A 54,716-nucleotide genomic window follows, 5' to 3' on the forward strand; every position below is an offset into this window, starting at 1 on the left:
TCGCGCCATCAGAGATGTGTATAAGAGACAGGTCGACCACTACGATCGTGACCCGGAACGCAACCTCGCCGAACTCGCCGCGCTGACCGCCGGCCTGCTCGAGGACGACCGCCTCACCGAGCCGAAGTGGACCGACCACCAGGGCTGGCGTTACGCGATCCCCGAAAACGGCGCCTCGAGTGGCTCATTGGAGCGAGCGGAGTCAGAGGGGTTGTACTGCGTCGGCGACTGGACCGCGGGCGAGGGACGGATCCACGCGGCGCTGCGAAGCGGCCTCGAGGTCGGCGAGCGGATCGCCGGGCGACGTCGGGACTGAACGATCGGACAAAAGGGGGGAAGAGGGGTGGATCAGCCGGGACGGCGTACCAGCGATTCGGACGCGGTTGGGGGGATCGGTCCCGGCTATCTCTTCGTTCAGCCCTCCAGTATAAATGCTTTGTGACGAAGTCTGAAAAATAGATCTAGAGGCCCCGAGCCACTCAGTTCGCTCGCGGCTCGAGCCGGATCGGGTACTCGGTCAGGTTCTCGTAGCCGTCCTCGGTGACGACCACCAAGTCCTCGATGCGGACCCCGCCTACCTGGGGGTCGTAGATGCCGGGTTCGACCGTGACGACGTGGCCCGGCTCGAGTTCGCCCCCGGTCGGCGAGAGGCTGGGCTGCTCGTGGATGTCGAGGCCGACGCCGTGGCCGGTGCTGTGGATGAACCCGGTCCCGGCGCTGGGATCGCTCCGGAGCGTCTCGTAGCCGGCGTCCTCGATGACGTCGCAGGTCGCGTCGTGGACGGCCGCGCCGGTGACGCCGGGTTCGATCGCCTCGAGAGCAGCGTCGAACGCCTCACGGGTGACGTCGTACCGCTGTCGGGCCTCCTCGCTTGGCTCGCCGCGGACGAAGGTACGGGTCATGTCCCCGAAGTAGCCGGTGCCCTTGTCCCGCGGAAAGATGTCGATCACGATCAGTTCGCCGGCCTCGAGCGTCCCGCTGCCGCGGTTGTGTGGGTCGGCGCCATCGGGGCCGCAGGCAACGATCGTCTCGTCGAGCGCGCAGCCGTGGCGCAACAGCGCGATCTCGATCTCCCGTTTGACCCGTTCGCTGGTCAGCTCCTCGCCGTCGCGGACGAGCGCGCCGTCCTCGATCTCGGTCGTCGCGATGAGCCGTTCGGCGACGGCCATCGCGGCCTCGTTGGCCGACTGGGTGGCGCTGATCTGGTTGGCTTCCCAGGGCGTCTTTGTCGCGCGGATCCCCTCGACGACGCCCTCGCGCTCGACAGCCACCTCGAGTCCCCGCTCGCGGAGCCCGTCGGCGGTTCCCGTCGGGAAGTTCCGCGGGACGGCGACCGAGTCGATCCCGTGATCGGCGAGGAACGCGGCGATCGTTCGCACCGTCCCCTCGTAGGAGCCGTGCTCGGCGACCAGCGCCTGATAGTCGTACGCCGATCGTCGGCTCACGGAGTCGGCGTCGGCCTCCTTCGTCGCGCGGCCGTACTCGAGCCCCGAGACCAGCAGGTGAACGCCGCCGTCGGCGGTGACGAGCGTCTGGTAGGCGTCGGGCGCCGTGAAGCCGGAGACGTAGCGCTGGTCGGAGTCGGAGTCGTCATCGTCGATGAGGTAGCCGTCGAGCGAACCGTCCTCGAGGACGGCGAGCAGCGGATCGAGATCGGGTTCCATGTCACGTGCTTCCGGAACCGTCCTACATAATTGCGGGGGTTGCGGACCGGCGTCGCCCCGCCGTCGGTCCGGCGTTGCCGCCGCCTGGATCGGTGGGTGAATCCGTCGCCGGACCCAGCATCGGACTCGAGTCGCCGCCGGCGTTCGATGACGGGTCCTCGAGGCCGTCGTAATTATAAACAAATGGACATATATCGAACGAGATGAGTTTCGGGAAGACTTTGAACCCCCCTCACGGAGTGGTGGAACGAGTCCCCGCGAATGAGTTCGCCATCGTACATCGTCGCCTGTAAGCCCGCGATCGGACTGTACGGCCAGCACGATCCAAGCGCCGTTCTCTTCGAGGACGGGACGCCGATCTTCGGTATCGAAGAGGAGCGACTGACGCGGGACAAACACGCCGTCGACACGTTCCCCGAGCGGGCGATCCGTGCCTGTCTCGACTTCCGGGACCTCGAGCTCGCGGATCTCGAGCGGATCCTCCTCCCCTACGACCCGAAACTCCGCGCACGCATTCGACGCCACTACGTCACCGACGCGATCACGGCAGAGGGTTTCGCCCGAAAGGTGTCGGCGCTCGAGGAGACCATCATCGACGAGATCCGGAGTCGGTTCTTCCCGACTCAACAGGTCGAGAGCAAGCTCGAGTCGATCGGGACGCCGATTCCGCCCGTCGAGTGTCTCTCCCACCACCGCTGTCACGCCGCAAGCGCGTTCCACCCCTCCGGGTTCGACGACGCGTTGATCCTGACGATCGACGCGAAAGGCGAGTACGACTCGACGGTAATCTGGCGGGGCACCCCCGACGGGCTCGCACGGGTCCGGACCTACGAACACCCCAACAGCCTCGGGCTCTTTTTCGCCATCGTCACCGAGTTCCTCGGCTACCGGATGTTCAACGGCGAGGGGAAGGTCATGGGGCTCGCTCCCTACGGCGAGCGACGACCCGAAATCGAACGCACCCTGCGAAGCCTGATCGACACCGGCGTCGACTACGACGTCACGGCGCTGACGAAGCGCTGGGGGACCGGCTACGGCGTCCGCCAGCTCGAGGAGGCGTTCGGCCGGTCGCGAAACGACGAGCCCGGCCAGTTCGACCAGTGGGAGAAGGACCTCGCCCGCACCGCCCAGGAGCTGCTCGAGGAGACGGTCTGTGAGATCGTCGACGCCTACCTCGGCGCCTCCCGGTCGAACGACGTCGCGCTCGCGGGCGGCGTCGCGCTGAACTGCAAGCTCAACAAGAGCGTGCGAGAGCTCGAGGCGGTCGACGACACGTTCATCCAGCCCGTCGCCCACGACGCGGGGCTCGCCCTCGGCGCCGGCTGGCTCGAGCGGCGACCCGCCGACGTCGAGCCCCAGACGACGGCCTATCTCGGCCCCGAGTACGGGACCGACGAGATCGAGTCGCTGCTCGAAACGAACAAGATCCAGTACGGCAAACCCGACGACCTCGAGGCCTACGTCGCCGAACGGCTGGCCGACGGCGCCCTCGTGGGCTGGTTCCAGGGGCGGATGGAGATGGGTCCCCGGGCGCTTGGCGCCCGGAGCATCCTCGCCGACCCCCGTACTGCCGAATCGCGGGATCGGGTCAACAAGTACGTCAAACACCGCGAGGAGTGGCGACCGTTCGCCCCCTCGATGCTCGAGTCCGCCGCTCCCGAGTACCTGATCGACGGCCAGCCCGCCCCGTTCATGATCGACACCTTCGACGTCCGCCCGGAGAAGGTCGACGAGCTCGAGGCGGTGCTCCACCCCGCCGACGACTCGACGCGACCCCAGACCGTCCGCGAGGACCAGCACCCCCGCTACCACCGGCTGATCAGCGAGTTCGAGTCGATCACGGGCGTTCCGGTCGTCCTGAACACCTCGTTCAACGACCACGCCGAGCCGATCGTCAACACGCCCACGGAGGCGCTCAAGGACTTCTACGGGATGGGTCTGGACGTGCTCGTGCTCGAGGACTGCGTCGTCGAGAAGGCCGCAGGGAAGACCGGCGAGGGCGCGCTCGAGGGCGACGCCGTGGCCGGGCCGACGGACGAGTAACGCACCGCGCCCGCCGCCCCTCTCGGCGACAGTCTCTCGCCCCTCGAAGTCGCTCGCCCGGGGTTCGCCGACCGCAGCATCTTTTGGCGCCGTCGTGTTGTGACGGCACACGATGCACGTCGCAGTTATCGGCGCGAACGGCGGAATCGGCCGCGAGCTACTGCCCCGCCTCGCGGACGCCGGTCACGACCCGATCGGCGTCGTGCGAGACGAGTCCCAGTTCGACGAGATCCGCGAGCGCGGCGGCGAGCCACGCCTGGGCGACCTCGAGGGCGAGTTCGAATCGGCCCTCGAGGACGCCGACGCCGTCGTCTTCACGGCGGGTTCGGGCGGTGACACCGACTGGGGAAAGACGTTGCTGATCGACCTCTGGGGCGCGCGGCGGGTCATCGACGCCTGCCTCGAGCGCGGGATCGACCGGTTCGTGATGATCAGCGCCTACCGGGCCAGCGAGCCGCTTGGCGACCCCGAGGCGATGCGTCCCTACTGGGTCGCCAAGCGCTGTGCCGACGACTTCCTCGAGGCGTCCGCGCTCGACGCGACGATCCTCCGACCGACGGCACTGACCGATGACGAGGGAACGGGCCGCGTCTCGGCGAGTTTCGAGTACGACGGCGAGGGCGGCGGCGACATCCCCCGCGCCGACGTCGGCCAGGCGGTCGTCACCGCGCTCGAGACCGACGAGACGATAGGCGAGACGATCAGGCTCTTCGGCGGCGACACCGCTATCGAGGACGCGGTTCGCCCCGAGCGCTGATCGCACGCACGGAGGTTTCGGCTCGGCGGTCGACTCGCGTCGACGGCGAACCCGTTCTGCAATACTACCAGCATCGGTACCGTGATAGGGCGCCCCTTCCCAGGAGTCGGTATGGACGTCACTATCACTCCCTCCCGCGTCGCGGGACGGGCTCGAGCGCCACCCTCGAAGAGCTACACCCACCGCGCGATCCTCGCGGCCGGCTACGCCTCGCAGACGACGGTCCGGGACGCCCTCTGGAGCGCCGACACGAAGGCTACAGCGCGCGCCGTCTCCCTGTTCGGTGGGAACGTCGACCGCGACGACGACAGCCTCGAGGTCGAGGGCTTCGACGGCCAGCCGGGCGTCCCCGACGACGTCATCGACTGTGAGAACAGCGGGACGACGATGCGCCTCGTGACGGCGGCGGCGGCGCTGGCCGACGGGACGAGCGTCCTCACGGGCGACGGGTCGCTCCGGAGTCGGCCACAGGGACCGCTGCTCGAGGCGATCGCCGACCTCGATGGCGAGGCCTTCAGCACCCGCGGCAACGGCCAGGCGCCGCTGGTAATCACGGGACCGATCTCAGGTACCGAGGTCTCGATCCCCGGCGACGTCTCCTCGCAGTACATCACCGCGCTGCTGATGGCCGGCGCGGTAACCGAGGGGGGACTCGAGATCGACCTCGAGACGGAGCTCAAGTCGGCGCCGTACGTCGATATCACGCTCGAGGTGCTCGACGACTTCGGCGTCGAGGCCGAGAAGACCAAGACCGGGTTCGCCGTCGACGGCGGCCAGCGCTACGATCCCGCGGACGGCGAGTACCGCGTTCCCGGCGACTTCTCCTCGATCTCGTACCTGCTCGCGGCGGGTGCGATCGCCGGCGACGACGGCGTCCACGTCGAGGGCGCCAAGCCCAGCGCCCAGGGCGACACGGCGATCGTCGAGATCGTCGAGGAGATGGGCGCTGACGTCGACTGGAATCGAGACGAGGGAACCATCGACGTCTCGGCGACCGACCTCGAGGGGGTCGAGGTCTCCGTCGAGGACACGCCCGATCTGTTGCCGACGATCGCGACCCTGGGCGCGGTCGCCGACGGCGACACTCGGATCACGAACGCCGAGCACGTCCGGTACAAGGAAACCGATCGGGTGAGCGCGATGGCCGAAGAACTAGGAAAGATGGGCGTCGAGACGACCGAGGAGCAAGAATCGCTGACGGTCCACGGCAGCGAGTCGACCCTCGAGGGCGCCGCGGTCGACGGGCGGGGCGATCACCGCATCGTGATGGCTCTCGCCCTCGCCGGACTGGTCGCCGACGGCGAGACGACGATCGCGGGCGCCGAGCATGTCGACGTCTCGTTCCCGAACTTCTTCGAGACGCTCGAGGAGTTGGGCGCGACCCTCGATCGTGAGAACTGAGCGGCGTCCGAACTCGAGCGCGAGGACTGACGGGAGCTACGCTCGAGCTCGAAACCTGGGCGAGCCGAACGGTCCTCAGAACGTGTAGGCCATCAACACCTCGTCGACGAACTCGTCGTCGATCGTGTAGTGGTTTCGACGGATGCCCTCGGTGTTCCAGCCGTGATCCTCGAGGAACGCCAGGGCCTCGTCGTTGGTCGCCGGAACGCTGTTGTACACCTTCCGGTAGCCGTTGGCCTCGGCCCAGTCGACCCCGCGGGTGAGCAGGGCGTCGCCGACGCCGCGTCGGCGGTGGTCAGGTCGGACGCCGACGGTGAGCTGGGCCGTCTCGCGGAGCTTCTCGACCTGCGGGAGGTCGAGGTGGACCCAGCCCGCGATCTCGTCGTCGATCGTGGCGACGAAGAACACCCGCGACTCGACGGTGTTGTGGCGGGTGACGGCGTCCTCGTACAGCAGTTGCTCGGCGACGCTCTCGGCGACGACGTAGGACTCCCTCGAGGTCACGTCGCGGATCGCGCCGACGAGCCCGTCGAAGTCCCGGTTCTGCCCAGGGCGGATGAGGTAGGTCCCGTCGTCGGTTGCGTACTCCTCGACCGAGCCGACGTCGAGCGCGAGCCGGACCGTGCCGCCGTCCTCCTCGAGGTAGCCCTTCGTCTCTAGTCCCTCGAGCTCCGTTCGGAACCGTTCGGGCGACAGCGACGTCATCTCCCGGATCCGGTGTCGAGCCGCCGTCCCGTGGCGTTCGACGTACTGGTAGATCGACCTGCTCGCCTCACTCTCGAACGTCGGCCGCTCGGGTGCGCGCATAGGGGAGGTCATCGGGTGGCACGAGCATAGTCCTTGGCATTCGGTACCATACTTTCCGGACCGCCCGCGCCGGTGGTACTATCCCGACCCAAGTCATCGGAAGGGGCATGCGAACGTCCCTCGAGTCGCGGCTCCGGCAGCGCCTGAGCGAGGGTGAGTACCTGTTTCCCGACTACGACGGCTACTGCGTCGCGAACGTGCCGGAGACGGCGCTGTCGCTGCTCGCCGACGGGTTCGAGCGACGGCTGCCCGACGACGCGCTCGAGGGCGTCGACACGGACGTCGACAATGTCGTTCTCTTCCTGCTGGACGGGTTCGGATACGAGCACTGGAAGCGCCACTGCGGGGTCCACCCGTTGCTCGAGCGCTTCTCGACTGCCGGCACCGTGGCGCCGCTGACGTCGGTCTACCCCTCCGAGACGGCCGCCGCGCTGACGACGATCAACACCGGTTCCTCGCCCGTCGAGCACGGGCTGCTCGGCTGGTTCCAGTACCTCGAGTCCGCCGGCGAGATCGTCGAGACCCTGCCGTTCCGAACGCTCGAGGGCGACCCGCTGGCGGACGTCTCGCCGTCCTCGGCCGCGTCGGAGCTGTTCACCGGATCGTCGATCTACGAGCGGGCCGAACGGGCAGGGATCGACACGTACACGCTCCAGCCGGCCGAGTTCGTCGACTCGGGCTACACCCGAGCGACGACCGCGGGCGCCACCCGGGTCGGCTACGACTCCGCGACCGACCTCGCGCTGTCGATCCGGCGAGCCCTCGAGGAGTCCGCGACGCCGGCGTCCGTCTACGCCTACGAGCCGACGATCGACACCGTCTCCCACGCCGAGGGGACGGGCACCGAACGCTACCGCCAGCACCTCGAGGCGATCCTCGAGCGGCTGCACTACGAGCTGGTCGAGCGACTCGACTCCGACCTCGCTGAGCGAACGCTGTTGGTGGTGACGGCCGACCACGGGATCGTCGACACCGCGCCCGACGAGAACGTCGTGATGAGCGACTGGGAGTCGTGGCCGGCGCTGCGGGAGACGTTCCGCCGCGACGAGGGAGGCGAGCCGCGACTGCCGACCGGAAGCCCGCGCAACGTCCACTTCCACGTGCGACCGGATCGCCTCCAGGAGGCTCGCCGGATCGTCGACTCGAACCTCGACGGTCAGACGTTCACTCGCGAGGAGGCGCTCGAGCGCGGGCTGTTCGGTCCCGGCGAGCCGTCCGCGCTGTTCGACCGGCGCTGCGGCGATCTGCTTGCCGTCCATCGGAACCGCGGATTGTGGTGGTCGGAGATGGATTCGATCGGGATGCACGGCGGGCTCACCGATGGAGAGATGCTGGTCCCGCTGGCCGCGGCCCGTCTGGACGCACTGTGAACGGACTGGTCCCGGGAGAAGACATATACGTTCACTGTCCCGTACCCCGAGCATGAGCCTTCCCGGCACGACCGATGTCCCGCCGGCCCTGGGGAACTTCCTCTATCTCGTCGGTGCGTTCCTCCTCACCGGAATCGCGACGATGGCGATCGTCGGCCTCACGGGCCTCGAGGGGGTCGCCGCCTACGCGGTCGCGGTCGCGTCGTTCGTCGCCGTCTTCGTCGGACTGCTCGCCGCGTACGATCGCTACTACCTCGTCGAGTGAGAGAAACCGAATAGAAGGTTACAGCGGCGACCGCTCGACCGGTTCGGCCTCGATGACCCCGATCGCGTAGCTCGCGATCCCCTCCTCGAGCGTCATCACGCTGAACGACCACTCCTCCTCGTCGGCCAGTTCGGAGGTGCTCGTCGTGGCCTCGTCGATCCGCTCGCCGTCGGCGTCGTGGAAGACGATACCCACTCGAACGGATCGAACGTCCTCGCCCGACTCGTTGACGACGAGCCCTTCGACCGAGCCCGAGAGGTCGTCTTCGACGAGCTCGTGCTCTTCGATCACGAGGCCCTCGATCGGCGGCCCCTCCTCGATCCGTTCCTCGAGATCGTCATCACCCTCGTCGTCGGTCTCCTCCGTATCGTCCTCGCCCTCGTCGTCAGTGTCTTCGTCTTCGTCGTCCCCGTTCCCGCCGTTTTCGCCGTTCGTCTCGTCGTCGTCGTCGCCGTTTTCGTCGTCGGTCCCGACTTCGGCGTCGTCCGTCTCGTCTTCGACGCCGTCGGCCTCGTCTCCGCCCTCGGACGCGCATCCGGCGAGGAGCGCCGAGACTGTAACGCCTGATCCAAGTAGCACCGTTCGTCTGTGCATGCGAGAGCGTATTCCGTTCGTCGAGTTGAGTATAGGCCGCCTATCCGTGGATCGAAGACCGGTCGCGAGGCCGTTCGTCTGCGTACGCTGTGCCTATCGTCGCACCGTCTCGAGCGAATCGGTCTTCGTCACCTCGCTCGAGCCGACCCGGCGGTTTTCGCTCGCAGTAGGCGTCCCCTTCGGATCGCTCGCAGCGATCGACCAGCTCTCGCCGACAGTCGCCGGTTGATCGCTCACCGGAGCGCGACGAGCAACAGGCAACACACCGACACGACGACCGAAGCGAGAGCGATCAGCGAGAGAACCGACTGCACCAACACGTCCTCGACCACGATCAGCCCCGCGACCGCGGTGATCCCGACCGCCGCGAGGAGCCAGACCGCGAACAGCTCGCGTCCCATCCCTCCCGTCTCGACGGACCGTGGTGAGCGACGCTGGCGTCGTCGGAGCGTTCGGAGCGCGTGAAATCGCCCGTCGTCGGAACTCCGGACGAGCGATCGCTTCAGTTGCCGCCAGACGTCGATGGTCTCGGCCGAGATCTGGTGGCCGTACAGGAGCAGGAAGTCGTACTCCTGAAGCAGCGACCGAAGCTGTTTGTGCATCCACTCCCTGGACCGTCTGGTCAGGTTGTGAACGATCTTCACGCCGATTCGTCCGTAGACGACGATATCGCAGTACCCAGTCCGTTTCGGCCGCAAGACCGAGTCGGCCGCGTTCGGGTGTCCCGCAGCACGGAGGTCGCGTCTGATCGAGCGCCGAAGGGATCGTTCGGCGACCCGCTCCGACTTCTCCTCGCTCCCGTCGATCCACCGTCTGAGGGCCAGGAGCACGTGCCAGTAGACGTGTTCGGTCTCCCGATCCGTGTCCGTCGTCCGTTCGTTCAGCCGAGCCTCGATCGCGGCGCACTCGTCGGTTCCCCTCGAGAGTCCTCCCTCTCCGACGGGTCCCGAAGGTAGCCGACTCATACTCCAAGTCCACCCTCTGTTTACATATATTCTCTGGCACGTTTGCCGCCCAGTCCGTCGGCGTTGACAGTGTCGTTTCCCTTGTCAGACGATGGCGATACTTGCTACACTCGCGCGCCAGCGAACCGACTTCGCTCGGTACGGGGCCTTCGGCCACCGGCCCTGATTTGCCAATCATGCACCCATAAGTACGCGCGCCACCGAGGGGCTGGCAATGAACGGCAACCGTTTCGGTCGCCTCTTCCAGGTGACCACGTTCGGCGAGAGCCACGGGGAGGCGATGGGCTGTACCGTCTCGGGCTGTCCCGCCGGCCTTGAGCTCTCCGAGGAGGACATCCAGGCCGACCTCGACCGACGCAAGCCCGGCCAGTCGATGATCACGACCAGCCGCGGCGAGCCCGACGACGTCTCGATCAAGTCGGGCATTCAGGACGGCTATACGACGGGGACGCCGATCGGCATGGTGATCCAGAACAAGGACGCCCGCTCGGGGAAGTACGAACCCTTCATCACCGCGCCCCGACCGAGCCACGGCGACTTCACGTACTCCGCGAAGTTCGGCACGCGCAACTGGGGCGGCGGCGGGCGCTCCTCGGCCCGCGAGACGGTCAACTGGGTCGCCGCGGGCGCCATCGCGAAGAAACTCCTCGCCCACGAGGGGATCGAACTCAAGGCCCACGTGAATCAGATCGGCGACGTCGAGGCGCCCGAGGTGAGCTTCGAGGAGATCCTCGAGCACTCGGAGGAGAACGACGTCCGCTGTGCCCATCCCGAGACCGCCCAGGAGATGCAGGAGCTGATCGAGGAGTACCAGGACGAGGGCGACTCGATCGGCGGCTCGATCTACTTCGAAGCGCAGGGAGTTCCGATCGGCCTCGGCGCGCCCCGCTTCGACTCCCTTTCGGCCCGGCTCGGACAGGCGATGATGGCGGTGCCCGCGACCACGGCGTTCGAGTTCGGACTCGGCACCGAGGCCGCCGAGTGGACCGGCAAGGACCGCAACGACGACTGGGAGTTCGATGCCGAGGGGACCCCGACCCCTGTCGAGAACGACCACGGCGGGATCCAGGGCGGTCTCTCGAGCGGCGAGCCGATCTACGGCGAGGTGACGCTTCACGCGCCAACGTCGATTCCGAAGAGCCAGCAGACCGCCGACTGGGAGACGGGCGAACTCAAGCAGGAGCAGGTCATCGGCCGCCACGACCCCGTTTTGCCGCCCCGCGGCGTCCCCGTCGTCGAGGCGATGCTCGCGCTGACGCTCGTCGACTTCATGCTGCTGTCTGGCCGGATGAACCCCGACCGGGTCGACGATCAGCCCGGCAGGTACGATACTGAGTACCACCCGAGCAGTCCGCGCAACGAGTAGCCGGCGCGATCGTCCGTTTTCCTCGCCAGCGGTAGTTCGCCCCTCGAGCAACGCGAATCGGACGCCCCGAGACTGGACGCTCGGAACCGTCGTCGTCCGCGGCCGGCCGGCCGTGTCGGAAAGCCGAACGCTCCTGTGGTACCAGTTCGTGGTGGCTGCTAGCACTTATTGTGGATGTTGTGTTACTCTTGCATGCCATGGGAGGTTTTGACATAGAGACCGAGGAGGGACGACAGGAAGCGTTGCGCCGAATGCTGACGATCCGGGCGTTCGACAGCGAGGCGGGCGACCGGTTCGCGGACGGAGAGATCCCCGGCTTCGTCCACCTCTACATCGGCGAGGAGGCGGTCGGCGTCGGCACCTGCGCATCGCTCGAGGACGACGACTACATCGCGAGCACGCACCGCGGTCACGGTCACTGCATCGCGAAGGGACTGGACCCGAAGTACATGATGGCCGAGCTGTACGGCAGGGCCGAGGGCTACTGTAACGGCAAGGGTGGCTCGATGCACATCGCCGACGTCGACGCCGGAATGCTCGGCGCGAACGGCATCGTCGGTGCGGGACCGCCGATGGCAACCGGCGCGGCGCTGTCGATCGATTACCAGGACCGCGACCAGGTCGCGGTCGGCTTCCTCGGCGACGGTGCGGTCGCCCAGGGCCAGGTCCACGAGGCGATGAACCTTGCGGCGACGTGGGATCTGCCGGCGATCTTCGTCATTGAGAACAACCACTACGGCGAAGGGACGCCCGTCGAGAAGCAACACAATGTCGATAACCTGAGCGACACCGCCCAGGCCTACGACATTCCAGGACTGACCGTCGACGGGATGGACATCACGGCAGTTGCGGAGGCCGTCGGCGAGGCTCGAGCGCGCGCCAGAGCGGGCGACGGGCCGACGCTGATCGAGGCCGAGACCTACCGCTACCGGGGGCACTACGAAGGTGACGAGGAGCCCTACCGCGACGAGGACGAACTCGAGCGCTGGAAGGCGCGGGATCCGATCGACTCGTTCAAGGAGCGGCTGATCGACCGCGGCGAACTCACCGTCGGGGAGTTCGATGAACTCGAAAGCGAGATCGAAGCCGAGATCGATGCGGCCGTCGACTACGCCCGGGACGCCGAGCCGCCGGCGCCCCACGAGGCCTACGACGACATGTTCGCCGAGACGCCCCCCGAAATCGAGCGGTTTGCGACTGCCGCGCGGACTGATGGAGGTGAGCGAATCGAAGATTCGCGATCCACATCGGATCGTTCGCGATCCGAGGGAGGTGAACGACGATGACCGCCCAGGCCGAACGCGAACTCGAGACCGAGACCGAGACGATGACCGTACGGGAGGCCGTCCGCCAAGCGCTGCGCGAGGAGCTCGAGCGCGACGAGGACGTCTACGTCATGGGCGAGGACGTCGGGCTCTTCGGGGGTGTCCTCGAGGTGACGAGCGGACTGTACGACGAGTTCGGCGGCGAGCGCGTGCGGGATACGCCGATCAGCGAGGCCGGCTTCATGGGCGCGGCGACGGGCGCGGCGGCGACGGGCACCCGTCCGGTCGTCGAGCTCATGTTCTCCGACTTCGCGGGGGTCTCGATGGAGCAGATCATGAACCAGATGGCGAAGATGCGCTACATGTTTGGCGGAAAAGCCGAAATGCCCGTCACCGTTCGCACCACCGAGGGCGGCGGTATGGGTGCCGCCAGCCAGCACTCGGGGACGATTCACACGTGGATAGCCCACTTCCCTGGCCTGATGGCTGTCGCCCCCGGCACCGCCGCGAGCGCAAAGGGGCTAACCAAGGCCGCGATCCGCTCCGACGACCCCGTCTTCGTCTTCGAGAACAAGATGATCTACGAGCAGGAGGGCGCGGTGCCGACCGACGAAGACTTTACGATCCCGCTGGGCGAGGCCGCGATCGAGCGCGAGGGCGACGACGTCACCGTCGTCGCCACCCAGCGGCTGGTCGGCGAGTCGCTCCAGACCGCCGAGAGCCTGGCCGAGGCCGGCGTCGAGGCCGAGGTAATCGACGCCCGATCGCTGTACCCCCTCGACACCGAGACGATCGTCGAGAGCGTCCGGAAGACGGGACGACTCATCGTCGCCGACGAGAGCCCGCTGTCCTACGGCACCCACGCCGAGATCGTCGCCCGCGTCCAGGAGGAGGCGTTCTTCAGCCTCGACGCGCCGATCCAGCGGGTCGGCACGCCCGACACGCACATGCCGTTTAGCACGCCCCTCGAGCAGGAGGTCCTGCCCGACGGCGACGACGTCCGCGAGGCGATCGAGCGGGTGACGTAGTGGCCCGCGTCGGACTGGTCGTCAACCCCGCCGCCGGACGGGACATTCGGCGGCTCACCGGCGGCGCCAGCGTCGTCGACGACTACGCCAAGCGACGGGTCGCCGACTGCGTCCTCGAGGGAGTAACTGCGGTTGCCGACCCCCCATCCGTCCGGCTGATGCCCGATCGGTCCGGGATCGCCGACCACGTTCTCGAGGAGGCACCCGAGGCACTCGAGGCCGAGACGCTCGAGATGCCGGTCGAGAACACGGCCGCGGACACGCGCCGGGCAGCCGCGCGGTTTCGCGAGGGAGACGTCGGCGCCGTCGTTGTCCTCGGGGGCGACGGGACGACCCGCGACGTCGCGAGCGGGATCGGCTCGGTGCCGGTCATCGCGGTCTCGACGGGGACGAACAACGTCGTTCCCTCGGCTGTCGACGGCACCGTCGCAGGCGTCGCCGCGGCGCTTGTCGCGACGGGCGCCGTCCCGGCTGCCGACGTCGTCGAACGACACGGACGGATCGAGGCTCGAGCCGAGACCCCGAACGGCGAGAAACGACTTACCGCGCTGGCAGCGGCCGAGGTCTCTTCCCGATCGTTCATCGGTTCGCGGGCGCTGCTCGATCCCGACGACCTTCTCGGGGGCGTGGTCTCGAGAGCCCACCCGGGCGACATCGGGCTCCCCGCCGTCGCCGGCGCGCTCGAGCCCGTCGCACCCGACGAACCGGGCGGCGTCGCCGTTCGGTTGACCGATCCCGAGAACTCCCCGAGAACCGCCCGGGCGGTGCTCGCGCCCGGCGTCGTGGCAACCGTCGGAATCAAGTCCTGCGAGCGGGTCGATCCCGACGAGCCGGTCGGATTCGAGGTTCCGGACGGCGTCGTCGGTGCCGACGGCGAGCGTGAACTCGAGCTCACCGACGCAAGCGTCGAGTTTCGGGTTCGCTCTGACGGGCCACGACTGGTCGATGTCGATGTCGCGCTCACAACCGGGGCTGACGCCGGCGCGTTCGCGCTCGAGGCGGTCGACGTGCCGCCGGCACCGGAGGACTGAGCCCGAGCGTTCACTCGCTCGAGAGTACGCCAAACGCTATTCTTCCGGCCGTCGACATCGTATCATGTTTGACGAGAACATATCACAGCTCGAGGTCGAACTGCCGGAACTCTCGCAGGTCGCGTTCGTCGTCGAGGACATCGAGGACGGGATGGACCGCTTCGGCGGCCTGCTCGGGATCGGTCCCTGGAAGATCCACCGCTTCGAGCCGCCCGCGATGACCGACCGCACCTTTCGGGGCGAGGATGGCGAGTTCTCGATGGTGCTCGCGCTGGCCCAGCTCGGGGATACGATGATCGAGCTGATCGAACCCCTCGAGGGACCCAGTATCTACACCGAGCACCTCGAGGAACACGGCGAGGGACTCCACCACGTCGCCTGCTTCGCGTTCGATGACCCACACGCCGTCGTCAAGGCGTTTGAGGACGCGGGCATGCCGGTGCTCCAGAGCGGGAACTACGAGGGCGTCGAGTTCTGGTACTTCGACACCGCGGACGAACTCAACGGGACGATCTTCGAGACCGCGGCGAACGTCGAGTCGCTCCCCGAGCCTGACGCGACGTACCCCGACTGAGGAGGGGCCTCACATCCGTTCCCAGGAGAACTCGAGGGGGAGGTCCTCCCGGAGCAGCTGCGAGACGTGACAGCCCCGCTCGCCGAGGTCGACGATCCGCTCGAGGGTCTCCTCGTCGGCGTCGCTCTCGAGGCGAACCGTCGCGGCGACCCGCTCGACGGCGCCGTGCTCGGGTTCGGCGTCGGTCGTGACGTCGATCTCGCCGACCGCGGCGTCGCGCTTTTCTGCCTGGAACCGAACCGAAAGCGAGAGGCAAGCCGCCAGCCCGCCGAGGAAGACGTCGACCGGGGTCGGTCCCGTCTCGGTGCCGCCGGCCGCTTCGGGCTCATCGTAGCCCCACTCGAACGAGCCTGCCTCGATCGTACCGGCCATCCCCTCGGCGTTCGAGGCACTGACGGTTCGGTCGGGCATCTCCGTTTCGGCCGTGTCGGCTCGAACGCCGGCCTCGGCGTCGACTTCCTCGGGGAGTAGCGACCACGGTTCCTCGACGCGCTCGATCAGCGTCTCGAGGAACCTGGCGGCGTCGGCCCCGTCGACGACCCGGTGGTCGAAGGAGAGATCGAACGGGAGGTGACGGCGCCACTCGACCTCGTCGTCGGGACCTCGCGTCGGTCGCTCGGCGACGGCGTCGATCCCGAGGATCGCGACCTGTGGTGGATTGATGATCGGATCGAACGACTCGACGCCGAGCACGCCGAGGTTCGTCATTGTGAACGTTCCTCCCTGCAGGTCGTCCATCGTGTACTCGCCCTCGAGGGCGGCCCCGACGAGCTCGCGGCGCTCGCGTGCAACCGCCTCGAGTGACTTTTCCTCGACGTTCCGGAGCACCGGCGCGATAAGCCCCTGCTCGACGTCGACGGCGATCCCGAGGTTGTGGTCGGTCCAGAGGCGGTGGGTGTCGTCCTCGAAGGTCGCGTTGAACGCGGGGTGATCCTCAAGGGCCGCCGAGACCGCAAGCAGGAGAACGTCCTGGACGGAGACGTCGACCTCGAGTGCGTCGTCCGCGGCGTCGGCAGCGGCGAACAGCGCCTCGGCGTCGGCCTCGCGGTGGGTCGTGACGTGGACGGCTTCGCGGTAGCTCTCGCCGAGTCGCGAGGCGATCGTTCGACGCATCCCGTCGAAGGGACGCTCCTCGCGGAGGCTGCGTCCGGCGTCGTCGACCGACTCGGCAGCTGCCTCGACGTCCTCCTCGGTGACCGACCCCTGATAGCCCGTCCCCTCGACGGTCGCGAGGTTGACGCCCAGCTCCTCGCCGCGCTTGCGGGCTCGCGGAGAGGCCTGGACCTCCGCCGTCGCGCCCTCGTCAGTCTCGGACGCACGCTCGACGTCGTCCTCGGTGATCGCGCCCTGATACCCCGTTCCCTCGACCCCCTCGAGGTCGACGCCTAACTCCTCAGCCCGTTTCCGTGCGCGCGGCGAAACCTTGCCCGCGTCGGCGGCCGACTCTGCCGTCGAGGCGGCGTCGTCGGTCGCGGCTTCGGCGCTCGAGCCCCTGGCCGCGGCTGGGTCGTCCGTGGGTTCGTTACCCCCGTCAGCGTCCTCGAGTTCCGCGTCGACCTCGGCCTTCAGATCGTCGATCTCGGCGTCCGCGGCGGCGATGATCGCGATCGGAGTCCCCGGCGGCACCGTCTCGCCGGGCTCGAGGTACGTTCCCCGGAGAACGCCGTGTTCTCGGGCCTCGATCTCTCCGATGCTCTTCTCGGATTCGACCTCAGCGACGAGTTCGCCCTCTTCGATCGTCTCGCCCTCCTCGATCGCCCACTCGAGGAGTTCCCCGCGTTCCATCTCTAGTCCGAGCTTCGGCATCTTGATAACATACCCCATAGACACTCCTCTAACGACGAGCGAATAAAGCGTATCGGTCACGAGGATCTCTCGAGAAAACAGCCCCACTCGTCCGGCTGCAGGGTATCGAATCGTTCGCTATCGGTCGGTCTTCTTACTGCTAACTGCGGGGAACTCTCGTCTTAAATTGGATGATTATACATTCTTCACGATAGATGCATGACAATCCATAGCAAAGGCTTTAGGCACCGTGAGCCAAAAATCAGGATACGGCTGGCCACCTGGCCACTGATCTCAATGAGCGATGACGAACTCATCTGGCGAGTCTCAGGCGGTTCCGGAGACGGGATCGACTCGACGAGCCAGAACTTCGCAAAGGCGCTGATGCGCTCGGGGCTCGACGTATTTACACACCGCCACTATCCGTCGCGGATCCGCGGTGGCCACACCTACGTCGAGATTCGGGCCGCAGCCGACGAGGTACAGTCACGGGGCGACGGCTACAACTTCCTCCTCGCGCTGGGGGACTCCTTCGCCCGGAACCCACAGGAAGAGGCCTACTACGGCAACGAGGAGATTAAACCCCTCTCGGAGAACCTGGACGAACTCCGCGAGGGCGGCGTCATCGTCTACGACGAGGGGCTGCTCAGCGAGGACGACGTCGCCGACCTCGACCTGGAAGAGCGCGCCGAGGAGAACGACTGGCACGTCTACCCAGTCGACCTGCGCGGTCTCGCCAAGGAACACGGCCGCGAGGTCATGCGTAACACCGCCGGCGTCGGTATCACGGCTGGACTGCTCGACATGGAACTCGAGCACATCGAAGACCTGATGTCCGGCGCGATGGGCGGGGACATCCTCGAGGCGAACCTCGAGATCCTCCACGAGGCCTACGAGATGGTCGACGAGGAGTTCGAGACGACCCACGACCTCCGCGTCCCAACGGGCGAACACGACACCGAGCAGGCGCTGCTGTCGGGGTCGAACGCGATCGCTTACGGCGCCATCGACGGCGGCTGTCGCTTCATCGCGGGCTACCCGATGACGCCGTGGACCGACGTGTTCACCATCCTCAGCCAGAACTTCCCCGACATCGGGGGGGTCTCCGAGCAGGTCGAGGACGAGATCGCCGCGGCCGCGCTTGCAGTCGGAGCGAGCCACGCCGGCGCGAAGGCCATGTCCGGCTCTTCGGGCGGTGGCTTCGCGCTGATGAGCGAACCGCTCGGTCTCGCCGAGATGACCGAGACGCCGCTCGTGCTCGTCGAGTCGATGCGTGCCGGTCCCTCGACCGGGATGCCGACGAAACCAGAGCAGGGCGACCTCGAGTTCGTCCTCTACACGAGCCAGGGCGACTCCTCGCGAGTCGTCTTCGCGCCCGGCACCATCGAGGAGGCCTACGAGCAGACGCGACTGGCCTTCCACATCGCCTGGGAGTACCAGATCCCGACGATCATCATCTACGACCAGAAGCTCTCCGGCGAGAACAAGAACGTCGACGTCGAGTTCTTCGACCGTGAGCCCGAGCCGGGACTGGGTACGACCCTCACCGAAGAGGAACTCAAGGAGGCCGCACACGACAACTCCGGCAAGTTCGAGCGCTTCGGCTACGAGGACAACGAGAAGAACGTCAGCAAGCGTTCGCTGCCCGGCCAGAAGGGCGGGCGCTACCTCGCGACCGGAAACGAGCACTCGCCCGTCGGGCACATCAGCGAGGACCCGGACAACCGGGTCTACCAGATGACCCGCCGCATCGAGAAGCTCGACTCGATCCGCGAGGAGCTCGACGAGGAACACGACTCCAACCAGACCTACTTCGGCGACGAAGACGCCGAGTACGGCATCATCACCTGGGGCTCGAGCCAGGGCGCCGTCGTCGAGGCCGTCGAACGGCTGAACGACAGCGGCCACTCGGTGAAAGGTATCAGCGTCTCCGACATGATGCCGTTCGCCGAGGCCGAGGTGACGGAGTTCCTCGAGAGCGTCGACGAGGCGATGGTCGTCGAAATGAACGCCACCGCCCAGTTCCGCGGCCTGATCCAGAAGGAACTCGGCCGCTTCGGCGACAAGATGACGAGCCTGCTGAAGTACAACGGCAACCCGTTCGAACCGGCGGAGATCGTCGAAGGCTACGAGGTCAACGTCGCCGACGAGGACCGCGAACCGTCCGCACAGGTACGAATCGAACCCGCTGCAGGTGACTAATCCATGAGTGCATTCAACGCAATCGGCGAGGAACGAGAGATCGACCGGGACGAGTACACGCCCGGCGTCGAACCGCAGCCGACCTGGTGTCCTGGCTGTGGCGACTTCGGCGTCCTGAAGTCGCTGAAACAGGCGCTCCCGGAGGTCGGCAAGACCCCCGAGGAGGTCCTGGCGGTCACCGGGATCGGCTGTTCGGGCAAGCTGAACAGCTACCTCGACACGTACGGCTTCCACACGATCCACGGCCGCTCGCTGCCCGTGGCCCGTGCGGCGAAGCTCGCAAACCCCGAACTCGAGGTCATCGCGGCCGGCGGTGACGGCGACGGCTACGGCATCGGTGGCAACCACTTCATCCACACGGCCCGGGAGAACCACGATATGACCTACATCGTGTTCAACAACGAGATCTTCGGGCTGACGAAGGGCCAGACCTCGCCCACGAGTCCGAAGGGCCACAAGTCCAAGACCCAGCCCTCCGGTAGCGCGAAGTCGCCGCTTCGTCCGCTGTCGATGTCGCTGAACGCCGGTGCGACCTACGTCGCTCGCACCGCCGCAGTCAACCCCAACCAGGCAAAGGAGATCATCAAGGAGGCCATTGAGCACGACGGCTTCGCTCACGTCGACTTCCTGACCCAGTGTCCGACCTGGAACAAGGACGCCCGACAGTACGTCCCCTACGTCGACGTCCAGGAGTCCGACGACTACGACTTCGACGTCAGCGACCGCGAAGAGGCCGCACAGATGATGCGTGAGACCGAGGACGTTCTCAACGAGGGCACCGTCCTCACCGGTCGATACTACGTCGACGACGAGAGCCCCTCCTACACCGAGGAGAAGAAGGCCGTCGGCGAGATGCCGGAACAGCCGGTCGCCGAGCGATACTTCGACGAGGACGCCGAGTGGGAGCGCAGCTACGACCTGCTCGAGCGCCACACGTAACCCAACGATCGCGGATTTCGGTCGCGGTTTTTTCGATTATCGATCGGTAAGCGGTGACTCTCGAAACGACAACAGAATCATATGTCTAACCGGTAACTGAAGCGTATGGAGTCCGGCCGGCAGTTTCGACTGGCGAATCTCGTTCTCGGTACCGGCGTGATCGTCTACGGCGCCATCAGTGCCCTAAGAGACGGATTGGGGATCTGGACGGGACTGTTCCTGATCTGTGGACTCGGACTAGTTGCCTATCACATTCGAAAGCCGACGGACGCTACGCAGGACGTTTCCGACCGCAACGCCCGGATCGCAACCGGCTGTGCGGCGCTGTTCGTCCTCGCGGCAGCCGTCTTGCTTCTCTGACCGCGAATCGACCGTGGCTCCTATCACTCCGTCACGGCGTCGTCCGCGTCGTACCCCCACCCCTGAGCGAACCGCTTCGTGAGCGAACTCAGGATCAGCAGGGCGACGAGCAGGCCGCCGAACGCCGTCGAGGAGAACCCGTACAGCAGCTGGTGAGTGCCGTAGGCGACGGTGATCAGCCCCATCAGCAGGGCCGTCGTCCCGGCCCGTCGCGAGACGTAGTCGGGATCGACGGCCTCGTCGTAGTGGACGTGGAGATCCGCCCGCCCGCCGAACGCGATCAGGACGGCTGGCACGAGGATAACGAGCCCGCAGCCGATCCAGAACAGTCCCAGCAAGACGTTCGCGTCGACCATCGACGGCTGTCGGCGGAGCGAGCGAATAAAACCGGCGATCTCCCCGCCGTCGTGCCGACCGAAAACGGACCTTCACTCACGACAGTCGACGTTTTCGAATACAAAAGTTATTTTCCACTCGGAGCAAAACGATACCGTATGAGCACGCAAGCGACGGAAGACCGCATTCTTGCGGTTCTCGAGGAGGATGCACAGGCGTCCTACGCCGAGATCGCCGACCGGGCGGACGTCTCGAAGCCGACGGTTCGCAAGTACATCAACCAGCTCGAGGACGAGGGGGTCATCGTCGGCTACTCGGCCGACGTCGATCCGAAGAAGCTCTCGAGCCAGACGATCGCGCTGGTCGGACTCGACGTGGCCAGCGAGCGCTACGTCGAGGCGACGAAGGCGATCAAGGCCTTGGAGGAGGTCGAGGCGCTGTACAGCTCCAGCGGCGACCACATGCTGATGGCCGAGGTGCGAGCCGCGGACGGCGACGCGCTCGGCGAGATCATCTCCGAGGAGCTGCTCGAGATCGAGGGCGTCACGGCCGCCCACCCCTCGTTCCTCCAGGAGCGACTGAAGTAACGCCCGCTGCGCCCGCTGCCGGCTCCGTCGCTTCTCGTTGTTCGGCCTGCTACGTTCTCTCGTCCCACGCACCCGTCGGATCCATACGCGCCCGGTCCGTAGCCGCCGCCGTGACCGAGACGATACTGCTCGATATGGACGGCGTCGTCCTCGAGGGACCGGGGACGCCGCAGCCGGTCTACGACCGCGCAGCCGACGCCGCAGCCGCGGAGCTCGGACTCGAGCCGACGGACCGACAGCGTGCCGATCTCCGCTCACACGGCTACGAAACCGTCGAATCGACCTGTTCGACCCTCGACGCTGACCCTCGGGAGTTCTGGCGCCGGAAAGAAGCCGCGGCCTCCCGGCTCGCGGCCGAGCGGATCCGTTCCGGCGAGCGGGGGATCTACGAGGACGTCGCGGCCCTGGAGTCACTCGCCGAACGAGCGTCGCTCGCGCTCGTCAGCAACAATCGCCACGAGACCGCCCGGTACGTCGCCGACTTCCTCCCGGTGCCGTTTGCGGACGCCAGGGGACGCGAGCCGACGCCGGAGGGGTTCGAACGACGCAAACCCGACCCGCACCTCCTTCGTGAGACGCTCGAGGAGCTGGGTGTCGAGGCGGGACTGTACGTTGGCGACCGCGAGACCGACGTCGTCGCCGCCCGAAAAGTGGGTCTCGAGGCTGCCTACCTCAGACGGTCCCACAACGCCGACGCGGCGGTTCCCGAGGGTGCGACGTACGAACTCGAGGGGCTCGACGAACTGCTCGAGGTTCTCGAGGCGCCGGAAGACCGGTAGCGATCGTTTCGGTAGCCTGTTCGACCCGAACGACTACGACGGATGCATGCGTATATGTGACATGGGTCCAGCACCCGATGGGATCGGGCTGCTCGAGTGTCCGGAACACTGGACGGAGGCGAGACAACCAATGACCGAACGAACCGATCACGCGGACAAACGAGCGATCGCCGACAACTACGGCCGACCGGACCTCGAGCGGACGATTCTGGACGCCTACGAGGACGCGGGAACGGACACCGCCCGGCTCACCCGGGACGACACCGCCGCGCTCGACGAATTCCACATCCAGGGGCGCGATGCGACGCGAGCGCTTGCCGACCTCGCCGACCTCGATCCCGGCGACCGGGTACTGGACGTCGGCAGCGGTATCGGTGGACCCGCGCGAACGCTCGCCGCCGAGTTCGACTGTCACGTAACCGGGATCGATCTCGTCGAGGAGTACTGCCGGGTCGCCGAGACGCTTACCGAACGACTCGGCCTCGAGGGTCGCGTAAGCGTCCGACGCGTCAACGCCGTCGACCTGCCGTTCGACGACAATGCGTTCGATGCCGTCTGGCTCCAGCACGTCTCGATGAACGTCGCGGAGAAGGGACGTCTGGCCGACGAGCTTCACCGCGTGCTTCGGCCTGGCGGACAGCTCGCCCTGCACGAGGTCTGTGCCGGCCCCGGCGGCGATCCGTACTTTCCCGTCCCGTGGGCGGACGACTCCTCCATTAGCCACCTCGCCACGGCCAAGGAGCTCTCCCGGCTCCTGGCCGAAACGGGGTTCGAGGAACTCGAGTGGATCGACGCGACCGACGACTCCCTGGAGTGGTTCCGGAGCAAGCTCGAGGCGATGGCTGCTCGACCGGCGGACGCGCCCCCGCCGCTCGGCCTCAACCTGCTCATGGGCCCGGAGACGCCGACGAAGATGAAAAACGTCGTTCGAAACCTCGAGGACGAACGGATCGCGGTCGTACAGGGTGTGGTGAAGAAGCCGGACCAGTAACCCCGCTTGCACCTCACTTTCGAACGCCGTCGGCGCCCTCGAGCCGAGAGGGCGAGCCACGCGACGTAGGCCTCGCGCTTTTCCATCCGGCTGTCGTACCGGTTCGTATGCCGACATACGAACGGCAGACGCGGATCGAGGCCCCGCTCGAGGACGTCTGGGAGTTCTACTCGCGAGTGTCGGGTCTCGAGGCGGTGACGCCTGCGTGGATGGGACTGGCCGTCGAGTCGGTCGTCGGCCCCGACGGGGAGCCCGACCCGGGCGTCCTCGAGGCCGGCTCGGAGGTAACGCTCTCGACCCGGCCGTTCGACATGGGGCCCCGCCAGCGGTGGACGTCGATGATCACCGAGCGCGAGCGAACCGACGGGACGGCGTACTTCCGGGACGAGATGACCGACGGCCCGTTCGAGCGGTGGGTCCACACCCACGCCTTCTACGGCGACGGCGACGAGACGCTCCTGCGAGATCGCGTCGAGTACGAACTGCCGTTCGGCCCGCTGGGCAGGGCGGCGACGCCGTTCTCGAGGGTTGGCTTCGAGACGATGTTTCGTGCCCGCCACCGGCTGACGAAGGAGAGACTCGAGTAGCCGATCGGTGAGCGAACCGCGCCTGTTTTCATCGCGGCGTCGCTACCTCCCCGCATGAGTGCACACGATCGTCGATCGCTCGCCCGGCGACGGCTCCTGGGCGCGCTGGGCGCGGGCGCCTGCGTCGGCGTCGCAGGCTGTCTCGACGGCGGCGGTGCGGACGACGACGCCGACGAGGGCGGAAACGGCGACGACGGCGCGAACGGCGACGACGACGGCGAACACCAGAACGCGCCCCTCCTCGAGGAGTCCGGCGACGAGCCACTCGAGTTCGAGCGGGATCAGAACTGCGTCGTCTGCTCGATGACGCCGACGGACTACCCCGACTGGCACAGCCAGCTCGCCCACGAGACCGAGGAGCGAGCGATCTTCTGTTCCTCGGGCTGTATGACCGCCTACCTCGCGGACGTCCCGGTCGACTCGGAGATCGTCGGCGCCTGGACGGTCGACTACGAGACGGGCGAGCTGATCGACGCGCTCGAGGCCCACTTCGTGATCGTCACCGACGAGGACGGCGTCGACGACGAGGTGATGGGACTGAACCCCCGCGCGTTCGCCGAGGAGGACGACGCCGTCGCCTACCTCGAGGAGTGGGACGCCGAGGACCTCACGGAGGACGATATCGTCGGCTTCGAGGATATCGATGCCGAGGTCGCCTCGATATACCGGGACGGACGGTTCCCCGAGGAGTAGAACCGTTTCGGCGGGCTGATACCGGTTCGCTCGGTCGGCTACCGGAACTCGTTTGTTCCGATCACGTATTGTGACAGGACGTGAACGCCGCCGACCTCGAGGTCACCCCCCTCGCTGCCCTGGGATTCGCCGTCTTCGCCGCCAGCACGAGCGCCATCCTGGTGCGCTGGAGCGCGGCCCCCAGTTCGGTCGCGGCCCTCTACCGGGTGCTGTTCACGACGGCGATCGTCGCGCCGATCGCGCTGCTGTGGTACCGCGAGGAGTTCGCCCGCCTCTCGAGGCGGGATCTGGGCTTTGCGATCGTCGCCGGCGTCGCCCTCGCGATCCACTTCGCGGCCTGGTTCGAGAGCCTGAATCACACGAGCGTCGCCGCCAGCGTCACGCTCGTCCAGACCCAGCCGATCTTCGTCGCCCTCGGCGCGGCGCTGGTGCTGGGCGAGCACGTCAACCGCGAGACGGTCGTCGGCATCGTCGTCGCCCTGATCGGAGCGACCGCGATGTCGCTCGGCGACGCGGGCGAGGCGCCGATCTCGGACGCGACGATGTACGGCAACGCACTCGCGGTTCTGGGAGCGGTCACCGTCGCGGGCTACGTGCTCGCGGGGCGGTCGATCCGCCAGCGCGTCTCGCTGTTTCCCTACGTGACCGTCGTCTACGCGGCCTGTACGCTCACGCTGTTCGTCCTCGTCGGCGCGCAGGGCCACGCCTACCTCGACTACCCCCCACGGGAATGGGTGCTCTTTCTCGGGATGGCGATCGGCCCGGGAATCTTCGGCCACACGATCGTCAACTGGGCGCTGAAACACCTCGAGTCGGTCGTCGTCAGCGTCACCTGGCTGGGCGAACCGGTCGGGTCGACCCTGCTGGCGCTCGTCTTGCTCGCGGAGGTGCCCGACGCGATCACGGTCGCGGGCGGGCTCGTCGTCCTTGCCGGCATCTACGTGACGACGATCGAGCGCGAGCGCCGGCGCGCCTCGAGCGGGTCGTAGCTCACTCCGAGAGCGTCTCGAGGTAGGCCCTGCCGTCGTCGGTGATCACGTAGACGCCGCCCGAGATCTGGCGGACGTGGCCGTCCGACTGAAGCTCGTAACAGCGTTCGGTGATCGTCACGGGGTGGGTCTCGAACTCGTCGGCTAACGTCACCATCTCCGCCGGCCCCCGCTCGGCAAGCGTGGCTAACAGCGCTTGATCCGAGCATCCTTGCATGTGTGTTAATGCCTTACATGCCAATGAGGGATATAAGGATTTCGACGACTGGCCCTGGATCAGAGCCCGAGGATCGACCGCGCCTCCGCAGGGGTCGCGACGGGGCGACCGAGGTCCTCGGCGAGACGGACGACTCGGTCGACAAGCTGGGCGTTGCTCTCGGCGAGTTCGCCCCGCCGGTAGTAGACGTTGTCCTCGAGGCCGACCCGGACGTGGCCGCCGAAGAGGATCCCCATCGTCGCGAACGGCAGCTGGTGGCGCCCGAAGCCGAGCGTGTTGAACAGCGCACCGTCGGGCAGGTTAGAGACGGCGGTCAGGAAGTTCCGCGGCGTCGGCGGGGTGAGTGTTCCCGGGCCGAAGATCAGCGTCGCGTAGACGGGGTCGGCGAGCTCGCGGCGCTCGAGCAGTCCCCGAACCTCGTTGGCGTGGCCGTCGTTGAACACCTCGAGTTCGGGCTTGATCCCGCGGTCGACCATCTCCTCGTGGAGGGCATCCACCAGTCCCCGAGTGTTCTCGCTGGTGAGGTGATCGTACCGGTTCAGCGGACCCATGTCGAGCGAGGCCATCTCCGGCGGCGGATCGGTCCGCAGCGGGAGGTGGCGCCGGTCGTCGGGCGCGCCCGTGCCGCCGGTCGAGTGCTGGATGATCACGTCGTCGGCGTATCGACGAACCGCGTCGTCGATCGCCTGAAAGCGCTCGGTCTCGAAGCTGCGCTCGCCGTTCGGCCGGCGGGCGTGGAGGTGGACGACTGCGGCGCCCGCCTCCTCGACCGCCGCGGCGGCCCGACCGATCTCCTCGGGCGTCTCCGGGAGGTTCGGGTTCGCCTCCTTCCCGTGGATGCCCCCCGTCAGCGCCGCGGTGACGATCAGGGGGTCGCCGGCGAGGTAGTCGTCGTAGCTCATTCGTTCGTCGCCTCCGGATCGCCGATCTCGCCTCCACCGTCCGTGTCCCCGCTGGTGTGCTCGAGATAGATCTCGCAGTGACGGTCGTGTGCGAGCTCGTAACGGTCGTTGCAGATATCGGCGCGCATCGGCTGGACGAACCGGTCGGCGATGGTACAGTACGCTCGTGGCTCGTCGAAGCGCCGGTCGTCGGCTCGGTCGCGGTACTCGAGGTGCGGGCAGGTCACGTTCGCCGGTACGTTCCGTCCGATGGTAACTATTCTCATCGGCGAAACTCGAGCGAGTTAGAGCGGACCCGATAGAAAGCTAGAGGGTATCTAGCTAGGCTATGATCGCGGCCGTCGGAGGGAAGGTCGGTGAGTCAACAATGGCGACCAGAGAAGAAACCACGGTCAACGGTGTCGATGTCTCCGCCCTCGAGGGAGCGATGGAGGCGATCGACGACGATGCTGCCGTCGGGGCGTTCACCTTCCGAGCCGAAACCGAGTGGGAGGACGCGCTGAAGGCGACGACGATCATCGACGAGTTCGATCAGGCGGGAGAAACCGTCCATACACGGGAGTTTACGCTTCAGGGCGACGAGCCGGAGGAGATCCTGGGCGAGCGAACGGGCCCCAACGCAGTCGAGCTACTGCTGGGTGCGCTTGGGTCGTGTCTGACCGTCGGCTACGCGGCCAACGCCGCGGCCATGGGGATCGAACTCGACGACCTCCGGTTCGAGATGAACGGTGACGTGGACCTGCGAGGGTTCCTCGGGCTCGACGAGGACGTCCGACCCGGCTACGAGTCGATCACCTGTACGACCCACATTGAGGCCGACGCGTCGGAGGAGCGTCTCGAGGAGCTGCGCGAACGCGTCGAGGCGACCTCGCCGCTGATGGATATCGTCACGAACGAGATTCCGCTCGTGACTCGGCTCGAAATCGAGTGAGACGCGGTCCGTCCGAGACGGACCGTTTTCGACGACTCTACTCCCGATAACGTTGGCGTCACCCCGTAACACCGGTGTGAGCGAAACGTCTCAAGGCTCGAGCGCCTCTCTCCGGTATGGCACCCGAAACGCCCGGCCTCCACCACGTGACCGCGATCGCGGGCGACCCGCAGCGAAACGCCGACTTCTACGTCGGAACCCTGGGACTGCGCCTCGTCAAGCAGACCGTCAACCACGACGATCCCGGCACCTACCACCTCTACTTCGGCGACGGGGAGGGGACGCCCGGGACGAACATTACGTTCTTCCCGTGGACCGACGAGGGCCGACCTGGACAGTTCGGTGCGGGGCAGACGCAGGCAACCGCCTATCGGATTCCGCAGGGGTCGGTCGACTACTGGCGCGACCGCCTCGAGTCGCGGAACGTTGCGGTCGACGTCGAGAATCGATTCGGCGAGACGGTTCTCCAGTTCGAGGACCCGGACGGGATCGGACTCGAGCTGGTGGCCGCGAGCGAGGCGCAACGGGCCTCGGATACCGCGAGCGACGAACCGAACGCGACGCCCTGGGCCGACAGCCCGGTTCCCGCGGAACACCAGCTGCGGGGCTTTCACGCCGTGACGCTCGCGGTCGATTCGATCGAGCCGACCGTGGCCGTGCTGACCGACGTCCTGGGGTACGACCTCGAGGACGAAACCGACGGCCGACGGCGCTACCGGAGTGCAACGGGCGGACCGGGCTCCATCGTCGACCTGGTCGAGACCGATGTCGGCCGCGGTCGAATGGGCGTCGGGACGGTCCACCACGTCGCGTTCACGGTCGAGGACGTCGAGGAGCAAGCGGAGTGGCGCGAGGCCTTCGCGGACCACGGGCTCTCGCCGACCGAGGTGATCGACCGAAAGTACTTCCAGTCGATCTACGTCCGCGAGCCCGGCGGGGTCCTCTTCGAGATGGCGACGACGGGGCCCGGGTTCGCCGTCGACGAGGATCCCGCGGAGCTGGGTTCCGAACTCGTTCTCCCCGAGCGTCTCGAGGACGAGCGCGAGCGGATCGAGGCCCAGCTGCCGCCGTTCGACGGGCCGACCGTCGGCGCGAGCGACTGAGCTCGCACCCTCGGGCCGGCTGACGCCGCTGTCGCTTTTTACTGTGGCCCCATCCTACGGGAAGTCATGACCGCAACCGACGAGACGACGCGCGATCCGGCGTTCCGGTTCGAGTACCACCCGGCGACGATCAGGTTTGGTGCGGGCTGTACCGGCGACCTCGAGGCCGAATTCGAGGGGCTGAACCTCGAGCGCGCGCTGGTGGTCTGTGGCTCCACGGTCGGGGACACGTCAGAGGTGATCGACCCCGTTCGCGAGGGACTCGGCGACCGGCTGGCGGGCGTCTTCGACGAGACGACGCCCGACAAGCGCCTCGGCACGGCGTTCGACGGGCTCGATCGACTCGAGGCCGAAGACGCGGACGTCCTCGTCAGCCTCGGCGGCGGGAGCAGCCTCGACGTTGCGAAGGCCGTAAGCGTCCTCGCGGCGAGCGACCGCTCGCGCGATCGGATCGCCGAGGAGTTCGCCCAGACGGGCACGATCGACGTTCCCAGCGACGGGCTGGTCCCGATCGTCGCCGTCCCGACGACGCTGGCCGGCGCCGACCTCTCGACGGGCGCCGGGATCACCGCCGCGCCCCACTCGGGGCTGGTCGACGAGGAGCTCGGCGGCGGGATCTCGGATCCCAAGCTGATGCCGACCGCGGCGTTCTACGACCCCGAACTGGTCGCGACGACGCCCGACTCGATCCTCGCGGGGTCGGCGATGAACGGCTTCGACAAGGGTCTCGAGACGATCTACGCCGCCAACGCGACCCCGGTAACCGACGCGACGGCCAGACACGGCCTCGAGAAGTTCGGGGACGGGCTCGAGGCGTTCGGGCGGGGCGATCGCGACGTCGAAACGTTCGAGACCCTGCTCGAGGGCCTGATCCTCGTTCAGTACGGGATCTCCCGTCCCGACGGGACGACGCTGTCGGTCGTCCACGCCTTCGGCCACGGCCTGCGGGACGCCTACGACCTCCAGCAAGGGGTCGCCCACGCCGTCGTCGTCCCCCACGTTCTGCGCTATCTCTTCGAGCAGGAGGGCATCGATGCACGGGCGGGGCTGCTCGCGGACGCGCTGGGCGTCGGCGAGGCCGCCGACCACGGCGCCGCGGTCGCCGACCGGGTCGCCGAACTGCGCGACGAGCTCGGACTGCCGTTCCGGCTTCGGGACCTCGAGCCGGTCGAAGACGACGAGTTCGGCGACGTCGCGGAGGCGATCCTCGCCGACGGCTTCATGGCCAACGCCCCGCCGGGACTCGACCCGACCGCCGAGGAGATCGAGGGCGTGCTCGAGGAAGCGTGGTAAGTTCTCAGTAGGTGGGAGTACGCGCTCTCTGTTCGGGCGACTCGGAATAGCTCGAACTGTTACGTAGGTCGGCGTATGGAACTGAGAAGCATACGCCGAGCGAAGCGAGGCGTTTCACCGACGGCGAGCCCCGTAGGCGAGCCGTCGGCCTTTTTTCATCGAAGTTTTTTGCCGGGGGTTGAGGCTGACGCCATCGGCGTCAGCCGATGCCCTCGGTAAAAAAGTTCGCTGTACGTAACGCGAATTTCGTTCGAGAATGCGAACTGTGCGACGATCTACTGCTATCGTTCAACGTCTACCGACGCGGGCGGTTCGACGCCCCGTCGCTGCGGTTCCATCCCGTCGTGGAGCGGCGAGACGAGCCTGAGCATCGAGACGGCGAGCACCGTCGCTCCGGCCGCGAGGACGAACAGTGCCGTCGGCGCCCCGAGGTGGACGACCTCGAGGATGGAGAGCCCGAACCCGCCCGTAAAGAGTGAGACGAGGGTCCAGCCACCGAGGTCGTCAGGGACGGCCTCGAGCAGCCGTTCCCGGAAGAACGCCGCGTAGGCGAACCCGGCCCAGACGCCGACCGCGAGCGCGAACCAGCCGTCGCCGACCGCGAGCCCGCCCAGATCGACGGCCGCGAACCAGGCGAATATCGGAAGCCCGACGAGCAGGACGAGGAACTCGCCCGCCCGTCCCGACGGGCTGGTCCAGTCGCCGTCCTCGTCGCGGAACGGTTCCAGTAGGACCCGCGTCATTGCCCGTCGGTTCGACGGCCATGAGGTTGAATGTTTACCGAGCCGACACGATGCTCCCGTTCCGGCACGTCCCTCCGCAAGCGCGGGATACTCCGGGCGGCGGCCCCTCCCTCGAGCCACGATGAGCGAGATGACCGCCTACGTGCTCGAGGAGTACGGCGATCCGGACAACTTCACCGAGACGACCGTCGAGGTCCCCGATCCCGGCCCGGAAGAGATCCGCGTCGAGGTCGCCGCGACCAGCCTCAACCCGGTCGACTACAAGATTCGGCGGGGCGACCTCGCCGATATCGGTCCCGAGATGCCCGCGATCCTGCACTGTGACGTCTCGGGGGTCGTCGACGCCGTCGGCGAGGACGTCGAGGCCTTCGAGGCGGGCGACGAGGTCTACGGCATGCCCGGCGGCGCGGGCCGACAGGGCGCGCTCGCGGAGTACGTCGTCGGCCACGCGGGGACGTTCGCCCGCGCTCCCGAGGCGATTCCGCTCGAGGAGAGCGCGGCCCTGCCCGTCGTCGCGCTCACCGCCTGGGAGATGCTCGCCGACAAGACGACCGTCGACATCGACGAGGAGGTGCTGGTCTATGGCGCCAGCGGGGGCGTCGGCCACATCGGCGTACAAGTCGCAAAGTGGTTCGGCGCCGAGGTGACCGCGACGGGCTCGAGCGACGAGAAGCGCGAACTCGCCGCCGAGTTGGGCGCCGACGCGACCGTCGACTACACCGAGACCGACGTCGAGTCGTACGTCACCGAGCACGCCAGCGGCGCTGGCTTCGACACCGTCTTCGACCCCATCGGCGACGACCACCTCGAAACGGCGTTCGAGGCGGTACGACCGTTCGGGACCGTCGTCACGACCGAGTCGAGCGCGGCTGGAGAACTCGATCTCTCGCCGATGCACATGAACTCGCTCGAGCTCGGCGTCGTCCTCGTCATCCTGCCGGTAATACTCGGCGAGCGCCAGGAACGGATCGGCGAGGAGCTCGCCGACATCGCGGCGCTGGTCGACGACGGCGCGGTCGAACCGCACGTCGACGAGCGGTTCGGGTTCGACGCGGTCGCCGACGCCCACCGTCTGGGCGAGGACGGCGACTTCGTCGGGAAGCTGCTGCTGGTCAACGAGTGACGAGAGCCCCCGTCAGCCGGGAGCGACGTAAGCGAGGACGTCCTCGCGCGTGAGTTCGGCGTCCTCGCCGCGTTCGATCGCGACGAGTTCCCCAGTGACGGGAGCTGGCACGTCGATGCTGACCTTCTCGATCTGGATCTCACAGATCGTCTCGCCCTCCTCGACCCGGCGTCCCTCCCGGGCGAACCAGTTGACGACGACGGCCGTCTCGTCGTCCTCGACGTCCTCGGGCCAGACGTCGCTCGCGGCGACGGCGACGCGGTCGTCGGTCCCGCTCATTCGTCGTGGGCGGCGCGAACCGCGCGCTCGATGTCCTCGCTGTCCGGAATGACCTCGTTCTCCATCGGCCGGGCGTAGGGCAACGGTACGTCGGGCACAGCGACCCGTTCGACCGCCTCGAGCTCCTCGAGTCCGCCCTCGGCGACGCCCGCGATGATTTCGCCGGTGACGCCGTAGGACCGGTAATCCTCGTCGACGACGACCAGTCGACCGGTCTTCGCGACCGACTCGCGGATCGTCTCCGTGTCGAGCGGCACCAGGGTTCGGAGGTCGATCACCTCGGCGTCGATGCCGTCCTCGGCGAGGGCGTCGGCAGCCTCGAGCGCTCGGTGGACATGCAGGCCGAGCGTGACGACGGTGGCGTCCTCGCCCTCGCGTTTGACGTCGGCGCTGCCGAAGGGGATCGTATAGTCGTCCTCTGGAACCGGCGTCTTCGGACCGTCGGGAGCGGGCATCCAGCCGATCCCCATCAGGCGCTTGTGGAACAGGTAGACGACGGGGTCGTCGTCGCGGATGGCGTTGTGCATCAGCCCCTTGGCGTCGTAGGCCGTCGAGGGGACGACGACCTTCATGCCGGGCAGGTGGGCGAAGGTGCCGTACAGCGTCTGGGAGTGCTGGGCGGCGTCGTTGTACGTGCCGCCGACGGCCGCGGTGAGCACCATCGGGACGTTGACCGCCCCGCCGCTCATGTAGGTGTTTTTCGCCAGCTGGTTGTAGATCTGGTCCATCGCGACGCCGAAGAAGTCGACGAACATCAGCTCCGCGATGGGGCGCATCCCCTCCTGTGCGGCGCCGACGGCCGCCCCGAGGTAGGCCGTCTCGCTGATCGGGACGTCCATGATCCGGTCGCGACCGAACTCCTCGAGCAGGCCCTCCGTGCTGTCGAAGATGCCGCCGTAGTCGGCGACGTCCTCGCCCATGTAGAACACCTCCTCGTCCTCGCGCATCTCGTGGGCGATCGCCTCGACCATCGCGCGGCTCATCGTCAGTTCGCGTTCGATCACCTGCTGACGTTCTTGCTGCTCGGACATCAGTCGTCACCTCCGGCGAGTTCGTGGGTCGGTTCCTCTGTCGTCACGCCCGACGGCGGGTTGACGAAGACGTCCTCGTAGGCCGCGTCCGGATCGGGCTCGGGCTGTTCCTTCGCCCACTTGATCGCCTCGTCGACGCGCTCGCGGGCCTCCTCGCGGATCGCCTCGAGTTCCTCATCCTCGAGGCCCTCGCTCCGGAGGTCGTCGGCGAGGCGCTCGATCGAGTCCCGGGCCTGGGCGGCTTCCACGTCCTCGTCCGGCCGGTAGCTCTCGGGGTCGCCCATGAAGTGGCCCATCCGTCGGTGGACCTGCACCTCGAGCAGCGTCGGCCCGTTGCCGGCCCGCGCCCGACCGACGGCCTCCTTGGCGGCGTCGTAGACGGCCGTCGCGTCGTCGTAGTCGACCCGGACGCCCGGCATGTCGAACCCACCGGCACGCTGCGAGCCGTCGGCGACGTCGGTGACCCGCTCCTTGGGCATGCTGATCGCCCAGTCGTTGTCCTCGACGACGAAGACGACGGGCAGCTGCTGTACTGCGGCCAGGTTCAGCGACTCGAGGAACGCCCCCTGGCTGATCGCGCCCTCGCCGAGGAAGGCGACGGCCACGCTGTCCTCGTTGCGCTTTTTCGCCGCGAGCCCCGCACCGACCGCGGGGGGACAGCCCTGGGCGATGATGCCGCTGCAGGCGAAGCCCGCGTCGGGGTCGAACAGGTGCATGTGCCCGCCTTTCCCGCTGCTCAGCCCGGTCTCTCGACCGAATATTTCGGCCGTCATCCGCTCCAGATCGACGCCCTTCGCGATCGCGACGTGGTGGGGACGGTGTGGCGCCGTCACGGTGTCGTCGTCGCGCAGGTGTCGGCAGACGCCCGCGGCGGCGGCCTCCTGGCCCGCCGCGAGGTGTAACTCGCCGGGGATCGGCCCGGCGGAGATGTCGAACGCCGGCTGTTTCCCCTCGAGGTACTCCTCCTGGAGGCGTTCCTCGTAGTACCGCGCCGTCACCATGTCCTCGAACATGGATTGTAATTCGCTATCAGCTACCATGATATGTGCCAGCAGTATCGATACGAATCCACATATAGGTGTTCGCCGAGCCACAGGAGCCGCAGGAGACGGCAGACAGCGTATAGCTCGGCCGCTCGTAGGACTCTCACATGAGCGTCATCGTAGAGTTCAGCATCGCGACCGAGGAGTTCGTCTTCGGCTCGGCGCTCGAGACGGTCGAGCGCATGGAGATCGAACTCGAGGCGATCGTGCCGGTCGGGGGACAGGTTATCCCGTACTTCTGGGCGACCGGGGAGGGGTTCGAGGCGTTCGAGCGCCACGTCGGCTCGGAGCCGGATATCGAGAGCATCAGCCAGATCGATCGGATCGACGGCACCGCGCTGTACCGGGCGGTGTGGTCGAACGACGCCGACGGGCTCCTGGGCGGGCTCGCCGATTCCGAGGCCGTCGTCCTCGAGGCGATGACGGCAGAGGAGGGCTGGTACTTCCGGGTCCGGTTCCCGAGCAACGAGCTGGTCGAGCGGTTCTCCGAGTACTGTTCCGAGCGATCGATCTCGATCCACGTCGGCCGGGTCCATCCGCTCGCGGAGGCCTCACGGGCGGGACGGCGCTTCGAGCTCACACCCGGTCAGCGGGAGGCGATCGTCCTCGCGGTCCAGCGGGGCTACTTCGAGGTGCCCCGAGAGACGGACCTCACCGCGATCGCCGACGAGCTGGGAATCTCCCAGCAGGCCGCCTCCGAGCGCGTCCGCCGCGGCGCCAACGCGGTGCTCCGAGCAGCTCTTCCCTTCCCTCGATCGGAGTGAGCGGTCCGAACGGGTTCCGTTATAAACTGGTTGTCGTAACCGCCCAACGGTCGAAGATAGACGAGGGTCTACACGGGGGTATGATATCCCCCAGCCACGACGCGTCCGACGCGGTCGACGGGATTCACGACGTCTGCGCTCACCGGACTCGGCGGCGGCTCCTTCGCGTGCTCCGGACGCGATCCGAAACGACGCTCGAGGCCGTCGCCGCGGAACTCGTCGGAACCGAGAACGACGGCCGGCCGGCGGAGCGAACCAGGCTCGAGGTCGCGCTCTATCACTGGCACCTGCCGAAGATGGCGGATCTGGGCGTGATCGAGTACGACCGAGAAAGCGGAAGGATCCGCACGAACGAGGGGACTCACGCCGCCTGGCAGCTGCTCCGGGTTCGAGAGGAGACGGTTCGGTCGGCCCGGAACGACGGTCGGTGACCGTACGGGCCTACCTGAGGCCGATGAGCACCAGCACGATCCCCAGCACCGCCCCGACCGCCACGAGCCCCAGGCCCGTGGCGCCGATCATCTCCGCCGACGTCCAGCCGGTGATCTGGTCCTCGTAGGTCATTGCTCCGGCCGAGACGACCAGCGACAGTCCCGCGCCGAAGATCGTCGTCGCCAGGTCCACGCCGAACGGACTCCCAATATCAGGCATCACCGTCACTGATCGTTCGAAGCCGATACGAACGATGCCGTCTGTCGCAGACGGTATTTATATCGTCACTGAACGGTCCATCGAGACGGACGAACGCGGCTGTCGACGGCGACCGTCAACTCTCGTTTTCGTCGTCGCGTTCGTCGGGGCTGCCGCCGGTCTCGTTCTCCTCGTCGATCGGACCGCCGCCGCCGCCGTTGGAGTCGTTCGCCTCGTCCGGGTGGTCGACCTGGTCGTCGTCCTCGCCGTCGTCGTCGCTACAGCCGGCCAGCGCGGCCAGCGAGCCGACCGCGGCCAGGCCGGTGAGTCTCATCACGTCTCTGCGCTCGAGGGGTAACTGTGAGTCCTCGGTCATCGGATACGTCGAGGTTCTCGACTCGCGAGGATAGGCCTCGTGCTTGCGGGATCGGCCGACCGATCGAACGCCTTTTGCGACGCCGTCGGGTACATCACCCCAATGGACGTACTGATCGTCGGCGCGGGGGCCATGGGGACGTGGTTCGGCGACGCCGTCGACAGCGAGGTCACCTTCGCCGACGTCGATCCGGCGGCTGCGGTCGCGGCTGCGGACGCCGTCGGGGGCGAGGCCGCTTCCCTCGAGGACGAGGGGACCTACGACGTCGTCTGTATCGCGGTCCCCCTCTCCCACGCCGACGAGGCGATCGCCGCTCACGCCTCGAGGGCGGGAGAAGCCATGGTCGACGTCTCGGGGGCGATGACCGACCCGCTTGCGGCGATGGCTCGACACGCCCCCGATCTCGAGCGTGCGAGCCTCCATCCACTCTTTGCGCCCGAACGGGCGCCGGGCTCGATCGCGGTCGTCCGCGAGAACGCGGGACCGACGACCGTAGCGGTGCTCGAGGCCCTCGAGGATCGAGGGAACGACCTCGTCGAGACGACCCCCGAAGAACACGACGAGGCGATGGAGACGGTCCAGTCGGCGACTCACGCCGCCGTCCTCGCGTTCGCGCTGGCGGCCGAGGACGTCCCCGAGGGATTCGAGACGCCGATCTACGAGGAGCTGCGGGGGATCGCATCGCGAGTAACGGCGGGAACGCCCCGAGTCTACGCCGACATTCAGGAGACCTTCGACGGGGCCGAGGCGGTCGCCGACGCCGCCGGAGCGCTCGCCGACGCCGACCACGACGAGTTCGAGGCCCTGTACGCGGAGGCGGCGCGGAAGCTACACGAGGAGGGAGATCACGAATGACCGACCAACGAGAGGCGATCCGTTCGAACGCGAAGTACCTGCGAAACGTCCGGCCGATCGACCCGGAAGAGATCTGTGACTACGTCGAGGGCAGCCCCCATCCGGCGGTCGTCCGCCAACACCTCCGGGAGGACGCCGTCTCGCTAGGCTTGCTCGAGCGCGAGGACGGGACCTTCGTCCCGGTCGGAGACGAGCCCGTGAGTCCGCGTCGCGGCCCCGTCGAGCGCTTTCCCGACCGCTACGGGGAGCGCCTCGAGAACTTGCTCGTCGACCGCTACGGCGTCGACTGGCATCGCGACGGGACGGGCCAGCTTCTGCGGTCGACGATCCGGCGGTTCAAATCCCGCTACCTCGAGGGTCGGCCCGTCGAGTACGACGACGACGTCGCCGCGGGCTACGCGATCTACCATCTTCCGGGCTACTACGCGGCGGTACAGTACGCGCTCGACGATCTGGCCGAGCGGGGGCTGCTGGGCCGGGAGCTTCGCGTCCTCGACATCGGCGCCGGCGTCGGCGGCCCCGCCCTCGGGCTCTGTGACTACCTCCCCGACGACGCCGTCGTCGACTACCACGCGATCGAACCCAGCGCGGCCGCCGACGTCCTCGAACCGCTGCTCGAGGAGACCGGGCGGAACGTCCACCCGACGATCCACCGAGACCCCGTCGAGGACGTCGCCCTCGAGTCGATCGGCGACGGCGAGGGGTTCGACCTCGTGCTCGCCTGCAACGTGCTGAGCGAACTCGCGGACGCCGAGGCGATCGCCCGCTCGGCGCTCGAGGCCCTCGAATCGGACGGGACGTTCCTCGGGATGGCGCCCGCGGACAGGAACACGAGCATCGAGCTTCGCGACCTCGAACGTGACCTCGAGGGGACGACGGTCGCGGCCGACGCAGACGACTCGTCGGCCCGCGAAGTCACCGTCTACGGCCCGACGGTTCGGCTCTGGCCCGGCGCGACGCCGACCGATCGCGGCTGGTCGTTCGATGCCCGGCCCGATCTGGCGGTGCCGTCGTTCCAGCGCCGGCTCGACGAGGCGACGCCCGAGGACGACGCCGACCACGCTCCCGGCGAGTTCGTCAACGTCGACGTCCAGTTCTCCTACTCGCTGCTCCGTCTGGACGGAAGACGCCGGATCGAGATCGACCTCGCGACCAGCGACTGGGCGAAGATGGCCGAGTCCGAGCGCCACGTCACCAACCGTGTCGACCTCGCCGCAGCGAAACTCAGCCGCTCGCTTTCGGGCGAGGATTCGAACCCGCTGTTCAAGATCAGCGACGGCAGCGAGGCCGTCGACCACTACGCCGTCCTCACGCGGGAGAGCTCGCTCAACCGGCCGCTGCTCGAGGCCGACTACGGCGAGGTGCTCACCTTCGAGGGAATCCTGGTCCTCTGGAACGACGACGAGGAGGCCTACAACCTGGTCGTCGACGAGGAGACGATCGTCGACCGGATCGGGTAGCTCGCCCCTTCCGGAGTCCTTTTCGCACCGCCGTCCGAGAACCCGATATGAGCGACACTCTCGAGATCCTGTTGACGAACGACGACGGGATCGACAGCACGGGAATCCGGGCGCTTCACGACGCCCTCGCGGAGCACGCGAACGTCACCGTCGTCGCGCCAGCGAACGACCAGAGCGCCTGCGGCCGATCGATCTCCCACGCGGTCGACGTTCGGGAACACGAACTCGGCTACGCCGTCGAGGGCACGCCGGCCGACTGCGTCGTCGCCGGACTGGCCGAACTCGGTCCCGAACCGGACCTCGTCGTCGCGGGCTGTAACAGGGGCGCGAACCTCGGCGAGTACGTGCTCGGCCGGTCGGGGACGATCAGTGCGGCCGTCGAGGCGGCCTTCTTCGACGTGCCCGCGATCGCGACCTCGCTGTACGTCCCGCTGGGAGACATCACGTTCGACGAACTCGAGGTCGAGCCAGCCGACTTCGAGGAGGCGACCCGCGTCACCTCCTACCTCGCCGAACACGCCCTCGAGGCGGGGATCTTCGAGCACGCGGCCTACCTGAACGTCAACGTCCCCCTGCCGGACACGGATCCCGCACCGATCGAGATCACCCAGCCGTCGAAGCGCTACGAGATGGACGCCGAGCGAAACGGCGGCGCCGTCCACCTCACCGACCGGATCTGGGAGTCGATGGATCCCGAGACGATTCCGGATCCCGAGGGGACGGACCGACGGGCCGTCGCCGAGGGTCGGATCAGCATCTCGCCGCTGACGGCACCGCACTCGACGAACCACCACGAGGCGCTCGAGGCGCTGGCCGAGACGTACCTCGAGACGGTCACCGCGGCCAGCAGGTGAACTCGCCCCGGGACGTTCTCCGATACTGCTCGTAAATTCGGCGCGATCCGGAACTGTTTCTGTCTCCCACGTCCTCCCGTCCGTACGACACGCTCGAGAACCGATACTGGTGCTCGTGCCGGGACAGAACGCTCTGGGGCCACCGCGCAACGCCGACATCGACGGACCCCATCGGCCTCGCGAACCGGTTCGGTCGACTTGCGCCTCGCAAGGCCGTCGCTATTCGGCCGGGATCGCATGAGCACAAACCGAACTCGACAGCAGACCAAGTATATAACGGACCGAACACAAGTGCAAGGTAGACCGACGCTCAAGCAGCGATACTTACAGCGGAGGAGATCAACAGATGGTATTTAACACACTCTGGACACGGCTTTCGTCGCTCTGGTCAAAGGAGTCAGCCGACACTGACGACGCCGACCCCGGGGCCGAAACGGAGACAGAGCCCACCGAGGAGCAGCGAAACGAAACACTGAGCTACGCCGAACAGATCGAGTACGGCACGGACGATCGACAGCTCCCCGACGACGACAAGGTGTTGCGCCTGCTCGTCAAACGCGGGGGGCGCGTCGACGAATCGACGGTTCTCGAGGAGACCAACTGGTCGGAGGAACACCTGCGCGCGGTCGTCGAACAGATGGAAGACGACGATCAGGTCAGTGCGATCACGGTGGGACAGAAACGCGTGATCTGTCGGCGCGGGTTCGAGCCGAAGGGATACCGTTCTCACCTCAACGAGTAGTCGGAGTTCGGATCGTGTTCGAGACGCTTTTTGCCAGAGACATCTCCTCGCGCCTTCCGCTGGAGTGCGTCGCCCGGTGCTCGAATCGTTCGAACACGGTCTTCGGGCGAGATTCCCACCACCGGTGGCCAGGATCGATCGCGACCGGAGCGATTCGGCCGACGGCCGACTGTTGTAACCGCTACCGGTTACCTCTATACGGCAACACCTAACAAGCCCCGGGACGAATGTACTGATCATACGTTACAATGACCGATATCGGCGGATTCCAAGACAACGTCGCGCGCATCGACCTCAGCGAGGGCGAGGTAAACTACGAAGGTATCGACGAGGAGGACGCACGGAAGTATATCGGTGCGCGCGGACTGGGGGTAAAGTACGTTTTCGAGCAGGGAGCGGACGTCGATCCGCTCGGGCCGGACAACCTGCTGGCGTTCATGAACGGCCCGCTGTCGGGGACACAGGTGACGATGAGCGGTCGGATCGCCATCTGTACGAAGTCGCCACTGACCGGGACGGTCACGGACAGCCACCACGGCGGCTGGTCGGGCGCCCGACTGAAGTGGGCCGGGTTCGACGGCCTGCTGTTCGAGGGTGAGGCCGACGAACCGGTCTACGCCTTCGTCGAGGACGGCGAGGTCGAGCTTCGGGACGCCTCCCACCTCTGGGGCAAAGGCGTCCACGAGACCCGCGACACGATCGAGGAGGAGGTCGACGGCCAGTACGGCAAGAACCTCTCGATCATGGCGATCGGCGACGGCGGCGAGAACCAGGTCCGGTACGCCTGCATCATGAACGAGGACGACCGGGCCTCCGGTCGGGGCGGCACCGGCTGCGTCGCCGGTTCGAAGAACCTCAAGGCCGTCGTCATCAAGTCCAACACGAAGATGCCCCAGCCTGCCGACCCCGAGACGTTCAAGGAGGGCCACCAGCAGGCGATGCAGGCGATCACCGAGTCCGACGTCACCGCGCCCAACGAGGGCGGGCTCTCGATGTACGGCACCAACGTCCTGATGAACATCACCGAGGAGATGGACGGCCACCCGACCAAGAACGGCCGGTACACCTCGGCGATCTCCTACAACGACGCCGAACAGGGCGGGGAGAACGTTCTCGACGCCGAGCGCATCAGCGGCGAAAACGTCCGCGAGAACATCCTCGTCGACGAGCCGACCTGTCACTCCTGTCCCGTCGCCTGCAAGAAGGAAGTCGAGGTCGACGTGATGCACAAGGGCGAGGAGATGAACGTCCGGATGGAGTCGTTCGAGTACGAGTCCGCCTGGGCACTCGGCACGAACTCGCTGAACGACGACCGAGACAAGATCGCGGTGATGATCGACCGCTGTAACGACATGGGGATCGACACGATCGAGGCGGGCAACATCATGGCGATGGCGATGGACGCCACCGAAGAGGGCAAGCTCGACGACGTCGACGAGGGAATGGAGTGGGGCGACGCCGACGAGATGATCGAGATGATCGAGCGCATCGCCAACCGCGACGGCGAGCTTCCAGACCTGCTCGCGGAGGGCCAGGAGCGGTTCGCCGACGCGATCGACGCCCACGACTGCCGCCTCGACGTCAAGGGTCAGGCCATCGCGGCCTACGACCCCCGTTGCATGAAGGGAATGGGGATCGGCTACGCCACCTCGAACCGCGGCGCCTGCCACCTGCGCGGCTACACCCCTGCCGCCGAGATTCTGGGCATCCCCGAGAAGGTCGACCCCTACGAGTACGAGGGCAAGGGCGAACTCACCGCCGAGTTCCAGGACCTTCACGCCATCTCCGACTCGTTCGACATCTGCAAGTTCAACGCCTTCGCCGAGGGGATCGAGGAGTACGTCTCCCAGTACAACGGGATGACCGGCTTCGACGTCACCGAGGACGAGCTGATGGAGACCGGCGAGCGCATCTACAACCTCGAGCGGTACTACAACAACCTCGTCGGCTTCGACGGCGACGACGACTCCCTGCCCGAGGTCTTCCTCGAGGAGGGCGGCACGCCCGGCCAGGGCGCAAGCGAGGGCGAGTACTGCGAGCTCGAGGAGATGAAAGAGGAGTACTACGAGCACCGCGGCTGGGTCGACGGCGTCGTCCCCGACGAGAAACTCGAGGCGCTCGAGATCGAGATCGGTCCCGGCACCGGCGTCAGCGCCGGCGACAGTGCCGGTGCGGCACCGAGCGACGACTGAGACCGGTTCGCGTGCGGTGATTTTTTTGGTGGCGATCGTCCCGATGACCGAACCCGAACCTGAGCCCGGACCGCCGCGCCTCGCAGACCTCGACCAGTTAGCGTCCCGACTGCTCGAGCATGCCGCCGCCGAACTCGAGCCCGCCCGAACGACCCTCGAGCTGACCGGGTACGCCGACGGCGACTACGAGCTCCGGGCGTTCGAGACCGTCTCGATCCGCTCGGCTCCCGACGGCGACGGGGACGTCTGGGAGCGGGTCGAAATCAGGTACAACCGTCGGCTCGAGTGGATTCAACGCCGCCACTACTACGAAACCGATCAGGGATGTCTCGACGAAACGATCACCGACCTCGAGACGTATCCGGATCCGACGACCGCTGTCGACGAATGAACGCTCACAAACTCGGGACCGGACGGACCGGTTCGCGATCCGATCTGCCGGCGTCGATAGCGATGCAGTGAGCGAACGTCGATCCATTGCTCGGGACGTCTCTCGTGGAACGAATCTCCGCAAAGAATAGCGGCGGTCTCGAGGTGCTACCAGCGGTTAGCAGTAGTAGCTGTTCTTCACGTCGTCGACCTTCTCGCCGATCTTGTCGTCGACGTCGTCGTGCTTGTCGTCAACCTTCTCGTCGGCCTTGTCGTCGACGTCGTCGTGCTTGTCGTCAACCTTCTCGTCGGCCTTGTCGTTGACCTTCTCGTCGACGTCGTCAGCCTTGTCGTCAACCTTCTCGTCGGCCTTGTCGTCAGCCTTGTCGTCGACCTTCTCGTCAGCCTTTTCGTCGACCTTTTCGTCGACGTCGTCAGCCTTTTCGTCGACCTTTTCGTCGTTCTTGTCGTCAGCCTTTTCGTCGTTCTTGTCGTCAGCCTTTTCGTCGTTCTTGTCGTCAGCCTTTTCGTCGTTCTTGTCGTCAGCCTTTTCGTCGTTCTTGTCGGCCTTCTCATCGACGTCGTCGTGCTTGTCGTTGACCTTCTCGTCGACCTTCTCGTCGACGTCGTCAGCCTTCTCGTCGTTCTTGTCGTTGACCTTCTCGTCGACCTCTTCGTCAGCGCAGACTTTGTCGTTGGCCTTCTCATCGACGTCGTCGTGCTTGTCGTTGACCTCTTCGTCAGCCTTGTCGTCGGCCTTCTCGTCGACGTCGTCAGCTTTGTCGTCGGCCTTCTCGTCGACGTCGTCAGCCTTGTCGTCGGCCTTCTCGTCGACATCGTCAGCCTTGTCGTCGGCCTTCTCGTCGACGTCATCAGCCTTGTCGTCAACCTTCTCGTCGGCCTTGTCGTCGACGTCGTCAGCCTTGTCGTCAACCTTCTCGTCAGCCTCCTCGTCAGCCTTGTCGTCGGCTTTCTCTACCTCTTCTTTGTCGACGCCGTCGTCGACTTTCTCCTCCTCGTAGTCGTCATCGGTCGCAATCACGCCAGCACCGCTGACGATGGCCACCGCCATCATCAGCGCCATTACGAGCGCAATCGCACGTTTTGATATATTTACCATTGGTAGCTCTGCACACCCGAAGCGGCTATCGCCGCCATGCATCGGGTGCACGGGAACAGCTAACCAGAGACCGGATAGTAAGTATCTGCAAGCTACTCAGCTCCGCTCGAGAGAGAATCACCGCCGAAAACCCTAGATACTGCTTACGTGCCTGCCGGGATCCGTTCGTCGCGCCGAACTATTTGAATCATGATACTGTACACGTTCGGGACAGTTCCCGTGTGACGCCGAAATCGTAGCGAACACAGGTAACGCGACCGTCAGACGGAGAATGAGTCGTTTCGAAGCCTGACCTGTAGCCACCGACGACCTTCTTTCCCAGCTCTGCTGACGTGTAGTACTGTCATAGAGCGGAATCTATCGGTGAGATTCCCATTCGATCGGCGGTAGGGTTGGCGTACACAACGTACCCACCGATCGAGTCGGCTCGAGATAGGCCGAGCGCCGAGGGGGGTCCACCTGTATCACGAATGGATCGACCGGCGGATATCGGACTTGGTTCTCGACGATCGGTTCCCCCGAAAACGCGACTCACTCGACTCGAGAGCGGTACCCGTTCTCAGACGCGAACGAGTTCAGTCCGCGTCATCGTCGTCCGCCGGATCCTGGGGATCGGCAGGTGCACGGTAGACCGGTTCGTCGTCGTCCTCCGCTTCGGCGTCGGATTCTTCAGCGTCTTCCGTTTCCGTGTCTGTGTCGTCGGTGTCGGACTCCCCACCGTCTTCCTCCTCGGGCTCGGATTTCGTCGCATCCGATCCCGCTCTCTCGTCGGTATCCGGCTCTGCGGACGACTCGTCCTCGAGGACGATCTGCCCGCGGATCTCACCCTCGGGATGGGCCTCAGTAGCCACGCCGACGTAGATCTCTCGCTCGGCCAGCTTGGCTGCGACCCGCTCGAGATCGTGTCGCTCGAACGCCTCGAGTAACTCGTCGACGGTGAGAGTTCCCTCTGCGAGGATTCCGTCGAACCGTCCCTCGACGGAGTCGCCGTCTGCACCGGGGTAGAGCTGAACGAACGGCTCTCCGGACTCGCCGTCGGCTCCGTACCCGATATGTGCGTCCGTCGGATCACAGAGGTAGTCGACGTCGAGCACGTAGTGGACGGCTCGCTCCTCGAAGTCGACCTCGAACGTGGCGGTGCCGCTTGCCTCCGTCTCGACCTCCCGCGGAACGGACTCCGGCGTGAGCTCCGCAGCGAACGTCGTCGGAAGATCCTCGAGATCGGTTTCGTCGTCGGTATTCGCACCCGCAGTCCCCGCTGCGAGTCCGCTACCGATGGTTACACCTGTTGCCCGTAGCACCCATCGCCTGGATCGGAGATCATCAGTCATGTATAGCTGAACTACAGTAGCAGAGATATTTCTGCGAAACGCGATAAATCCATTTTACGTAAATATCTGAGTTTCAGGCTTTCTAATATTAACTGGTCGTAACTTACTCACCTATCGGCACGGCAGCCCCGAGGCGATTGATTTCCTGCTTGCGGGTCTGACACGGTCTTCGGCACTATAGCGAGGTTGGGAGCGCCCGGACGACTGAGTACGAACTCGGAGCCAGCCCTCGAGTCCGAGCGAGGGGAGCACGTCCCCGAAGCGATCGTTCATCGAGCCTCGAGAAACAGCCAGAACTATACGTTTTATAGCTGAGATGTATCCATGACGTCTCAAGGCCGTTGGAATCGACGACGAGTGCTGGTTTTGGCGGGCGGAATGTCGGCTCTCGCCGGGTGTAGTACGGACGAGGAGTCCGCGAACGGTTCGGAGTCAGAGTCGGACGACGGGAACGAAACCGACGGCGACGACGACGGAGAGGGTGTGGACGACGCGGAGACCGACGAACTCGAGGGCGAGACGGACGAGGATGGAGACGACGCCGAGGAAGAGGCAAGCGAAGACGAGGACGAGGATGATGCTGAAGCGGAGGAGGGGAGTGAAGACGAAGATGACACCGAGGCGGACGAGGACGGAGACGACCCCGAGGCGGAGTCGGAGTCGACGGACGAGGACGACGATTCGGCAGCGGAGGAACCCGAACTGTCGGAGTTCACCCTCCGGGTGATCGACGCCAACGGCGATCCGGCCGAAGCGATGCTCGTCGCCGGTGAGGGTGAGCCCCTGGACGCCGACGTTCCCCTCGAGTTCACGGGCGTGACGGGATCGGAGGGGTACCATCACAACCGGATCTACGAGAACGAGTACACGATCGAGATCGACCATCCCGACTACGAGGGGACCACGATCGAACACACCCACGACGGCCCGAGTGAGGTCACGGCCGAACTCGACGTCGAAGTAGACACCGACGAACCCGACGAGGACGCCAACCCGTCCGAGGACGAGGCGCCCGACCACGCGGAGCTCATCCTCCGAGCCGTCGACCTCGACGGCCAACCGGTCTCGGGCGCGGTCGTCAGCGGCGAAGGCGAACCCCACGAGGCCGACATCCCCCTCGAGTTTACCGGCCTCACCGGCGAGGACGGCTACCACCACAATCTGATCTACGAGAACGAGTACACGATCGAGGTCGATCACGACGACTACGAACCGACGACGGTCGAACACACCCACGACGGCGACAGCGAACTGACCGTCGAACTCGAGCTCGAGTGACTCACGGGCAAAATCCCGGTAGGGTTGTGTCACTTCACGAGTGAGTTCTTGAGATCGAACAGGCACGACTCCGTTCGGATATCTGGGCAACTGCACTCACGTCAACTGACGCCGATCCACTTTTGATATGGTGACTGGGACGGATGTAACGATCTCAAGACCTTTCTCGGACATTATCGCGATAGCTACAGCTTTGAGACGCAGCAGCGAGAACGATGCAAAGTCAACTGGCTATCGTTCTGGGATTGCTACTTGTTGCTTACCAGATGTTCTATGTAATCGCTGTTGAACTCACTCACAAAATCACGCGAGAGTTCTCTGAGATGGTTTCGTGACCGACGTTTCGCGTTCGGTTGTGTCTGCTCAAGTCGTATCTTCTTATAAAGGTCATGAAGCGCAACGTGATGGGTGTACGTCGGTGCGTCGTCTGATTCAATCGCAGAATGAAGAATCCAGACGAAGCCGTCAGTCGCGATCCCGACGATGGGACGGTCTTCAGCCATCGTCAGGTATTCAAAGGACTCTTTTCGGGCATTCGATATCTTCCCTGGCTTTTTGACTTCACCAAAATTCGTCACATCGAGATTGAGCGCCGTGAAATCAGGATAGCGCCGATCTAAGCCATTGAAACCAGTTGGTTGAAATCGAGGCCGGTATCCGAGAACTCGCAATACAGGGTCTACCAGCTCCTTCTCGATGAAGCGTTCAGGGTGTTGTTCGAGTTTCTGACCCTGTAAAATAGCACCGTCGAGAAGAACATCGGCTGCGTGATCTTCACCAGCTTGTTCGTTTAGAGAGCTAACAAACCGTTCGATGACACGAACAAAATTTTGCGCCCGTGCATCAGCTTGAACCTCACTTAGATCGCCTTGTAGCATTATAGAAGAATTTCAATTTCAATTAAATAAAATTGTTGGCAGCTGACTTCGTTGTGTGAAGTGATGGTCAGTGAAGATTCTCTCTGTCGAGATCACTCCCGAGATATTCCTACCCTCTACTCGTAATCTCACACATGAGCTGATTACCAAACACCGGTATAATGAAATGTCGTCTTCGCCGTCCTCTCAGTAGTCTTGAGCCTGCTCGCACTGCTGGTTGCGAGCGCCTTCCGCTGCAGCCAGCTGCTCGTCGCCGTCGAGATCGTCGTCAGACGGTCTCCACCTTCGTCTCGCATTGCTCGTTCAGCCACCTCGCGGTGTTCGTCGACCGAAAGCGTGTGATCGTAGTACGCCAGCCAGTCGTCAACCCCTGTCTCGAGCATGTGTACCGGTGGACAGTAGAACGCCGTAGAGAACGCAAGGCGGGAAGTAGAAGGTCTGAAGAAGTTAACGTCGCATGGACTCGCGGGGATTTGAACCCCGGGCCTTCCCCGTGCCAGGGGGATGATCTACCACTGATCTACGAGCCCTCTCTGCACTCCCTGTTTTCGCACACATCGGTATAAACCCCTCGATATCGGGTGACAGCGGCGGGGAAGGACACGGTACGTGATCTCCAGCCACGCCCCTCTTTCGATCGCAGTCGCCTCGAGCGCCGAATCGACGGCGGGCATCCGTGTGCATGATAAAAGATTAGGCAGATACTGCCATTGGATGTGAACGGGACCCATGAAAACGGCAATGCGGACCACGGACTTCCTCGACCGGGCCGTCGACCTCTACGACGACGTGACGGGGGTCGTTGCCCACGACGGGACGGAGTACACCTACGCGGAGGTGAACGAGCGGGTGAACCAACTGGCACATGCCCTCGAGGAGGGCGGCGTCGGCCAGGGTGACCGGGTGGCCTTGCTGGCGCCGAACACTCACTACTTCATCGAGACGCTGTACGCGACGAACAAGCTGGGCGCGGTGTTCGTCCCGCTGAACTATCGGCTGACCAGCGGCGAGTACGAGTACATCCTCGGGGACTGTGCGGCCAACACCCTGATCGCCGACTACGAGTACGCCGAGAAGATCGAGCCGATCCGCGACTCGATCCCGGCCGAGACGTTCGTCGGCTACCGCGCCGACGAGATCGAGGGGGAGTGGACCGACTACGAGGCGCTCCTCGAGGACCAGCCGACCGACGAACCCGACCGACCCGACATCGGCGAGGACGACGACGCCAGCATCAACTACACCTCGGGGACCACGGGCGATCCGAAAGGCGTCGTCCGCACCCACCGCACCGAACACTGGCACGCCCTCGTGCTCAACCAGCACATGGAGATCCGCGACGACGACACCTACCTCTGGACGCTGCCGATGTTCCACTGCAACGGCTGGGGGCACACGTACGCGATCACGGGTACCGGCGGGACCCACGTCTGCCAGCGCACCTTCGACGCCGAGGGCGTCTTGGACCGGGTCCGAGAGTACGACGTGACGTTCATGTGCGGTGCGCCGACGGTGCTGAACTCCCTCATCCAGTACCACGAAGAAAACGACGTCAAGACGGCCGGCGACCGCGATGTTCGGATCGCGACTGCAGGGAGCGCCCCCGCCACGGCGACCATCGAAACCGTCGAGGACGAGTTCGACTGGCGGATCATCCACATCTACGGCCTCACGGAGACTGCGCCGATCATCACGACGAGCAACTCGCCGCGACGGCTCGCCCAGCGCGGACGCGAACTCAAGGTCAAACAGGGCGCCGAGACGCTCTGTACGGACGTCAGGGTCGTCGACGAGGACGGCGAGGACGTTCCCCGCGACGGAGATACCATCGGCGAGATCGTCGTCCGGGGTAACCAGGTGATGGATCGCTACCTGAACAAACCTGATGCCACCGAACGAGCGTTCTCCGAGCGCCTCGAGGGGTACTTCCACACCGGCGACCTCGCGACGATCGACGGGGACGGGATGGTCGCGATCCAGGACCGCAAGAAGGACATCATCATCTCCGGCGGGGAGAACATCTCGAGCATCGAACTCGAGGACGTCCTCTACGACCACCCCGACGTCCAGAAGGCCGCGGTCATTCCGGTTCCGAGCGAGCAGTGGGGCGAGACGCCGAAGGCGCTGATCGTTCCTGGCGGGGACGCCGATCCGACGGTGGACGAAATCGTCGAGTTCGTCACCGACCGTTTGGCGGGCTACAAGAAGCCCACCAGCGTCGAGATCGTCGAGGATCTTCCCGAGACGGCGACGGGGAAGGTCCAGAAGTACGAGCTCCGCGAGGAGTACTGGGACGACGCCGAGCGCCGCGTCGGCCAGCAGTAGACCGAACGCGTTCGACTCGCGTTCCAACTTCCCCTTTCGCTCTCGACACCGATTGACCCATCCGCAAGGAGTATAATGAACGATGCTCAAGAATCTCGTATATGGAGGTTCCGCTCCTCGTAACCGACTTTCTCGACCGCGCACGGAAGTACTACGGCGACGAAGAGGCCGTCGTCGCGACGACGGGTGAACGCTACACCTACAACGGGTTCGGCGACCGCGCCGATCGGCTCTCCGCGGTACTCCAGGAGCGGGGCGTAGCGAAGGGCGATCGGGTGGCAGTACTCGACCCGAACACCCACTACCACCTCGAGTCGGCCTACGGGATCATGCAACTCGGCGCGATCCACACGCCGCTGAACTACCGGCTGACGCCCGACGACTACGCGTACATGCTGAACGACGCGGGCGTCGACGCCGTCGTCGCGGACTACGAGTACGCACATAAGATCGACGCCGTCCTCGACGAGGTGCCCACGGAGACGTTCATCGCGACCGACGCCGATGCCCTCGAGGACTGTGACGGCGAGTGGCTCGATTTCGAGGAGCTAATCGCCGAGGCCGACGCCGACTACGACCGCCCCGAGATGAGCGAGGACGACGTCATCACGATCAACTACACCTCGGGGACGACGGGCGACCCGAAGGGCGTCATGCGGACCCACCGGACCGAGTCGCTGCACGCCCAGCTGGTGACGATCCACCACGAGATCAGCGACGACGACGTCTACCTCTGGACGCTGCCGATGTTCCACGTCAACGGCTGGGGACACATTTACGCGATTACGGGGATGGGCGCGAAACACGTCTGTACGCGCGGCGCCGACGCCGAGGCGAACCTCCGGCAGATCCGCGAGGAGGACGTCTCCTTTCTCTGCTGTGCGCCGACCGTCCTCACCCTCTTCGAGGAGTACCTCGAGGAGGCCGACGTCCCGACGACCGGCGACGCGCCGATGCGGGTCACTGCAGCCGGCGCCGCCCCGCCCGAGAGCATCATCGAGACCGTCGAGACCGAGTTCGGCTGGCACTTCCGCCAGCTCTACGGCGCGACCGAAACCGGCCCGCTGATCGGCACCTCCGCGACCCGGCGGCTGATCGACGAAGAGAGCGAGGAGCGCTTCGCGCTGAAGAAGCGCCAGGGGATCGCCCCGCTGGCGACCGAGGTCGAGGTCGTCGACGACGACGGAACCGAAGTCCCCTGGGACGACGAGACGATCGGCGAGATCGTCGTCCGCGGTAATCAGGTCATGGACGGCTACTGGGAGAAACCCGAGGAGACCGAAGAGGCGTTCGACGACAAACGCGAGGGCTGGTTCCACACCGGCGATCTGGCCGTCGTCAACGAGGACGGCCTGATGGCGATCCAGGACCGCAAGAAGGACATCATCGTCTCGGGCGGGGAGAACATCTCGAGCATCGAACTCGAGGACACCCTCTTCGATCACCCCGACGTCGCCGACGTGGCGATCATCCCCGCGCCCAGCGAGAAGTGGGGCGAGACGCCGAAGGCGTTCGTCGTGCCCGCCAACGGCGACCCGGAGAACCCACCGGTCACCGCGGACGATCTGACGGCGTACACCCGTGAGCGGCTGGCGGGCTACAAGGTGGTTCACCGCGTCGAGTTCGTTGACGAACTGCCCAAGACCGCGACGGGCAAGATCCAGAAGTACGAACTCCGCGAACTGGAGTGGGAGGACGAGGAGTCGATGGTCGGACAGGGCTGACGGCAGGACGCAACCCTTTAGTCGCTGCTCCCGGTAGCGACGGTGGGAAGCGCACGGCCGCAAATCCGACTCGCTGTCCACCCTTTCGGGCAGCTTGGGATTGCGGAAGTGCACGGGCAGCCGGTGATCCGGCTGCCGAACACTCGAGCGGTCAGTGCGGTTCCTATCCTCACCAATGGCACGAATGCACACCCGCCGTCGTGGCTCGTCCGGATCGGACAAGCCGACGGCAGACGAACCGCCGGAGTGGAGCGACGTCGACGCGGACGACATCGAAGCCCGCGTCGTCGAACTGGCAGAGCAAGGTCACGATCCCAGCCAGATCGGGATCAAGCTGCGCGACGAGGGCGTCACGGGCACGCCCGTCCCGGACGTCAAGCTGGCGACCGGGAAGAAGGTCACCGAGATTCTCGAGGAGAACGACGCGAAAGCGGACCTCCCCGAGGACCTGCGTAGCCTGATGCAGCGCGCCGTACGCCTGCGCGAGCACATCCAGCAGAACCCACAGGACTACCAGAACAAGCGCGCCCTGCAAAACACCGAGTCGAAGGTCCGCCGTCTGGTCCACTACTACCGCGGCGACGAACTCGAGGCCGACTTCCAGTACTCCTACGACGTAGCGGTCGAGCTCCTCGAGGAGTAAGCGATGTCCACCGAGGGTCGAACCGCCGAGGCGACGCCAGCCCCCCTCGAGAGCGCCGGCTTCGTCCGGCTCGTCTCGAGCGCCGACGGTGACGCGCTCGCGGCGACCGGGCTGCTCGCGCGAGCGATCCGCGAGCACGGAACGCCGTTTCAGGTCACCGTCGGCCGCACCGTCGCCGAACGGACCGAACGGGCGACGATCGGCGAGCCCGAGGCCGACGACGCGACGATCGTCGTCGGCAGCGTCGACGCCGACCTCGAGGCGACCCGGCTCGCGGCGACCGACAGGGCCGCCACGCTCGAGGCCGCCGAACTCGTCCGCGAACTGGGCGAGTCGCCCGACCCGGTCCTCGCGCTCGCGGGGCTCGTCGCCGCCGGGAGCGAACCCGGCGCCGGCGAGAGCGAGTGGGTACTCGAGACCGCGCGCGACCGCGGTCTCGTCGATCGGCGAGCCGGAGTCGCGGTGCCGACCGCGGACCCGGTCGACGGTCTCGCACACTCGACGCGCGTTCGCGCCCCGTGGTCCGGCGACCCGGACGCGGTCCGCGACGCGTTTTCGGGACTCGAACTCCCCGAACCCGACGCGCTCGGGACCGACGACCACCGGGCAATCGGCTCGCTGGTCGCGCTCGATGCGGTCGGCGCCGAGGACACAGTCGAGGCGAGCGCTCGATCGATCGGGCGCGCGCTGAAGCCGTACGCGACGCCCGAGGGACCGTTCGCGACCGTCGGCGGCTACGCCGACGTGCTCGCGGCGACGGCTCGAACCGAACCCGGGACCGGCGTGGCGCTTGCGATGGGCCACGGCGTCGACCGGGCCGCACTCGAGGCCTGGCGGACCCACGGCCGACGCGCCCACGCGGCGCTCGACTCGGCGTCGGTCAGCCGACACGACGGCCTGTTCGTCCTCGGAATCGAGGACGGCCCCGTCGAGACGGTCGCCGAGATCGCCGTCGCCTACCGATCGCCGGAACCGACCGTGCTGGTCGTCGGCGACGGCGAAGCCGCGCTCGCGACTCGGACCGACGAGTCACTCGGCTCGACAGTCGAAGCGATCGCCAGGGCCCTCGAGGGCGACGTCGACGGCCTCGAGTACGACGACGGCCGGCGACGCGGCTACCTGCGGTACGACCCCGAGACGGACGACTCGACAATCATCGCGACGACGAGGGAGTTCAGATGACCCGACGAGCGACGATCCGGACGACCCACGACGATCCGGCGCTGATCGCACGCGCGATCGCACCGGACAACACCGCCGAGATGGAGACGACGGTCGACGACGGCGAGGGAGAGGCTCCCTCGAGCGACGACGCGGTCGTCACCCGGATCGAACGCGAGACGACATCGGGGCTGCAGTCGACGGTCGACGACTACGTCGTCAACCTCGCGGTCGCGATCGAGGTCGCACAGCACGCACACCCGACGGACACGGGCACTGTGTCCGATACCCCAGATAACACCAAACTATGAGTGAACGATCGGTTTCACGAACGAAACAGGAAAAGCGGTGGTACACCATCCTCGCGCCCGAGCAGTTCGATCGCAAGGAGCTCGGTGAGACCCCCGCCGACGAACCGGAGAAAGTCTACGACCGAACCATCGAAACGACGCTCGGCGAGATAACGAACAACGCCAGCGAGAACAACACGAAGCTGACCTTCAAGGTCACCGACGTCGGCAGCGACGCGGCGTACACGGAGTTCCAGGAGCACGCCCTGACCCGTGACTACCTGCGCTCGCTCGTTCGACGGGGCGCCTCGAAGGTCGAGGCCTACGTCACGGTCCTCACGACGGACGACTACCGCGTCCAGATCCAGCCCGTCGCGTTCACGACCAAGAAGGCCGACGCGAGCCAGGAGAAGGCCATCCGCGAGCAGATGGTCCAGATGATCGAGGAGGCCGCCGCCGAGCGAACCTTCGACGAACTCATCGACAGCATCGTCGAGGGACGGCTCTCCTCGGCGATCTACGGCGAGGCCAAGACGATCTACCCGCTGCGGCGCGTCGAGATCCAGAAGACGACCCTCGAGGCCCACCCCGAGGAAGTCGCCGAGGAGGAAGCGACCTCCGTCGACGTCGACGAGGAAGACGTCGCAGCCGAGAACTGACGCAACTCGCGAACCCGTTCGATCCCGATTTTTACGGCTGACCGTAGAACGAGTCGACGCCGTGATCGTCCCGCCAGGCGAACGCGAACAGCCGACGGGCCGGAAGTCGCTCGAGCCGTCGGCCGTCCGCAGCCGAACCGGTGGCGGCGTCCCACGCGGTCCCGTCGGCACGGATCGTTCCGTCGTCGGTCCTCTCGAACTCGAAACCCGGGTTCTCGAACGCGTGAATCCCCTCGCCGGTCGCGAGGACGACGATATCGGTTCCGCCGACGGTCTCGTGGACGACTCCACCCTCAGATTCCACCCGTGGCAGAGGGAATCCGCGCGCTTCGGAGCCGATCTCGAGACCGAGAACGACGGTCTTGGGGCCGAAGTCGGCGTGGTCCCAGGACCGTTCGTCGTCCGTTCCCCGGTGGGCCGCGAGGCCGAACCCGTCGCTCTCGAAATACCCCGCGTACGGGGCCTCATTGTAGTCGATCGGAGCCGGCTCGTCGCCGTCGCTCGCGGCTTCGCTCGTCGCGTTCTCGGGAGGCTGTAGCACCAGACCATCACGATAGCGCTCGCGAAACGACTTCAGAGAGAGGACCGCAGCCGGCCGAACCCGCAGCTCCCATCCCCGCAGCGGGCCGTCGATACACTCGCCGGACGACTGCTTCCACTCGGAACCAGTCTCGCGGTCGTACATCACCAGGTCGTCGTCGGCGAGCTTTCCGCTGACGCCGAACTCGAGGGTTCGATCGTCGACCGTTCGATCGTAGACGACGGCGCTCCCGCAGAGCGGACACCACGTGACCGCGATCGGGTCTCCGTCGACGGTGTCGTTGACAATCTCGTGGTAGTCCAGGACACGGACCGGGTACGCTTTCGGCGAGGAGGCCTCGACGACAACCACCTCGTCGTCGGGGTCGCCGACCCGTTCGATCCCGAACGTCGGCTCGTCGATACTCGGAATCGCGTCCCTCGGAATTACCTGACGGACGTTCATAGTCGAGCCCACGGTTCGTCGTGAGAAAAGAACCGAG

General features: G+C 66.1%; 59 protein-coding genes, 1 tRNA gene and 1 pseudogene (1 of these 61 running past the window's edge). 39 read left to right on the top strand and 22 right to left on the bottom strand.

Translation table 11 applies throughout. From position 1 onward, the window contains the following. A pseudogene (locus tag C491_RS02540) lies at positions 1–316 on the top strand (NAD(P)/FAD-dependent oxidoreductase) (it extends 642 nt beyond the left edge of the window). Between the two features lie 163 nt (positions 317–479). Here the strand turns inward: C491_RS02540 and C491_RS02545 are convergent. Continuing rightward, positions 480–1,664 carry a M24 family metallopeptidase gene (locus C491_RS02545; RefSeq protein WP_005553570.1) on the bottom strand — a complete coding sequence of 395 codons (1,185 nt, stop codon included), beginning with the start codon at positions 1,662–1,664 and terminating at the stop codon, positions 480–482. Positions 1,665–1,925: 261 nt separating this feature from the next. On the opposite strand from C491_RS02545, the gene C491_RS02550 reads away from it, so the two are divergent. The 3 genes from C491_RS02550 (at position 1,926) to aroA (ending at position 5,865) form a co-directional block, all read left to right on the top strand. Then, entirely contained in the window at positions 1,926–3,707 is a 1,782-nt protein-coding gene (locus tag C491_RS02550) for a carbamoyltransferase family protein (protein ID WP_005553572.1), read from the top strand. 112 nt (positions 3,708–3,819) lie between these two features. Continuing rightward, the gene (locus C491_RS02555; protein WP_005553573.1) at positions 3,820–4,464 is read left to right on the top strand and encodes an SDR family oxidoreductase; all 645 of its coding nucleotides are present in this window, start codon (positions 3,820–3,822) and stop codon (positions 4,462–4,464) included. Between the two features lie 111 nt (positions 4,465–4,575). Continuing rightward, positions 4,576–5,865: a 3-phosphoshikimate 1-carboxyvinyltransferase gene (gene aroA, locus C491_RS02560; protein WP_005553574.1), complete on the top strand. Its 1,290-nt coding sequence runs from the start codon at positions 4,576–4,578 to the stop codon at positions 5,863–5,865. A 75-nt stretch (positions 5,866–5,940) separates the two neighbouring features. On the opposite strand, the gene C491_RS02565 is transcribed toward aroA, so the two are convergent. Then, the gene (locus C491_RS02565) at positions 5,941–6,672 is read right to left on the bottom strand and encodes a GNAT family N-acetyltransferase (RefSeq protein ID WP_005553575.1); all 732 of its coding nucleotides are present in this window, start codon (positions 6,670–6,672) and stop codon (positions 5,941–5,943) included. A 107-nt stretch (positions 6,673–6,779) separates the two neighbouring features. Between C491_RS02565 and C491_RS02570 the strand changes: the two genes are divergently transcribed. Further along, complete coding sequence (locus C491_RS02570) at positions 6,780–8,042, top strand: alkaline phosphatase family protein (protein ID WP_005553576.1); 1,263 nt, start codon at positions 6,780–6,782, stop codon at positions 8,040–8,042. 52 nt (positions 8,043–8,094) lie between these two features. Beyond that, a complete protein-coding gene (locus tag C491_RS02575; protein WP_005553578.1) occupies positions 8,095–8,307 on the top strand; it encodes a hypothetical protein in 213 nt (70 codons plus the stop codon). An 18-nt stretch (positions 8,308–8,325) separates the two neighbouring features. Here the strand turns inward: C491_RS02575 and C491_RS02580 are convergent, their stop codons facing one another. The 3 genes from C491_RS02580 to C491_RS02590 all read right to left on the bottom strand — a co-directional run bounded on the left by C491_RS02580 (position 8,326) and on the right by C491_RS02590 (position 9,866). Beyond that, positions 8,326–8,901: an FxLYD domain-containing protein gene (locus tag C491_RS02580; RefSeq protein ID WP_005553581.1), complete on the bottom strand. Its 576-nt coding sequence runs from the start codon at positions 8,899–8,901 to the stop codon at positions 8,326–8,328. A 93-nt stretch (positions 8,902–8,994) separates the two neighbouring features. Beyond that, entirely contained in the window at positions 8,995–9,138 is a 144-nt protein-coding gene (locus tag C491_RS22855) for a hypothetical protein (protein ID WP_160167135.1), read from the bottom strand. Next, positions 9,135–9,866 carry a hypothetical protein gene (locus C491_RS02590; RefSeq protein ID WP_005553585.1) on the bottom strand — a complete coding sequence of 244 codons (732 nt, stop codon included), beginning with the start codon at positions 9,864–9,866 and terminating at the stop codon, positions 9,135–9,137. The genes C491_RS22855 and C491_RS02590 overlap by 4 nt, the downstream gene beginning before the upstream one ends. A gap of 214 nt (positions 9,867–10,080) precedes the next feature. Between C491_RS02590 and aroC the strand changes: the two genes are divergently transcribed. The 5 genes from aroC to C491_RS02615 all read left to right on the top strand — a co-directional run bounded on the left by aroC (position 10,081) and on the right by C491_RS02615 (position 15,130). Continuing rightward, positions 10,081–11,232 (top strand): chorismate synthase, encoded by a 1,152-nt coding sequence (aroC, locus tag C491_RS02595; RefSeq protein WP_005553587.1) that lies wholly within the window; start codon positions 10,081–10,083, stop codon positions 11,230–11,232. 197 nt (positions 11,233–11,429) lie between these two features. Beyond that, positions 11,430–12,518 carry a thiamine pyrophosphate-dependent dehydrogenase E1 component subunit alpha gene (locus C491_RS02600; RefSeq protein ID WP_049891393.1) on the top strand — a complete coding sequence of 363 codons (1,089 nt, stop codon included), beginning with the start codon at positions 11,430–11,432 and terminating at the stop codon, positions 12,516–12,518. Beyond that, the gene (locus C491_RS02605) at positions 12,515–13,525 is read left to right on the top strand and encodes an alpha-ketoacid dehydrogenase subunit beta (RefSeq protein WP_005553590.1); all 1,011 of its coding nucleotides are present in this window, start codon (positions 12,515–12,517) and stop codon (positions 13,523–13,525) included. Before C491_RS02600 ends, C491_RS02605 begins: the two co-directional genes overlap by 4 nt. After that, on the top strand, positions 13,525–14,556 hold the full coding sequence (locus C491_RS02610) for an NAD(+)/NADH kinase (protein WP_005553592.1): 1,032 nt from the start codon (positions 13,525–13,527) through the stop codon (positions 14,554–14,556). The genes C491_RS02605 and C491_RS02610 overlap by 1 nt, the downstream gene beginning before the upstream one ends. Positions 14,557–14,620: 64 nt before the next feature. Continuing rightward, positions 14,621–15,130 (top strand): VOC family protein, encoded by a 510-nt coding sequence (locus C491_RS02615; RefSeq protein ID WP_005553593.1) that lies wholly within the window; start codon positions 14,621–14,623, stop codon positions 15,128–15,130. A gap of 9 nt (positions 15,131–15,139) precedes the next feature. Here the strand turns inward: C491_RS02615 and C491_RS02620 are convergent, their stop codons facing one another. Then, positions 15,140–16,954: a 2-oxo acid dehydrogenase subunit E2 gene (locus C491_RS02620; RefSeq protein WP_049891395.1), complete on the bottom strand. Its 1,815-nt coding sequence runs from the start codon at positions 16,952–16,954 to the stop codon at positions 15,140–15,142. A 258-nt stretch (positions 16,955–17,212) separates the two neighbouring features. Between C491_RS02620 and C491_RS02625 the strand changes: the two genes are divergently transcribed. From C491_RS02625 to C491_RS02635, 3 genes are all read left to right on the top strand, one after another. Next, entirely contained in the window at positions 17,213–19,117 is a 1,905-nt protein-coding gene (locus tag C491_RS02625; RefSeq protein ID WP_005553595.1) for a 2-oxoacid:acceptor oxidoreductase subunit alpha, read from the top strand. Between the two features lie 3 nt (positions 19,118–19,120). Further along, entirely contained in the window at positions 19,121–20,056 is a 936-nt protein-coding gene (locus tag C491_RS02630; RefSeq protein WP_005553596.1) for a thiamine pyrophosphate-dependent enzyme, read from the top strand. A gap of 105 nt (positions 20,057–20,161) precedes the next feature. Continuing rightward, entirely contained in the window at positions 20,162–20,416 is a 255-nt protein-coding gene (locus tag C491_RS02635; RefSeq protein WP_005553597.1) for a hypothetical protein, read from the top strand. Between the two features lie 23 nt (positions 20,417–20,439). Here the strand turns inward: C491_RS02635 and C491_RS02640 are convergent, their stop codons facing one another. Continuing rightward, positions 20,440–20,772, bottom strand: coding sequence for a hypothetical protein (locus tag C491_RS02640; RefSeq protein ID WP_005553599.1), 333 nt, complete (start codon positions 20,770–20,772; stop codon positions 20,440–20,442). Positions 20,773–20,910: 138 nt separating this feature from the next. On the opposite strand from C491_RS02640, the gene lrpA1 reads away from it, so the two are divergent. The 6 genes from lrpA1 (at position 20,911) to C491_RS02670 (ending at position 25,378) form a co-directional block, all read left to right on the top strand. Next, positions 20,911–21,339 (top strand): HTH-type transcriptional regulator LrpA1, encoded by a 429-nt coding sequence (gene lrpA1 / locus C491_RS02645; RefSeq protein WP_005553601.1) that lies wholly within the window; start codon positions 20,911–20,913, stop codon positions 21,337–21,339. A 110-nt stretch (positions 21,340–21,449) separates the two neighbouring features. Beyond that, positions 21,450–22,118, top strand: a complete 669-nt coding sequence (locus C491_RS02650) for an HAD family hydrolase (protein WP_005553603.1) — start codon at positions 21,450–21,452, stop codon at positions 22,116–22,118. Positions 22,119–22,248: 130 nt separating this feature from the next. Then, the gene (locus C491_RS02655; RefSeq protein WP_049891448.1) at positions 22,249–23,109 is read left to right on the top strand and encodes an SAM-dependent methyltransferase; all 861 of its coding nucleotides are present in this window, start codon (positions 22,249–22,251) and stop codon (positions 23,107–23,109) included. A 107-nt stretch (positions 23,110–23,216) separates the two neighbouring features. Then, positions 23,217–23,696, top strand: coding sequence for an SRPBCC family protein (locus C491_RS02660; RefSeq protein ID WP_005553607.1), 480 nt, complete (start codon positions 23,217–23,219; stop codon positions 23,694–23,696). A 54-nt stretch (positions 23,697–23,750) separates the two neighbouring features. Next, a complete protein-coding gene (locus C491_RS02665; protein WP_005553608.1) occupies positions 23,751–24,389 on the top strand; it encodes a nitrous oxide reductase accessory protein NosL in 639 nt (212 codons plus the stop codon). An 80-nt stretch (positions 24,390–24,469) separates the two neighbouring features. Continuing rightward, complete coding sequence (locus C491_RS02670; RefSeq protein ID WP_005553609.1) at positions 24,470–25,378, top strand: DMT family transporter; 909 nt, start codon at positions 24,470–24,472, stop codon at positions 25,376–25,378. Between the two features lies 1 nt (position 25,379). Here the strand turns inward: C491_RS02670 and C491_RS02675 are convergent, their stop codons facing one another. The 3 genes from C491_RS02675 to C491_RS02685 are packed head-to-tail and all read right to left on the bottom strand — an operon-like array spanning position 25,380 to position 26,763. Next, positions 25,380–25,595, bottom strand: coding sequence for a hypothetical protein (locus C491_RS02675; RefSeq protein WP_049891396.1), 216 nt, complete (start codon positions 25,593–25,595; stop codon positions 25,380–25,382). A 59-nt stretch (positions 25,596–25,654) separates the two neighbouring features. Then, on the bottom strand, positions 25,655–26,497 hold the full coding sequence (locus tag C491_RS02680; RefSeq protein WP_005553611.1) for a BKACE family enzyme: 843 nt from the start codon (positions 26,495–26,497) through the stop codon (positions 25,655–25,657). After that, positions 26,494–26,763 (bottom strand): hypothetical protein, encoded by a 270-nt coding sequence (locus tag C491_RS02685; protein ID WP_241431286.1) that lies wholly within the window; start codon positions 26,761–26,763, stop codon positions 26,494–26,496. Before C491_RS02685 ends, C491_RS02680 begins: the two co-directional genes overlap by 4 nt. Before the next feature lie 101 nt (positions 26,764–26,864). Here C491_RS02685 and C491_RS02690 point away from each other — a divergent pair, with 101 nt between their 5' ends. The 3 genes from C491_RS02690 to C491_RS02700 all read left to right on the top strand — a co-directional run bounded on the left by C491_RS02690 (position 26,865) and on the right by C491_RS02700 (position 29,824). Continuing rightward, positions 26,865–27,428 carry an OsmC family protein gene (locus C491_RS02690; protein ID WP_005553613.1) on the top strand — a complete coding sequence of 188 codons (564 nt, stop codon included), beginning with the start codon at positions 26,865–26,867 and terminating at the stop codon, positions 27,426–27,428. A 116-nt stretch (positions 27,429–27,544) separates the two neighbouring features. Beyond that, complete coding sequence (locus C491_RS02695) at positions 27,545–28,531, top strand: ring-cleaving dioxygenase (RefSeq protein ID WP_005553615.1); 987 nt, start codon at positions 27,545–27,547, stop codon at positions 28,529–28,531. Between the two features lie 66 nt (positions 28,532–28,597). Then, a complete protein-coding gene (locus C491_RS02700; RefSeq protein ID WP_005553617.1) occupies positions 28,598–29,824 on the top strand; it encodes an iron-containing alcohol dehydrogenase family protein in 1,227 nt (408 codons plus the stop codon). 281 nt (positions 29,825–30,105) lie between these two features. On the opposite strand, the gene C491_RS02705 is transcribed toward C491_RS02700, so the two are convergent. Next, positions 30,106–30,567, bottom strand: coding sequence for a hypothetical protein (locus tag C491_RS02705; RefSeq protein ID WP_005553619.1), 462 nt, complete (start codon positions 30,565–30,567; stop codon positions 30,106–30,108). 121 nt (positions 30,568–30,688) lie between these two features. On the opposite strand from C491_RS02705, the gene C491_RS02710 reads away from it, so the two are divergent. Continuing rightward, positions 30,689–31,690: a zinc-binding dehydrogenase gene (locus tag C491_RS02710; protein ID WP_005553621.1), complete on the top strand. Its 1,002-nt coding sequence runs from the start codon at positions 30,689–30,691 to the stop codon at positions 31,688–31,690. Between the two features lie 12 nt (positions 31,691–31,702). On the opposite strand, the gene C491_RS02715 is transcribed toward C491_RS02710, so the two are convergent. From C491_RS02715 to C491_RS02725, 3 genes are read right to left on the bottom strand one after another with little or no spacing between them, the layout of a single operon-like run. Then, positions 31,703–31,969, bottom strand: a complete 267-nt coding sequence (locus C491_RS02715) for a lipoyl domain-containing protein (RefSeq protein ID WP_005553622.1) — start codon at positions 31,967–31,969, stop codon at positions 31,703–31,705. Further along, positions 31,966–33,000, bottom strand: a complete 1,035-nt coding sequence (locus tag C491_RS02720) for an alpha-ketoacid dehydrogenase subunit beta (protein WP_005553623.1) — start codon at positions 32,998–33,000, stop codon at positions 31,966–31,968. Before C491_RS02720 ends, C491_RS02715 begins: the two co-directional genes overlap by 4 nt. After that, a complete protein-coding gene (locus C491_RS02725) occupies positions 33,000–34,013 on the bottom strand; it encodes a thiamine pyrophosphate-dependent dehydrogenase E1 component subunit alpha (RefSeq protein WP_005553624.1) in 1,014 nt (337 codons plus the stop codon). The genes C491_RS02720 and C491_RS02725 overlap by 1 nt, the downstream gene beginning before the upstream one ends. 137 nt (positions 34,014–34,150) lie before the next feature. On the opposite strand from C491_RS02725, the gene C491_RS02730 reads away from it, so the two are divergent. Continuing rightward, complete coding sequence (locus tag C491_RS02730; protein ID WP_005553625.1) at positions 34,151–34,807, top strand: helix-turn-helix domain-containing protein; 657 nt, start codon at positions 34,151–34,153, stop codon at positions 34,805–34,807. Between the two features lie 80 nt (positions 34,808–34,887). Further along, positions 34,888–35,238 carry a DUF7344 domain-containing protein gene (locus C491_RS02735; protein ID WP_005553626.1) on the top strand — a complete coding sequence of 117 codons (351 nt, stop codon included), beginning with the start codon at positions 34,888–34,890 and terminating at the stop codon, positions 35,236–35,238. A 10-nt stretch (positions 35,239–35,248) separates the two neighbouring features. Here the strand turns inward: C491_RS02735 and C491_RS02740 are convergent, their stop codons facing one another. After that, positions 35,249–35,458 carry a hypothetical protein gene (locus C491_RS02740; protein ID WP_005553627.1) on the bottom strand — a complete coding sequence of 70 codons (210 nt, stop codon included), beginning with the start codon at positions 35,456–35,458 and terminating at the stop codon, positions 35,249–35,251. Positions 35,459–35,573: 115 nt separating this feature from the next. Then, positions 35,574–35,813 (bottom strand): hypothetical protein, encoded by a 240-nt coding sequence (locus tag C491_RS02745; protein ID WP_005553628.1) that lies wholly within the window; start codon positions 35,811–35,813, stop codon positions 35,574–35,576. A 102-nt stretch (positions 35,814–35,915) separates the two neighbouring features. Here C491_RS02745 and C491_RS02750 point away from each other — a divergent pair, with 102 nt between their 5' ends. The 6 genes from C491_RS02750 (at position 35,916) to C491_RS02775 (ending at position 42,307) form a co-directional block, all read left to right on the top strand. Next, positions 35,916–36,668, top strand: coding sequence for a prephenate dehydrogenase/arogenate dehydrogenase family protein (locus C491_RS02750; protein WP_049891397.1), 753 nt, complete (start codon positions 35,916–35,918; stop codon positions 36,666–36,668). Next, complete coding sequence (locus tag C491_RS02755; RefSeq protein ID WP_005553631.1) at positions 36,665–38,128, top strand: small ribosomal subunit Rsm22 family protein; 1,464 nt, start codon at positions 36,665–36,667, stop codon at positions 38,126–38,128. The genes C491_RS02750 and C491_RS02755 overlap by 4 nt, the downstream gene beginning before the upstream one ends. A 47-nt stretch (positions 38,129–38,175) precedes the next feature. Beyond that, positions 38,176–38,982, top strand: a complete 807-nt coding sequence (surE, locus tag C491_RS02760; protein WP_005553632.1) for a 5'/3'-nucleotidase SurE — start codon at positions 38,176–38,178, stop codon at positions 38,980–38,982. Positions 38,983–39,328: 346 nt separating this feature from the next. Further along, a complete protein-coding gene (locus C491_RS02765; RefSeq protein WP_005553633.1) occupies positions 39,329–39,724 on the top strand; it encodes a helix-turn-helix transcriptional regulator in 396 nt (131 codons plus the stop codon). 248 nt (positions 39,725–39,972) lie between these two features. Then, entirely contained in the window at positions 39,973–41,916 is a 1,944-nt protein-coding gene (locus C491_RS02770; RefSeq protein ID WP_005553634.1) for an aldehyde ferredoxin oxidoreductase family protein, read from the top strand. 43 nt (positions 41,917–41,959) lie between these two features. Further along, positions 41,960–42,307 (top strand): hypothetical protein, encoded by a 348-nt coding sequence (locus C491_RS02775; RefSeq protein WP_049891450.1) that lies wholly within the window; start codon positions 41,960–41,962, stop codon positions 42,305–42,307. 156 nt (positions 42,308–42,463) lie between these two features. Here C491_RS02775 and C491_RS02780 read toward each other — a convergent pair whose 3' ends face one another. After that, positions 42,464–43,369, bottom strand: coding sequence for a hypothetical protein (locus tag C491_RS02780; protein WP_005553638.1), 906 nt, complete (start codon positions 43,367–43,369; stop codon positions 42,464–42,466). A 611-nt stretch (positions 43,370–43,980) separates the two neighbouring features. Then, positions 43,981–44,736 carry a CHRD domain-containing protein gene (locus tag C491_RS02785; protein WP_049891398.1) on the bottom strand — a complete coding sequence of 252 codons (756 nt, stop codon included), beginning with the start codon at positions 44,734–44,736 and terminating at the stop codon, positions 43,981–43,983. Between the two features lie 378 nt (positions 44,737–45,114). Here C491_RS02785 and C491_RS02790 point away from each other — a divergent pair, with 378 nt between their 5' ends. Next, positions 45,115–46,014, top strand: a complete 900-nt coding sequence (locus C491_RS02790) for a peptidase associated/transthyretin-like domain-containing protein (RefSeq protein ID WP_005553642.1) — start codon at positions 45,115–45,117, stop codon at positions 46,012–46,014. Positions 46,015–46,262: 248 nt separating this feature from the next. On the opposite strand, the gene C491_RS22385 is transcribed toward C491_RS02790, so the two are convergent. The 3 genes from C491_RS22385 to C491_RS02805 form a co-directional block, all read right to left on the bottom strand. Next, positions 46,263–46,892: a hypothetical protein gene (locus C491_RS22385; protein ID WP_152421269.1), complete on the bottom strand. Its 630-nt coding sequence runs from the start codon at positions 46,890–46,892 to the stop codon at positions 46,263–46,265. Positions 46,893–47,035: 143 nt separating this feature from the next. Further along, entirely contained in the window at positions 47,036–47,275 is a 240-nt protein-coding gene (locus C491_RS02800) for a hypothetical protein (protein WP_005553644.1), read from the bottom strand. A gap of 75 nt (positions 47,276–47,350) precedes the next feature. Further along, positions 47,351–47,422 (bottom strand) — tRNA-Ala (locus C491_RS02805). A gap of 199 nt (positions 47,423–47,621) precedes the next feature. On the opposite strand from C491_RS02805, the gene C491_RS02810 reads away from it, so the two are divergent. The 6 genes from C491_RS02810 (at position 47,622) to C491_RS02835 (ending at position 53,694) form a co-directional block, all read left to right on the top strand. Next, positions 47,622–49,217, top strand: coding sequence for a long-chain-fatty-acid--CoA ligase (locus C491_RS02810; protein WP_049891400.1), 1,596 nt, complete (start codon positions 47,622–47,624; stop codon positions 49,215–49,217). Between the two features lie 101 nt (positions 49,218–49,318). Further along, positions 49,319–50,941 (top strand): long-chain-fatty-acid--CoA ligase, encoded by a 1,623-nt coding sequence (locus C491_RS02815; RefSeq protein WP_005553647.1) that lies wholly within the window; start codon positions 49,319–49,321, stop codon positions 50,939–50,941. A 175-nt stretch (positions 50,942–51,116) separates the two neighbouring features. Then, entirely contained in the window at positions 51,117–51,584 is a 468-nt protein-coding gene (locus C491_RS02820) for a 30S ribosomal protein S15 (RefSeq protein ID WP_005553648.1), read from the top strand. A gap of 3 nt (positions 51,585–51,587) precedes the next feature. Continuing rightward, on the top strand, positions 51,588–52,766 hold the full coding sequence (locus C491_RS02825; RefSeq protein ID WP_005553649.1) for a hypothetical protein: 1,179 nt from the start codon (positions 51,588–51,590) through the stop codon (positions 52,764–52,766). Beyond that, on the top strand, positions 52,763–53,056 hold the full coding sequence (locus C491_RS02830; RefSeq protein WP_005553650.1) for a KEOPS complex subunit Pcc1: 294 nt from the start codon (positions 52,763–52,765) through the stop codon (positions 53,054–53,056). The genes C491_RS02825 and C491_RS02830 overlap by 4 nt, the downstream gene beginning before the upstream one ends. Further along, positions 53,053–53,694, top strand: coding sequence for a 30S ribosomal protein S3ae (locus tag C491_RS02835; protein WP_005553651.1), 642 nt, complete (start codon positions 53,053–53,055; stop codon positions 53,692–53,694). The genes C491_RS02830 and C491_RS02835 overlap by 4 nt, the downstream gene beginning before the upstream one ends. Positions 53,695–53,725: 31 nt before the next feature. On the opposite strand, the gene C491_RS02840 is transcribed toward C491_RS02835, so the two are convergent. Beyond that, the gene (locus C491_RS02840) at positions 53,726–54,679 is read right to left on the bottom strand and encodes a DUF3179 domain-containing protein (protein ID WP_005553652.1); all 954 of its coding nucleotides are present in this window, start codon (positions 54,677–54,679) and stop codon (positions 53,726–53,728) included. Positions 54,680–54,716 lie beyond the last annotated feature (37 nt).

Origin of the sequence: Natronococcus amylolyticus DSM 10524, from assembly GCF_000337675.1 — an archaeon.
In the GTDB taxonomy this organism is placed as follows: Archaea; Halobacteriota; Halobacteria; order Halobacteriales; family Natrialbaceae; genus Natronococcus; species Natronococcus amylolyticus.

Bases quoted from the DNA above. Each gene is read 5' to 3' on its own strand.
- C491_RS02545 (WP_005553570.1), bottom strand. From the start codon at position 1,664: ATGGAACCCGATCTCGATCCGCTGCTCGCCGTCCTCGAGGACGGTTCG.
- C491_RS02550 (WP_005553572.1), top strand. From the start codon at position 1,926: ATGAGTTCGCCATCGTACATCGTCGCCTGTAAGCCCGCGATCGGACTG.
- C491_RS02555 (WP_005553573.1), top strand. From the start codon at position 3,820: ATGCACGTCGCAGTTATCGGCGCGAACGGCGGAATCGGCCGCGAGCTA.
- aroA (WP_005553574.1), top strand. From the start codon at position 4,576: ATGGACGTCACTATCACTCCCTCCCGCGTCGCGGGACGGGCTCGAGCG.
- C491_RS02565 (WP_005553575.1), bottom strand. From the start codon at position 6,672: ATGCGCGCACCCGAGCGGCCGACGTTCGAGAGTGAGGCGAGCAGGTCG.
- C491_RS02570 (WP_005553576.1), top strand. From the start codon at position 6,780: ATGCGAACGTCCCTCGAGTCGCGGCTCCGGCAGCGCCTGAGCGAGGGT.
- C491_RS02575 (WP_005553578.1), top strand. From the start codon at position 8,095: ATGAGCCTTCCCGGCACGACCGATGTCCCGCCGGCCCTGGGGAACTTC.
- C491_RS02580 (WP_005553581.1), bottom strand. From the start codon at position 8,901: ATGCACAGACGAACGGTGCTACTTGGATCAGGCGTTACAGTCTCGGCG.
- C491_RS02590 (WP_005553585.1), bottom strand. From the start codon at position 9,866: ATGAGTCGGCTACCTTCGGGACCCGTCGGAGAGGGAGGACTCTCGAGG.
- aroC (WP_005553587.1), top strand. From the start codon at position 10,081: ATGAACGGCAACCGTTTCGGTCGCCTCTTCCAGGTGACCACGTTCGGC.
- C491_RS02600 (WP_049891393.1), top strand. From the start codon at position 11,430: ATGGGAGGTTTTGACATAGAGACCGAGGAGGGACGACAGGAAGCGTTG.
- C491_RS02605 (WP_005553590.1), top strand. From the start codon at position 12,515: ATGACCGCCCAGGCCGAACGCGAACTCGAGACCGAGACCGAGACGATG.
- C491_RS02615 (WP_005553593.1), top strand. From the start codon at position 14,621: ATGTTTGACGAGAACATATCACAGCTCGAGGTCGAACTGCCGGAACTC.
- C491_RS02620 (WP_049891395.1), bottom strand. From the start codon at position 16,954: ATGGGGTATGTTATCAAGATGCCGAAGCTCGGACTAGAGATGGAACGC.
- C491_RS02625 (WP_005553595.1), top strand. From the start codon at position 17,213: ATGAGCGATGACGAACTCATCTGGCGAGTCTCAGGCGGTTCCGGAGAC.
- C491_RS02630 (WP_005553596.1), top strand. From the start codon at position 19,121: ATGAGTGCATTCAACGCAATCGGCGAGGAACGAGAGATCGACCGGGAC.
- C491_RS02635 (WP_005553597.1), top strand. From the start codon at position 20,162: ATGGAGTCCGGCCGGCAGTTTCGACTGGCGAATCTCGTTCTCGGTACC.
- C491_RS02640 (WP_005553599.1), bottom strand. From the start codon at position 20,772: ATGGTCGACGCGAACGTCTTGCTGGGACTGTTCTGGATCGGCTGCGGG.
- lrpA1 (WP_005553601.1), top strand. From the start codon at position 20,911: ATGAGCACGCAAGCGACGGAAGACCGCATTCTTGCGGTTCTCGAGGAG.
- C491_RS02655 (WP_049891448.1), top strand. From the start codon at position 22,249: ATGACCGAACGAACCGATCACGCGGACAAACGAGCGATCGCCGACAAC.
- C491_RS02660 (WP_005553607.1), top strand. From the start codon at position 23,217: ATGCCGACATACGAACGGCAGACGCGGATCGAGGCCCCGCTCGAGGAC.
- C491_RS02665 (WP_005553608.1), top strand. From the start codon at position 23,751: ATGAGTGCACACGATCGTCGATCGCTCGCCCGGCGACGGCTCCTGGGC.
- C491_RS02675 (WP_049891396.1), bottom strand. From the start codon at position 25,595: ATGCAAGGATGCTCGGATCAAGCGCTGTTAGCCACGCTTGCCGAGCGG.
- C491_RS02680 (WP_005553611.1), bottom strand. From the start codon at position 26,497: ATGAGCTACGACGACTACCTCGCCGGCGACCCCCTGATCGTCACCGCG.
- C491_RS02685 (WP_241431286.1), bottom strand. From the start codon at position 26,763: ATGAGAATAGTTACCATCGGACGGAACGTACCGGCGAACGTGACCTGC.
- C491_RS02690 (WP_005553613.1), top strand. From the start codon at position 26,865: ATGGCGACCAGAGAAGAAACCACGGTCAACGGTGTCGATGTCTCCGCC.
- C491_RS02695 (WP_005553615.1), top strand. From the start codon at position 27,545: ATGGCACCCGAAACGCCCGGCCTCCACCACGTGACCGCGATCGCGGGC.
- C491_RS02700 (WP_005553617.1), top strand. From the start codon at position 28,598: ATGACCGCAACCGACGAGACGACGCGCGATCCGGCGTTCCGGTTCGAG.
- C491_RS02705 (WP_005553619.1), bottom strand. From the start codon at position 30,567: ATGACGCGGGTCCTACTGGAACCGTTCCGCGACGAGGACGGCGACTGG.
- C491_RS02710 (WP_005553621.1), top strand. From the start codon at position 30,689: ATGAGCGAGATGACCGCCTACGTGCTCGAGGAGTACGGCGATCCGGAC.
- C491_RS02715 (WP_005553622.1), bottom strand. From the start codon at position 31,969: ATGAGCGGGACCGACGACCGCGTCGCCGTCGCCGCGAGCGACGTCTGG.
- C491_RS02720 (WP_005553623.1), bottom strand. From the start codon at position 33,000: ATGTCCGAGCAGCAAGAACGTCAGCAGGTGATCGAACGCGAACTGACG.
- C491_RS02725 (WP_005553624.1), bottom strand. From the start codon at position 34,013: ATGTTCGAGGACATGGTGACGGCGCGGTACTACGAGGAACGCCTCCAG.
- C491_RS02730 (WP_005553625.1), top strand. From the start codon at position 34,151: ATGAGCGTCATCGTAGAGTTCAGCATCGCGACCGAGGAGTTCGTCTTC.
- C491_RS02735 (WP_005553626.1), top strand. From the start codon at position 34,888: ATGATATCCCCCAGCCACGACGCGTCCGACGCGGTCGACGGGATTCAC.
- C491_RS02740 (WP_005553627.1), bottom strand. From the start codon at position 35,458: ATGCCTGATATTGGGAGTCCGTTCGGCGTGGACCTGGCGACGACGATC.
- C491_RS02745 (WP_005553628.1), bottom strand. From the start codon at position 35,813: ATGACCGAGGACTCACAGTTACCCCTCGAGCGCAGAGACGTGATGAGA.
- C491_RS02750 (WP_049891397.1), top strand. From the start codon at position 35,916: ATGGACGTACTGATCGTCGGCGCGGGGGCCATGGGGACGTGGTTCGGC.
- C491_RS02755 (WP_005553631.1), top strand. From the start codon at position 36,665: ATGACCGACCAACGAGAGGCGATCCGTTCGAACGCGAAGTACCTGCGA.
- surE (WP_005553632.1), top strand. From the start codon at position 38,176: ATGAGCGACACTCTCGAGATCCTGTTGACGAACGACGACGGGATCGAC.
- C491_RS02765 (WP_005553633.1), top strand. From the start codon at position 39,329: ATGGTATTTAACACACTCTGGACACGGCTTTCGTCGCTCTGGTCAAAG.
- C491_RS02770 (WP_005553634.1), top strand. From the start codon at position 39,973: ATGACCGATATCGGCGGATTCCAAGACAACGTCGCGCGCATCGACCTC.
- C491_RS02775 (WP_049891450.1), top strand. From the start codon at position 41,960: ATGACCGAACCCGAACCTGAGCCCGGACCGCCGCGCCTCGCAGACCTC.
- C491_RS02780 (WP_005553638.1), bottom strand. From the start codon at position 43,369: ATGGCGCTGATGATGGCGGTGGCCATCGTCAGCGGTGCTGGCGTGATT.
- C491_RS02785 (WP_049891398.1), bottom strand. From the start codon at position 44,736: ATGACTGATGATCTCCGATCCAGGCGATGGGTGCTACGGGCAACAGGT.
- C491_RS02790 (WP_005553642.1), top strand. From the start codon at position 45,115: ATGTCGGCTCTCGCCGGGTGTAGTACGGACGAGGAGTCCGCGAACGGT.
- C491_RS22385 (WP_152421269.1), bottom strand. From the start codon at position 46,892: ATGCTACAAGGCGATCTAAGTGAGGTTCAAGCTGATGCACGGGCGCAA.
- C491_RS02800 (WP_005553644.1), bottom strand. From the start codon at position 47,275: ATGCTCGAGACAGGGGTTGACGACTGGCTGGCGTACTACGATCACACG.
- C491_RS02810 (WP_049891400.1), top strand. From the start codon at position 47,622: ATGAAAACGGCAATGCGGACCACGGACTTCCTCGACCGGGCCGTCGAC.
- C491_RS02815 (WP_005553647.1), top strand. From the start codon at position 49,319: ATGGAGGTTCCGCTCCTCGTAACCGACTTTCTCGACCGCGCACGGAAG.
- C491_RS02820 (WP_005553648.1), top strand. From the start codon at position 51,117: ATGGCACGAATGCACACCCGCCGTCGTGGCTCGTCCGGATCGGACAAG.
- C491_RS02825 (WP_005553649.1), top strand. From the start codon at position 51,588: ATGTCCACCGAGGGTCGAACCGCCGAGGCGACGCCAGCCCCCCTCGAG.
- C491_RS02830 (WP_005553650.1), top strand. From the start codon at position 52,763: ATGACCCGACGAGCGACGATCCGGACGACCCACGACGATCCGGCGCTG.
- C491_RS02835 (WP_005553651.1), top strand. From the start codon at position 53,053: ATGAGTGAACGATCGGTTTCACGAACGAAACAGGAAAAGCGGTGGTAC.
- C491_RS02840 (WP_005553652.1), bottom strand. From the start codon at position 54,679: ATGAACGTCCGTCAGGTAATTCCGAGGGACGCGATTCCGAGTATCGAC.